This is a genomic window from Pseudoxanthomonas sangjuensis (assembly GCF_010211755.1).
Taxonomy (GTDB): domain Bacteria; phylum Pseudomonadota; class Gammaproteobacteria; order Xanthomonadales; family Xanthomonadaceae; genus Pseudoxanthomonas_A; species Pseudoxanthomonas_A sangjuensis.
Genome location: NZ_PDWR01000024.1, coordinates 10001 through 58840, shown reverse-complemented (window position 1 = coordinate 58840; position 48840 = coordinate 10001). Strand labels below are relative to the sequence as shown.

General features: G+C 68.9%; 41 protein-coding genes and 1 pseudogene (1 of these 42 running past the window's edge). 18 read left to right on the top strand and 24 right to left on the bottom strand.

Going from position 1 to position 48840, the window contains the following annotated elements; translation table 11 throughout:
• Window positions 1-15: 15 nt before the first annotated feature.
• The 3 genes and pseudogenes from CSC71_RS12415 to CSC71_RS12405 all read right to left on the bottom strand — a co-directional run.
• Window positions 16-522: pseudogene (locus CSC71_RS12415) on the bottom strand (GDSL-type esterase/lipase family protein); the annotation flags it as partial.
• A gap of 23 nt (window positions 523-545) precedes the next feature.
• Window positions 546-1082 (bottom strand): demethoxyubiquinone hydroxylase family protein, encoded by a 537-nt coding sequence (locus CSC71_RS12410; protein WP_162374692.1) that lies wholly within the window; start codon window positions 1080-1082, stop codon window positions 546-548.
• Window positions 1083-1094: 12 nt separating this feature from the next.
• Window positions 1095-2372, bottom strand: a complete 1278-nt coding sequence (locus CSC71_RS12405) for a pyridoxal phosphate-dependent aminotransferase (RefSeq protein WP_162374691.1) — start codon at window positions 2370-2372, stop codon at window positions 1095-1097.
• Between the two features lie 101 nt (window positions 2373-2473).
• Here CSC71_RS12405 and rsgA point away from each other — a divergent pair, with 101 nt between their 5' ends.
• The 4 genes from rsgA to CSC71_RS12385 all read left to right on the top strand — a co-directional run bounded on the left by rsgA (window position 2474) and on the right by CSC71_RS12385 (window position 8622).
• A complete protein-coding gene (gene rsgA / locus CSC71_RS12400; protein ID WP_162374690.1) occupies window positions 2474-3562 on the top strand; it encodes a ribosome small subunit-dependent GTPase A in 1089 nt (362 codons plus the stop codon).
• Window positions 3549-4820: a flavohemoglobin expression-modulating QEGLA motif protein gene (locus CSC71_RS12395; protein WP_162374689.1), complete on the top strand. Its 1272-nt coding sequence runs from the start codon at window positions 3549-3551 to the stop codon at window positions 4818-4820. The genes rsgA and CSC71_RS12395 overlap by 14 nt, the downstream gene beginning before the upstream one ends.
• 78 nt (window positions 4821-4898) lie before the next feature.
• Window positions 4899-6242 (top strand): dicarboxylate/amino acid:cation symporter, encoded by a 1344-nt coding sequence (locus CSC71_RS12390; RefSeq protein ID WP_162374688.1) that lies wholly within the window; start codon window positions 4899-4901, stop codon window positions 6240-6242.
• A 91-nt stretch (window positions 6243-6333) separates the two neighbouring features.
• Window positions 6334-8622, top strand: coding sequence for an NADP-dependent malic enzyme (locus CSC71_RS12385; RefSeq protein WP_162374687.1), 2289 nt, complete (start codon window positions 6334-6336; stop codon window positions 8620-8622).
• Between the two features lie 171 nt (window positions 8623-8793).
• Here the strand turns inward: CSC71_RS12385 and CSC71_RS12380 are convergent, their stop codons facing one another.
• A complete protein-coding gene (locus tag CSC71_RS12380) occupies window positions 8794-10146 on the bottom strand; it encodes a vanadium-dependent haloperoxidase (protein ID WP_162374686.1) in 1353 nt (450 codons plus the stop codon).
• Between the two features lie 152 nt (window positions 10147-10298).
• On the opposite strand from CSC71_RS12380, the gene CSC71_RS12375 reads away from it, so the two are divergent.
• Complete coding sequence (locus tag CSC71_RS12375) at window positions 10299-11873, top strand: winged helix-turn-helix domain-containing tetratricopeptide repeat protein (RefSeq protein WP_162374685.1); 1575 nt, start codon at window positions 10299-10301, stop codon at window positions 11871-11873.
• A gap of 48 nt (window positions 11874-11921) precedes the next feature.
• Here the strand turns inward: CSC71_RS12375 and CSC71_RS12370 are convergent, their stop codons facing one another.
• From CSC71_RS12370 to CSC71_RS12355, 4 genes are read right to left on the bottom strand one after another with little or no spacing between them, the layout of a single operon-like run.
• The gene (locus tag CSC71_RS12370) at window positions 11922-12320 is read right to left on the bottom strand and encodes an STAS domain-containing protein (protein WP_162374684.1); all 399 of its coding nucleotides are present in this window, start codon (window positions 12318-12320) and stop codon (window positions 11922-11924) included.
• A 17-nt stretch (window positions 12321-12337) separates the two neighbouring features.
• On the bottom strand, window positions 12338-12736 hold the full coding sequence (locus CSC71_RS12365; protein ID WP_162374683.1) for an STAS domain-containing protein: 399 nt from the start codon (window positions 12734-12736) through the stop codon (window positions 12338-12340).
• Window positions 12733-13167: an ATP-binding protein gene (locus CSC71_RS12360; RefSeq protein ID WP_162374682.1), complete on the bottom strand. Its 435-nt coding sequence runs from the start codon at window positions 13165-13167 to the stop codon at window positions 12733-12735. The genes CSC71_RS12365 and CSC71_RS12360 overlap by 4 nt, the downstream gene beginning before the upstream one ends.
• A 6-nt stretch (window positions 13168-13173) precedes the next feature.
• Window positions 13174-15162, bottom strand: coding sequence for a SpoIIE family protein phosphatase (locus CSC71_RS12355; RefSeq protein ID WP_162374681.1), 1989 nt, complete (start codon window positions 15160-15162; stop codon window positions 13174-13176).
• Between the two features lie 249 nt (window positions 15163-15411).
• Between CSC71_RS12355 and aceE the strand changes: the two genes are divergently transcribed.
• Window positions 15412-18102, top strand: coding sequence for a pyruvate dehydrogenase (acetyl-transferring), homodimeric type (gene aceE, locus CSC71_RS12350; RefSeq protein WP_162374680.1), 2691 nt, complete (start codon window positions 15412-15414; stop codon window positions 18100-18102).
• Window positions 18103-18152: 50 nt separating this feature from the next.
• Here the strand turns inward: aceE and CSC71_RS12345 are convergent, their stop codons facing one another.
• Window positions 18153-19469 carry a DNA cytosine methyltransferase gene (locus CSC71_RS12345; protein WP_162374679.1) on the bottom strand — a complete coding sequence of 439 codons (1317 nt, stop codon included), beginning with the start codon at window positions 19467-19469 and terminating at the stop codon, window positions 18153-18155.
• A 131-nt stretch (window positions 19470-19600) separates the two neighbouring features.
• Between CSC71_RS12345 and CSC71_RS12340 the strand changes: the two genes are divergently transcribed.
• Both CSC71_RS12340 and CSC71_RS12335 read left to right on the top strand, forming a co-directional pair.
• Entirely contained in the window at window positions 19601-20008 is a 408-nt protein-coding gene (locus tag CSC71_RS12340) for a very short patch repair endonuclease (RefSeq protein ID WP_162374678.1), read from the top strand.
• 47 nt (window positions 20009-20055) lie between these two features.
• Window positions 20056-21063, top strand: coding sequence for a hypothetical protein (locus CSC71_RS12335; protein ID WP_162374677.1), 1008 nt, complete (start codon window positions 20056-20058; stop codon window positions 21061-21063).
• 22 nt (window positions 21064-21085) lie between these two features.
• Here CSC71_RS12335 and CSC71_RS12330 read toward each other — a convergent pair whose 3' ends face one another.
• Entirely contained in the window at window positions 21086-22315 is a 1230-nt protein-coding gene (locus tag CSC71_RS12330) for a serine hydrolase domain-containing protein (RefSeq protein WP_162374676.1), read from the bottom strand.
• A gap of 259 nt (window positions 22316-22574) precedes the next feature.
• Between CSC71_RS12330 and CSC71_RS12325 the strand changes: the two genes are divergently transcribed.
• Entirely contained in the window at window positions 22575-23705 is a 1131-nt protein-coding gene (locus CSC71_RS12325) for an alpha/beta hydrolase (protein ID WP_162374675.1), read from the top strand.
• Window positions 23706-23722: 17 nt separating this feature from the next.
• Here CSC71_RS12325 and CSC71_RS12320 read toward each other — a convergent pair whose 3' ends face one another.
• The 3 genes from CSC71_RS12320 to speE form a co-directional block, all read right to left on the bottom strand.
• Complete coding sequence (locus tag CSC71_RS12320; RefSeq protein ID WP_162374674.1) at window positions 23723-24829, bottom strand: DUF1615 domain-containing protein; 1107 nt, start codon at window positions 24827-24829, stop codon at window positions 23723-23725.
• Window positions 24830-25012: 183 nt separating this feature from the next.
• Window positions 25013-25678: an RIO1 family regulatory kinase/ATPase domain-containing protein gene (locus tag CSC71_RS12315; RefSeq protein ID WP_162374673.1), complete on the bottom strand. Its 666-nt coding sequence runs from the start codon at window positions 25676-25678 to the stop codon at window positions 25013-25015.
• 291 nt (window positions 25679-25969) lie between these two features.
• Window positions 25970-26824, bottom strand: a complete 855-nt coding sequence (speE, locus tag CSC71_RS12310) for a polyamine aminopropyltransferase (protein ID WP_162374672.1) — start codon at window positions 26822-26824, stop codon at window positions 25970-25972.
• A gap of 136 nt (window positions 26825-26960) precedes the next feature.
• On the opposite strand from speE, the gene CSC71_RS12305 reads away from it, so the two are divergent.
• Both CSC71_RS12305 and speA read left to right on the top strand, forming a co-directional pair.
• Window positions 26961-28811 (top strand): M48 family metallopeptidase, encoded by a 1851-nt coding sequence (locus CSC71_RS12305; protein WP_162374671.1) that lies wholly within the window; start codon window positions 26961-26963, stop codon window positions 28809-28811.
• A gap of 52 nt (window positions 28812-28863) precedes the next feature.
• Window positions 28864-30747: an arginine decarboxylase gene (gene speA, locus CSC71_RS12300; RefSeq protein WP_162374670.1), complete on the top strand. Its 1884-nt coding sequence runs from the start codon at window positions 28864-28866 to the stop codon at window positions 30745-30747.
• Here speA and CSC71_RS12295 read toward each other — a convergent pair.
• From CSC71_RS12295 to radC, 7 genes are all read right to left on the bottom strand, one after another.
• Window positions 30744-31208: a hypothetical protein gene (locus CSC71_RS12295; RefSeq protein WP_162374669.1), complete on the bottom strand. Its 465-nt coding sequence runs from the start codon at window positions 31206-31208 to the stop codon at window positions 30744-30746. The genes speA and CSC71_RS12295 overlap by 4 nt on opposite strands.
• An 83-nt stretch (window positions 31209-31291) precedes the next feature.
• Entirely contained in the window at window positions 31292-32041 is a 750-nt protein-coding gene (locus CSC71_RS12290) for an SDR family NAD(P)-dependent oxidoreductase (protein WP_162374668.1), read from the bottom strand.
• 38 nt (window positions 32042-32079) lie between these two features.
• Window positions 32080-32958, bottom strand: a complete 879-nt coding sequence (locus CSC71_RS12285) for a carboxylesterase family protein (RefSeq protein WP_162374667.1) — start codon at window positions 32956-32958, stop codon at window positions 32080-32082.
• Window positions 32955-33482 carry a methyltransferase family protein gene (locus CSC71_RS12280; RefSeq protein ID WP_246192205.1) on the bottom strand — a complete coding sequence of 176 codons (528 nt, stop codon included), beginning with the start codon at window positions 33480-33482 and terminating at the stop codon, window positions 32955-32957. The genes CSC71_RS12285 and CSC71_RS12280 overlap by 4 nt, the downstream gene beginning before the upstream one ends.
• 76 nt (window positions 33483-33558) lie before the next feature.
• Window positions 33559-34362: an SPOR domain-containing protein gene (locus CSC71_RS12275; RefSeq protein WP_162374665.1), complete on the bottom strand. Its 804-nt coding sequence runs from the start codon at window positions 34360-34362 to the stop codon at window positions 33559-33561.
• A 39-nt stretch (window positions 34363-34401) separates the two neighbouring features.
• Complete coding sequence (gene argS, locus CSC71_RS12270; protein ID WP_162374664.1) at window positions 34402-36090, bottom strand: arginine--tRNA ligase; 1689 nt, start codon at window positions 36088-36090, stop codon at window positions 34402-34404.
• A gap of 63 nt (window positions 36091-36153) precedes the next feature.
• Window positions 36154-36828 carry a RadC family protein gene (radC, locus tag CSC71_RS12265; RefSeq protein ID WP_162374695.1) on the bottom strand — a complete coding sequence of 225 codons (675 nt, stop codon included), beginning with the start codon at window positions 36826-36828 and terminating at the stop codon, window positions 36154-36156.
• Window positions 36829-36925: 97 nt separating this feature from the next.
• Here radC and coaBC point away from each other — a divergent pair, with 97 nt between their 5' ends.
• From coaBC to CSC71_RS12250, 3 genes are read left to right on the top strand one after another with little or no spacing between them, the layout of a single operon-like run.
• Window positions 36926-38158, top strand: a complete 1233-nt coding sequence (coaBC, locus tag CSC71_RS12260; RefSeq protein WP_162374663.1) for a bifunctional phosphopantothenoylcysteine decarboxylase/phosphopantothenate--cysteine ligase CoaBC — start codon at window positions 36926-36928, stop codon at window positions 38156-38158.
• Window positions 38155-38616, top strand: a complete 462-nt coding sequence (dut, locus tag CSC71_RS12255; RefSeq protein WP_162374662.1) for a dUTP diphosphatase — start codon at window positions 38155-38157, stop codon at window positions 38614-38616. Before coaBC ends, dut begins: the two co-directional genes overlap by 4 nt.
• A 14-nt stretch (window positions 38617-38630) precedes the next feature.
• Window positions 38631-40943, top strand: a complete 2313-nt coding sequence (locus CSC71_RS12250) for a phosphomannomutase/phosphoglucomutase (protein WP_162374661.1) — start codon at window positions 38631-38633, stop codon at window positions 40941-40943.
• A 103-nt stretch (window positions 40944-41046) separates the two neighbouring features.
• Here the strand turns inward: CSC71_RS12250 and CSC71_RS12245 are convergent, their stop codons facing one another.
• A complete protein-coding gene (locus CSC71_RS12245; RefSeq protein ID WP_162374694.1) occupies window positions 41047-41739 on the bottom strand; it encodes a hypothetical protein in 693 nt (230 codons plus the stop codon).
• A gap of 40 nt (window positions 41740-41779) precedes the next feature.
• On the bottom strand, window positions 41780-42457 hold the full coding sequence (pyrE, locus tag CSC71_RS12240; RefSeq protein ID WP_162374660.1) for an orotate phosphoribosyltransferase: 678 nt from the start codon (window positions 42455-42457) through the stop codon (window positions 41780-41782).
• Window positions 42458-42568: 111 nt separating this feature from the next.
• Between pyrE and CSC71_RS12235 the strand changes: the two genes are divergently transcribed.
• The 3 genes from CSC71_RS12235 (at window position 42569) to CSC71_RS12225 (ending at window position 45001) form a co-directional block, all read left to right on the top strand.
• On the top strand, window positions 42569-43372 hold the full coding sequence (locus CSC71_RS12235) for an exodeoxyribonuclease III (protein ID WP_162374659.1): 804 nt from the start codon (window positions 42569-42571) through the stop codon (window positions 43370-43372).
• Complete coding sequence (locus CSC71_RS12230) at window positions 43369-44688, top strand: AmpG family muropeptide MFS transporter (RefSeq protein WP_162374658.1); 1320 nt, start codon at window positions 43369-43371, stop codon at window positions 44686-44688. The genes CSC71_RS12235 and CSC71_RS12230 overlap by 4 nt, the downstream gene beginning before the upstream one ends.
• Before the next feature lie 82 nt (window positions 44689-44770).
• Window positions 44771-45001 (top strand): hypothetical protein, encoded by a 231-nt coding sequence (locus CSC71_RS12225; protein ID WP_162374657.1) that lies wholly within the window; start codon window positions 44771-44773, stop codon window positions 44999-45001.
• Here CSC71_RS12225 and CSC71_RS12220 read toward each other — a convergent pair.
• Window positions 44994-46133, bottom strand: a complete 1140-nt coding sequence (locus tag CSC71_RS12220; protein ID WP_162374656.1) for an anhydro-N-acetylmuramic acid kinase — start codon at window positions 46131-46133, stop codon at window positions 44994-44996. The genes CSC71_RS12225 and CSC71_RS12220 overlap by 8 nt on opposite strands.
• Before the next feature lie 94 nt (window positions 46134-46227).
• The gene (locus CSC71_RS12215; protein WP_162374655.1) at window positions 46228-47682 is read right to left on the bottom strand and encodes a peptidoglycan DD-metalloendopeptidase family protein; all 1455 of its coding nucleotides are present in this window, start codon (window positions 47680-47682) and stop codon (window positions 46228-46230) included.
• A 174-nt stretch (window positions 47683-47856) separates the two neighbouring features.
• Here CSC71_RS12215 and tyrS point away from each other — a divergent pair, with 174 nt between their 5' ends.
• Window positions 47857-48840: the 5' portion of a tyrosine--tRNA ligase gene (gene tyrS, locus CSC71_RS12210; protein WP_162374654.1), read on the top strand. The gene runs 228 nt beyond the window's last position; only the first 984 of its 1212 coding nucleotides appear in the window; it begins with the start codon at window positions 47857-47859; its stop codon lies beyond the right edge, outside the window.

Sequence of the window (48840 nt, the reverse complement as noted above, 5' to 3'; positions counted from 1 at the left end):
ACATCACCCCGGTCAGCCGCGCGCGCGGCTGACCGGGGTGATGTCGACGAAGGCGATGCCGGCGGCTGCGCAGATGTCGCGCGCGGCGGCGTTGAAGGCATCGATCTCGGCGCCGATCCGTTCCGCGCCGCGCGCGTCGTCCGCCGCGAACGGGGTGGCGCCCCAGTCGGGGATCGACAGCACGATCACGCGCCCGGCGCGCCCGCCGGCGAAGCCGGTCGCGCGGTCGAGCAGGGCGGCGAACTGCCGCCGGTATTCGTCGAGCGGCCGGCCGCGGTACTGGTTGTTGACGCCGACCAGCAGGCTGACGAGGTCGTATTCGTCGAACGAGGGCTCGGCGTCGTCGATCGCGGCGTCGAGTTCGTCGGTGGTCCAGCCGGTCTGCGCGAGGACGTGCGGGTCGGCGACGGCGACGCCTTCGGCGCGCAGTGCCTTCGCCAGTTGCACCGGCCAGCGGCCGGATGCGTCGACGCCTTCGCCGATGGTGTAGGAGTCGCCGAGGGCGAGGTAGGACAGGCTCACCGCCCGAGCCGAAATAGGGTTCGTCATAGCCGCATGCCCAGCCAGATCACCGTTTCTGTGGATGCAGAAACGAGTGGTGTGATTATCCATGACCAGAAGCCATTGGCCTGCAAATGGGATGCTGACAGGTCGTGGTGCTGTTGCTCCTCGGCAACGATGGCGGAAATGGCGACAACCGCTTCCGGATCGTCTTCGCGGAGGTCGGCGATCTGCCGTTCGAGATGGCGAAGCACGACGCTTTCGACCGCGACGCTTGTTGCCGCAATGGCATTGCGGCCGAAGAGTCCGGTAGCTAGGCCAAGCACATAGCCGCCGAACCCGCACAGCCAGTAACTCCGGCAGCGAGGTTTGTTTCGTCGACGCAGTTCGGTGCCGAAGATGCCGAGGTGTCTCTGCTCATGAGAGCGGAACTCCCGAAGCTCGTTGACGAGGTCCGGGGCAGTGAGCCGGGCCATCAGGATCTGGCCGGAATAAATGTTGATCGCACCGTGTTCGCCGGCGTGGTTGACCTTGATGACGCGATCACCCAGGCCGCCGGTTGCAATGGACGACGTGGCCACGCTATCCAGAGGTTACGCCGCCGACTTCGACTTGGCCTTGATCTGCACCACCTTGGTCGCCGCCTCCGCGCGCCGCGCCAGCACGCGGTCGATGCGGGCGAACACTTCGCGCATCGTCGCCGCTTCCGGCAGCAGGGTGACGCGGAAATGGTTGCGGTACGGCACGTTGAAGCTGGAGCCGGGCACGACCAGCACGCCTTCGCTTTCCATCAGTTCCAGCGCGAAGTCGTGGTCGTCGAAGCCCTTCGCCGCCGCGCCGACCACCGCCGGGAACGCGTACAGCGCGCCGGCCGGGGCGACCAGCTCCAGGTGCTCGCTGGCGGCGCAGGCCTCGATCACCGCGCGCCGGGTTTCGTACAGGCGACCGCCGGGCGAACACAGCGCGCCGATGGTGTCGGGGCCGTTGACCGCGGCCTCGATCGCGTACTGGCCCGGCACGTTGGCGCACAGGCGCAGCGCGCCGAGCAGGTCCATCGCGTGCTGGAACTCGGAGACGGTTTCCTTCGCGCCGGACAGCAGCGCCCAGCCCACGCGCCAGCCGCAGGCGCGGTGCACCTTGCTCAGGCCGCTGAAGGTCAGGCACGGCACGTCGCCGGCGAGCGGGGCGAGCGGCTGGAACCGCGCGCCGTCGTACAGCACCTGGTCGTAGATCTCGTCGACCAGCAGCAGCAGGTTGTGCTTGGCGGCGATCGCGACGATGCGTTCGAGCAGTTCGCGCGGGTAGTTGGCGCCGGTCGGGTTGTTCGGGTTGATCAGCACGATCGCGCGGGTACGCGAGGACACGCGCGCCTCGATCTGCGCCGGGTCGGGCAGGAAGCCGTTGTCGGCGTCGCAGCTGTAGTAGACCGGGCGGCCGTCGTTGAGGATCGTCGCCGCCGACCACAGCGGGTAGTCGGGCGACGGCAGCAGCACCTCGTCGCCGGGGTTCAGCAGCGCGCGCAGCGCCAGGTCGATCAGTTCGCTGACGCCGTTGCCGACGAACACGCGGTCGGCGGTCGCGTCGGGCGCGCCGCGCCGCGCGTAGTAGGCGGCGATCGCCTCGCGCGCCTGCGGCAGGCCCTGCTGGTGGGTGTACGGGTCGGTGCGGTCCATGTCGTCGGCGATCGCGCGCTGCAGGTGCTCGGGCGCGCGGAAGCCGAAGGCGCCGGGATTGCCGATGTTCAGCTTGATCAGCTTGCGGCCCTGCGCCTCGAGCTCGCGGGCTCGCCGGGCCAGTTCGCCGCGGATCTCGTAGCGGACTTCGGACAGGCGCTCGCGGGTGGCGAGCGGTTTGGGCGGCGGCGTGGGCATGGCGGGCCTTGCGGCGGGGCGAAGACGTGGAAATGCCCGGATTCTATAGGAAATCCCGTCGTCGCAAGGTTTTGGTTGCATCGGACATTAGAATCGCGGGCATGCCCCCATTCCCGGTCGCCTCCACCGCCCCCCTGCGCCGCATCGGCTGGCCGTTCGCGGCGCCGGAAGGCAGTCCGGAATGGGAAGCGGTGTCAGCCGCCCATCCCGGTGCCCGGCCGGCGCGGGTGATCGAACAGCACCGTTCGGGTTACGTGGTCGCCGACGCGCCGGACAGCGCGATCCGCGCCGAGTCGCCGCCGGAATGGATGCGCCCGCGCTTCCCGAACCATGAACGCGCCGCGGTCGGCGACTGGGTGCTGCTCGAGGGCAGGAAGATCGTCGCGGTGTTGCCGCGGCGCACGGCGATCAAGCGCGGCGCTGCCGGCGAGCATTACCACCAGCAGGTGATCGCGGCGAACATCGATGCGGTGTTCGTCGTGTCCGGGCTCGACGACGACTTCAATCCGCGCCGCATCGAGCGCTACCTGTTGCTGGTCGGCGGCGGCGGCGCGCAGCCGGTGATCGTGCTGACCAAGGCCGACAAGGGCGATGCCGCCACGGCGCTCGCGGAATTGTCGAAGCTCGGCGCGCCGGTGTTCGCGGTGAACGCGAAGGACCGCGACAGCGTCGCCGTGCTGGATCCATGGCTCGGCGAAGGCAGGAGCGTGGTGCTGGTCGGCTCGTCCGGCGCCGGCAAGTCGACGCTGACCAACACCCTGCTCGGCGCCGAGAAGATGAAGACCGGCGCGGTGCGCGAATCCGATTCGCGCGGCCGCCACACCACCACCCACCGCGCGCTGATCGCGCTGCCTTCCGGCGCCTGCCTGATCGATACGCCGGGCATGCGCGAACTCAAGCCGACCGGCGAGGAGGAAATGGCCGAGGGCGGCTTCGCCGATATCGAGGAACTGGCCACGCAGTGCAGGTTCCGCGACTGCACGCACCGCAGCGAACCCGGCTGCGCGGTGCGCGCGGCGGTCGAGCGCGGCGAGCTCGATGCCGGCCGGCTGGCCAACTACCTGAAGCTGCGCGACGAGATCGCCGGCGCGGCCGACAAGCTGGCAACGCGCCTGGCGCAGAAGCAGGAGGCGAAAGTGCAGGGCAAGGCGCTGCACAAGCGGCTGGACGAGAAGTATGGCAAGCACTGACCCCGGCATCGCCCGCCACGCCGCGCTCGACGCGCGCATGGTCAAGGCCGCGCGTGGGATCAAGCTGCTCGGCCTGGCCAGCTGGCCGGCGAGCGCGCAGCAGGCTTTCCTCGCCGCCTCGCCGGGCGGCGAGCCCCGGCTGCCGCGGATCGAATATCCCCGGCTCGACTTCGCCGACGCCCGCCGCGAGCTGGACGCGGTGGCCGCCGCCGCCGACCCGGCGCATCCGCTCGGCGCCTACATCGCCGAGTCGGCGCGGCAGTGGAACCTGGCCGCGCAGCTGCTCGAGAACCTCGGCACGCCGCGGGCCGGCGCGCTTTCGGTCGCGCTGTTCGGCCGCCCCGACCAGCCGCTGCCGGGCAACGGCCCGAGCACGCGCGAGGCGGCGCGGCACTTCATCCAGATCGCCGGCGAGCTCGACCGCGAACTGCTCGCCCCGGAAGAGCAGGTGCCGGTGTCGGCGACCGCGCTGCAACTGCAGCTGCAGGCCGACCTCGACGACTTCTTCGACGGTCGCGTCATCACGGTCGAACTCGACCCCGACCTGATCGCCAAAGCCGCGGCCAGCGCGACCCGCATCCGCCTGCGCCACGGCGCCGCGTTCGGCGACTACGACCGCCGCCAGCTGTTCCACCACGAGGCGCTGGTGCATTCGCTGACCGCGCTCAACGGCCGCGAACAGGCGAATCTGCCGAGCCTGGCGCTGTCGTCGCCGCGCGCCACCGAAACCCAGGAAGGGCTGGCGACCTTCGCCGAACAGATCACCGGCAGCATCGACATCGCGCGGATGAAGCGGATCAGCCTGCGCATCGAGGCGATCGCGATGGCGCTGGACGGCGCCGACTTCGTGCAGGTGTTCCGCTACTTCCGCGACGCCGGGCAGAACGACGCCGAAAGCTTCGCCTCGGCGCAGCGCGTGTTCCGCGGCGTGCCGGTCGGGGGCGGCGCGGCCTTCACCAAGGACACCGTGTACCTGCGCGGCCTGGTCAACGTGCACACCTTCTTCCGCCAGTGCCTGCAGCAGGACCGGCTGCCGCTGTGCCGCTGGCTGTTCGCCGGCAAGATGACCCTGGGCGACGCGCGCGCGTTCGCGCCGCTGTTCGAATCCGGCGCGCTGGCGCCGCCGCGCTGGCTGCCGCCGTGGGCCGAGCGCGCCAGCGGGCTGGCTGGAATGCTGGCGTTCTCGCTGTTCGCCAACCGCATCCGCATGGACAAGCTGCAGGACGCCGCCGGCGCCGCGCCGGCCGGCGCGGGCTAGGCGCGAAGCCTGCGGCACGGTACAACGGCAGCCTGGCTGCGAAGCGTGCGGCACGCGCCCCATTCCACGGAAATTCCGATGCATCCGACCGACGTCCCGGCCGCCAAACCGCCGTTCTACCGCCACCTGTATTTCCAGGTGCTGGCCGCGATCGTGCTGGGCGCGCTGCTCGGGCATTTCCAGCCCGCGCTCGGCGAGTCGATGAAGCCGCTGGGCGACGCCTTCATCAAGCTGGTGAAGATGATCATCGGCCCGGTGATCTTCCTGACCATCGTCACCGGCATCTCCGGCATGGCCCAGCTGCGCACGGTCGGGCGGGTGTTCGCCAGGGCGATGGCGTATTTCCTGTTCTTCTCGACGCTGGCGCTGGTGGTCGGCCTGCTGGTCGCGCACGCGGTGCAGCCGGGCGCCGGCATGCACGTCGGCGTCGCCGACCTCGACCAGAGCGCGGTCAGCGGTTACGTCAGCAAGTCGCACGAGCTGACCCTGGTCGGCTTCGCGATGGACATCATCCCGAGGACCCTGCTCAGCCCGCTGGTCGGCGACAACATCCTGCAGGTGCTGTTCGTCGCGGTGCTGTTCGGGATCGCGCTGGCGCTGACCGGCGAGCGCGGCCGCCCGGTCGCCGCGTTCCTCAACGCGCTGGTCGCGCCGGTGTTCGGGCTGGTGCACATCCTGATGAAGGCCGCGCCGATCGGCGCGTTCGGCGCGATCGCCTTCACCATCGGCAAGTACGGGCTGGAAGTGCTGGCCAACCTGGCCTGGCTGGTCGGCGCGTTCTACCTGACCTCGCTGCTGTTCGTGCTGGTGGTCCTCGGCGCGGTGGCGCGGTTGTGCGGGTTCTCGGTGCTGAAGCTGATCCGCTACCTGAAGGCCGAACTGCTGCTGGTGCTGGGCACGTCGTCGTCGGAATCGGCGCTGCCGTCGCTGATGGAGAAGATGGAGCAGGCCGGCTGCGCCAAGCCAGTGGTCGGGCTGGTGGTGCCGACCGGCTATTCGTTCAACCTCGACGGCACCAACATCTACATGACCCTGGCCGCGCTGTTCATCGCCCAGGCCACCGACACCCACCTCACTCTCGGCCACCAGATCGCGCTGCTGCTGGTGGCGATGCTCAGTTCGAAGGGCGCGGCCGGCGTCACCGGCGCCGGCTTCATCACCCTGGCGGCGACGCTGGCGGTGGTGCCGGAAGTGCCGGTCGCCGGCATGGCGCTGATCCTCGGCGTCGACCGCTTCATGAGCGAATGCCGCTCGCTGACCAATTTCATCGGAAATGCCGTGGCCACCGTGGTGGTCGCGCGCTGGGAGGGCGCGCTGGACCGCGGCGCGCTGGCGCGGGCACTGGACGGCATGCCGACCGGACTGGTTGCCGCGCCGGACCCGGCCGTGTCCGGAGATCCGCGCAGGTTCGACGCGGATTGAAGGTGCAAAGTCGCCGGATGCGACGCGACGCAGCAACCTTGGCCGGGCGCATCCCGTAGAATCGAACGTCCATCCATTCGAATACCACCCGATGTCCCAGCCGCAGGACGATTTCAAGCAGGCCGCACTCGACTACCACCGCCAGGCGCCCGCCGGCAAGATCAAGGTCGCGCCGACCAAGGCCATGGTCACCCAGCGCGACCTGTCGCTGGCGTATTCGCCGGGCGTGGCCTACGCCTGCGAGGAAATCGCCGCCGACCCGAAAGCCGCCAGCGACTACACCGCGCGCGGCAACCTGGTCGCGGTGGTCAGCAACGGCACCGCGGTGCTCGGCCTCGGCGACATCGGCCCGCTGGCCGGCAAGCCGGTGATGGAAGGCAAGGGCGTGCTGTTCCAGAAGTTCGCCGGCATCGACGTGTTCGACATCGAGATCGCCGAGAAGGACCCGGACAAGCTGGTCGACATCATCGCTTCGCTGGAACCGACCTTCGGCGGCATCAACCTGGAGGACATCAAGGCGCCGGAGTGCTTCATCGTCGAACGCAAGCTGCGCGAACGCTTGAACATCCCGGTGTTCCACGACGACCAGCACGGCACCGCGATCATCGTCGGCGCCGCGGTGCTCAACGCGCTGGAAGTGGTCGGCAAGGACATCGGCAAGGTCAAGCTGGCCACCACCGGCATGGGCGCGGCCGGCGTGTCCTGCGTCAACATGCTGGTGTCGCTGGGCCTGGACCCGGCCAACGTGCTGGCCTACGACCGCGGCGGGGTGATCCACAGCGGCCGCGCCGACCTCGACCCGGAGAAGCGCCGCTACGCCCGCGACACCGACAAGCGCACGCTCGAGGAGATCGTCGATGGCGCCGACATCTTCCTCGGCCTGTCCGCCGGCGGCATCCTCAAGCCGGAGATGGTCGCGAAGATGGCCGACCGGCCGATCATCCTGGCCTTGGCCAACCCGACCCCGGAGATCACCCCGGAAGCGGCGAAGCAGGCGCGGCCCGACGCGATCATCGGCACCGGCCGCTCCGACTACCCGAACCAGATCAACAACGTCCTCTGCTTCCCGTACCTGTTCCGCGGCGCGCTCGACGTGGGCGCCACCGAGATCAACGAGGCGATGAAGATCGCCTGCGTGCGCGCGATCGCCGCGCTGGCCAAGCGCGAATCCTCCGACCTCGGCGCGGCCTATGCCGGCGAGGCGCCGTGCTTCGGCCCCGAATACCTGATCCCGCGCCCGTTCGACCCGCGCCTGCTGGTCGAGCTGTCGGCGGCGGTGGCGCAGGCGGCGATGGATTCGGGCATCGCCACGCGCCCGATCGCCGACATGCGCGCGTACCGCGAGAAGCTCGGCCAGTTCGTCCACCGCACCAGCCTGATGATGAAGCCGGTGTACGAGCAGGCGCGCTCGGACAAGCAGCGCGTGGTCTACGCCGAGGGCGAGGAGGAGAACGTGCTGCGCGGCGTGCAGACCGTGGTCGACGAGGGCCTGGCCTTCCCGATCCTGATCGGCCGCCCGGACGTGATCGAGTCGCGGATCCAGCGCCTGGGCCTGCGCCTGAAGGCGGGCGTGGACTTCGAGCTGACCAACCAGGACGACGACCCGCGCTTCAACGAATACTGGCAGTACTACCACCAGCTGACCGCGCGCCGCGGCGTCACCCCGTCCGGCGCGAAGAACCTGATGCGCTCGCGCACCGCGCTGATCGCCGCGGTGATGGTCGCGCGCGGCGAGGCCGACGCGATGCTCAGCGGCATCGTCGGCCGCTTCCACAAGAAGCTGGGTTACGTGCGCAGCGTGATCCCGCTGGACCGCGGCGTGACCTCGACCTCGGCGATGACCGGGGTGATCAACGACCAGGGCGCGTTCTTCTTCGTCGACACCCACGTGCAGGACGACCCGAGCCCGGAACAGCTGGCCGAGGCGACGCTGCAGGCCTCGTACCGGCTGAAGCTGTTCGGCATCGAGCCGAAGGTGGCGCTGCTGTCGTTCAGCAACTTCGGCAGCCACGACTCGGCCGGCGCGGTGAAGATGCGCAAGGTCCGCGAGATCCTGCTGCAGCGCAAGCCCGACCTCAACGTCGACGGCGAGATGCAGGGCGACACCGCGTGGGACGAGGCGCTGCGGCAGCGGATCATGCCGGACAGCACGCTGAAGGGCCGCGCCAACCTGTTCGTGCTGCCGAACATCGACGCGGCCAACATCGCCTACAACCTGGTGCGGGTGGTGACCGACGGCGTGGCGATCGGCCCGATCCTGATGGGCATCTCCAAGCCGGTGCACATCCTGACCAACAGCGCCACCCCGCGCCGCGTGGTCAACATGACCGCGATCGCCGCGGTGGACGCGCAGATCCGCAAGCAGCAGAAGCAGGGCTGATCGCGCAAGCTTGCGGGGGTGGCGCGGCAGCGGCTTGACCAGCCGCGCCGCTGCCGGGAAGTGCTTCGGCAAGCGGGCCTTTGCCTTCCGGAAAACGAACCGTCGGGTCGCTGTTCGTTCCGATGCCCCGATGCCGGGCCCCGCGTCCCCGCGCGGCCCGGCACGTGCCGGTCAAAGCGGCCGCAGCAGGTGGTCGAACGCGTAGCGCGCGATCTTCTCGCCCTGGTCGACGCCGACGTTGCAGCCGGTGCCGAAGTGGATGCCGGCGTAGACGCGGGCCATCGCCGCTTCGTCGGCCGCTTCCGAGAACGTCTTGTAGCTCTGGGTGACCGGGCCGGCCGGCACGCCCGGCTGGCCGGGGAAGTTGGACGTGGCGGTCCAGCGCAGGTTGTCGGTGCCGAAGAAGTCGCGCAGGATTTCGGTGCCCGCGCCGGCCAGCATCGGCGTGCCGCACGGATAGTCCGGGTACGGCGGGGTGACCAGGTAGGGCGTCCAGGACGGATCCGGCTCGGTGTCCGGATTGCCGTCGTCGAGCCAGCGGATCGCCGTCACCGGTCGCCAGAAGGTGTAGTGGTACTTGCTCTCGAACACCGAGACCGGCACGTCGGCCTGGGCGATCGCCAGCAGCGCGAACAGCCGGGCGTGCTGCCACAGGTCGAGGCCGCGGCCTTCGACGATGCCGCGGGCGGTGGTGGCCCAGTCGGCGCCGGCGCTGCCGTACCAGAAGCGCGCGATCCTGCTCTTGCTGGAATTGGGCGAGGCGGCGCGGATCGGCTTCGAGCCGAACGCCTTCACCTGCGCGTAGTCGACGGTGTAGGTCTTGCTGGTCAGGTTCCGCAGGTCCGAGTCCGGCGCACGGAACATCCCGTGGAAGACGACCGAGTCGCCGATGGTGAACGGCCGGACATTGACCCAGTTGGCGAAGGCGGGAACGCCCGGCGCCGGCATGTCGAGCGTCACCTGATAGGTGCCCGGCGCCGGCGCCTCGATATAGGGCAGGTGCGGAGGATTCGCCGAACCGTCGTTGCTGCGCTCGGCGAGGATCGCGGCAGCGGCCGCCTGGCCCGCGGCGATGCCGTTCTGGCAGGCCATCGAGCCCGGGCAGCCGGACAGGCCGCTGAGCGCGTTGGCGTAGGCGATCTCGACCGCGCCTTGCTGGGCGGCCGGCGCAACGGCGCGCAGGACGTCGTGGGCGGCCGCGGCCACGGCGGCTTCGGGCAGCGCGCCCGCGGCGGCGCCGGGCCCCGGGCTGTATCTGGCGTAGCGCGGGTCGATGGCGTTGAGTGCGTCGTGCACGGCGATCTGCACCATGGCCATGGCGCGCAGTTTCGCCGGCAGGGGCAGGGCGGTAGCCTGGTTGGCAACTGCGTTCCAGTCGGTCACGGCATCGGCGCGGGCCGTGCCGGCGCTGCACAGGGCGACGGCGCAGCCGAAGACGAGCAGGCTGCGGCGCGGCCGCGGCGGGGCAGGCGATGTCCGGCCGGGATCGCGCGTTGCGTTCTGTTTCCGATAGATCGGTTCCATGTCGTCTCCTCCGGTTGGGTCAGGTGCTCCATACGTGCGCCGATTCTTCGGCCGGCGGTCGGCGGCGACATGAAGAACCGGTGAGGATCCGGTGAAGTTTCCGGAGGCGATGGACAATCCTTGCGAGGCTGTTGCAGCGGAGGCGACACGCCGTGCTGTACCGATTCGGCCAATGCAGCGTCGATACCAGCCGGCTCGAGCTGTGGCGGGCGGGGCAACGGGTCGCGCTGGAGCCGCAGGTCCTCGCCGTGCTCATCCACCTCATCGAGAACCGCGACCGCGTCGTGTCGCGCGACGAACTCCTCCGGCACGTCTGGGGCGATCGCATCGTTTCCGACAGTGCGCTGAGCGTCCGGGTCAGGATGGCGCGCGCCGCCGTGGGCGACGACGGCAGCGCGCAGTCGGTCATCAGGACGGTCCAGCGCACCGGCTACCGGTTTGTCGCCGATGTCGAGGCTTCCGGATCCATCGCCCTGGGCCACGACCTGCGCGAGGCGCACGCCGACGCGACGGAAGCCGCGCACCTGCCGCTGCCGAGCGAACCCTCCATCGTCGTGCTGCCGTTCCAGCCGATCGGGGATCCGTCGCAGGCGGGCATCCTCGCGCAGGGGATGACCACCGACGTCACCACCGGTATCGGCCGCTCCGGTGCGCTGTTCGTGATCGCGCGCGGCACGGCGGCGCAGTTCGGGGGCGAGCACGACGTCCACGACATCGGCCGCAAGCTCGGCGTCCGCTACGCCGTGCGGGGTTCCGTGCTGGCGGCCGGCCGGCGGCTGCGGATCAGCGTCGCCCTGACCGAGGTCGAAAGCAGGCGCGAGCTGTGGTCGGAGCGGTACGACGAACAGGTCGACGACGCGATGCAGGTCCAGCAGCGGATCGCCGACCTGCTGGTCGGTTCGCTGCAGGTGGCCGTCGAGCGCGCGGAGCAGAAGCGTTCGCTGCTGCTGCCGTCGGCGAACCTCGATGCGTGGACCGCCTACCATCGCGGCGCGGCCTTCATGTTCCGCTTCCGCCCCGACGAGTGCGCGCACGCCGAGCGCTTCTTCCGCCGTTCCATCGAGCTCGACCCGCTGGCGCCGCGCGCCTATGCCGGGCTGTCGTTCGTGCACTACCAGCGCGTCTACATGGGCATGAGCCACGACCGCGACGAGGACGCCCTGCGCGCGCGCGACCTCGCCCTGCAGGGGGTGGCGGCCGACGCGTTCGACCCGATGGCGCATTGGGCGCTCGGCAGGGCCAGCCTGCTGCGCGGCGAGTTCGAGGCGTCGATCCAGGAACTCAGGAGGGCGACCGCGCTGAATCCGAGTTACGCCGGGGCCCACTACACGCTCGGCTGGGTCTACATGCTGAAGGGGGAGCGGGCGCAGGCGGACGAATGCCTCGAACTGGCGCGCCGGCTGAGCCCCTTCGACCCGCTGATATTCGCGATGCACATCGTCGGTGCGCTCAACTTCGCCCTCGGCGGCAGGACCGGCGAAGGCGCGGCACTGGCGGCGAGCGCGATACTGCACCCGAACGCGCACCTGCATGTGTTTTTCGCGGCGGCGGTCGTCTACGCGCTCGACGGCCAGCGCGAGCGCGCCCGCGCGCTGATGGGCCGGGTGCGCGCGATCGCCCCGGGATACGAACTCGCCGATTTCCTGCGCGTCATGCAGTTCCGCTCGCCGGGCGACCTCGACCAGTTGCGCAGGGCGTTCGCCGACCTGCAGGCGCGTGCCGCCTGACGCGCCGGTTCCGGCGGATGGGCCGGCGGGCCGGGATCCGCCGGCGGCTCAGTCCGGCTCGTGGTCGTCGTGCCTGCCGCGCAGCACGTCGCGCTGGATCGCATCGATGTAGGCGTCGGCCTCGGCGGTGGTGGCGAAGATCTCGTTCGTCGGGATCGCCTTGACCAGGTCCAGCACCTTGCGGATCTGCGTTTGCGGGTGCACCACCAGCACCCGGCCTTCCGGCGCCAGCCGCTTGCGCGCCAGCAGGATCGAACGCACCCCGGCGCTGCTGATGTAGTCGACCCGCGCCATGTCCATCACCAGCACCATCGCCGGCGTCGCGTCGGCCAGCAGCGGCGCCAGGGCCGCGTCCAGCCTGGCGTGGCCGGCGCTGTCCAGGCGGCCGCTCAGCACCACGTAGTGGTTGCCGTTGACCGGTGGGTAGATGTCGATCTCGAAGTCCATTGCGCGGGTCGTCGCCGTCAGTCGTCGAAGCCGTCGTCGTCGTCCTCGCCGCCGAGCACCTTGCGCTGCATCGCGTCGAGGTAGGCGTCGGCCTCCGCCGCCGAAGCGAAGATCTCGTTCATCGGCACCGCCTTGACCACGTCGAACACCTTCTGGATCTGCGCCTGCGGGTTGACCACCAGCACCTTGCCGCCGCGCCCGGCCAGCGCCTTGCGCGCCTTGAAGATCGAACGGATGCCGGCGCTGCTGATGTATTCGAGCCCGGCCAGGTCCAGCACCAGCGACGTCGCGTCGCCGGCCAGCAGCGGCGCGAGCGTCTCGTCCAGCGACTGGTAGGTATGGGTGTCGAGCCGGCCGTCCAGCGCCACGCGGCGGCAGCTGTCGTCGGAAGGCAGGATGCGGATGTCCAGGCTCATGCGGCTTGCTCCGTGGGAATGCGCAGTTTCACGCGCAGCAGGTTGTAGTCGCCGGCGCGTTCGTAGTGCAGCTCCTCGGCGAGCTGCCGGATCAGGTACAGCCCCAGGCCGCCGATCGGCCGGTCCAGGATGTCGGCGTCCAGGTCCGGGTCCGGCGCGCTCAGCGGATCGAACGGCGCGCCGCCGTCGCGGAAATCCAGGCTGAGCAGGTTGCCGTCGATGGCGATGTGGACCGACAGCTCGTGCTGGCCCATGTCGATGCCGTCGGCGCCGCCGTAGTCGATGGCGTTGCTGGCCAGCTCCTCGACGATCAGGCGCACGTCGCCGCGTACCCCGGGGTCGATGTTGTGGCGCTTCAGCACCGCCTCGAGCGAGGTATTGAGGTCTTCGACCCGGGCGTGCTCGCCCGGCACGATCAGCCGTATCAGCATGGCGCATTAACCCCCGTCGTTGTCGTTGCCCGCCGTGCCGGCCCGCAGGCGGATCGCCAGCACGGTGATGTCGTCGGACTGCGGCGCGTCGGCGGCGAAGGCATGGACTTCGGCGATCAGGCGCGCGCAGTTGTCGCGCGCACTATAGCCCGGTCGCAGCGCCGCCTGCAGGCGTTCCTCGCCGAATGCGCGGTTGGCGGCGTCGAAGGCCTCGCTGACGCCGTCGGTCCAGGCGACCAGGCTGTCGCCGGGCCGCAGCCGGCATTGCGCCGGCGGGAACGCATCGCTGGCGTCCACGCCCAGCGGCGGCCCGCCTTCGAGTCCGGGCCGTTCGATGCGGCCGTCGGCGCGCAGCAGCAGCGGCGGGTCGTGGCCGGCGTTGGCCAGCATGCAGTCGCCGCTGCGCACGTCGATGCGCCCGCACAGCACGGTGGCGAACATGCAGGCGTCGTTGCCTTCGACCAGCCGCCGCGACGCCTCGGCCAGTACCGCGCTCGGCGAAGCCGAGGTGCGCACCGCCACTTCCAGCACGGTCGCGGTGCGGGCCATGAACAGCGCCGCCGGCACGCCCTTGTCGGACACGTCGCCGATCGCGAACCACAGTTCGTCGCCGCGTTCGAAGAAGCCATAGAAATCGCCGCCCACCGCCTTGGCCGGCTCCAGCGTCGCGTGCGCCTCCAGCCGCATCGCGCCGCGCGCCAGGGTCTTCGGCGGCGCCAGCATCGACAGCTGGATGTCGTGGGCGATCGCCAGTTCGCTTTCCAGTTTCTGCTGCGCCGCGCCCATCTCGCGGATCTCCACCAGCTGGCGCTGGATCGAGGTGCGCGCGTGGTCGAGGGTGCGCGCCAGATGGCCGACTTCGTCGTTGCGGGCGCCGTGCGGCACCGGCCATTGGTAATCGCCCTTGCCCAGGTGGACGGCCGATTCGGCCAGGTCCTCGACCGGCCGGCTGATCCGGCGCGCCAGCCGCAGCACCGCCAGCGCGCACAGCAGCGCGGCGATCGCGCCGCCGGCGAGCACCAGCGTCAGTACCTGCCTCAGGTGGCCGAGGATCTGCGCATAGCTTTCCGACAGCAACAGGCTGCCGCCGCTGTCGCCGATCGGTTCGACCGCGGTGAACCAGCGCACGCCGTTGCGCGGGTCGGTATGCAGGTAGGCGGTCGGCCGGCGCGCGCGCACGGCGGCGGCGGCGGCGGCCAGGTCGCTGCGGCCCATCCCGTCGACGTAGTCGGCGAAGCTGTAATGCAGGGCCACGTCGGGCTCGGGATGGATGGCGACCAGGCCGCCGGGCGCCACCACCGACGCCAGGCGGCCCGGTCCCCGGGTCAGGTCGCCGATCTGCGCCTGGATGCCGTCGAGCAGGATGTCCATGCTGACCATGCCGCGGGCCACGTCGCCGGATCCGGCGACGCGCACCGGCAGGTTGTAGGTGATGGTCCAGACGCGGCCGGCGGCTTCGTTGAAGTACGGCTCCGACCACCAGCCCTGCGTCGAAGCCAGCGTGCGCCGGTACCAGCTCTGGGATTTGTACGGATAGCCGCTGGCGAGGAAGTCGGTGTCCTTGCCGTTGCCGCCGATGCGGCGCACGTAACGCGGTTCGCCCGGGCGGACCGGTTCCAGCGCCAGCATCGCCCCGGTCGCCCCGGGCGTGGCCCGGACCATCGCCCGCAGCATGGCGGTCAGCTGCTCCGGCGTCAGTTCGGCGTCGGTAACCGCGCCGGAAACGCCGGCGCAGGTCACCGCGACCGTGCGCAGGGTGTCGTCCACGCGCTTGGCGGCGGCCCGCGCCTCGTTGCGGATCCCGGTGGTGGCGTCCTGCAGGACCAGATGCCGCGCGAAACCCGCCGCCACCGCGGTGACCAGCAGCAGCAGCACCAGGGTGATGGCGCCGGTCCACAATGCGATGCGCGTGTGCAGGCTGTCGCGCCAGTGCACCACGCCGGATTCCGGCGCCGCGCCGCTGGCACCGGACCTCCTTGGTGTGCCCCCCGTCATTCCGTGATCTCACATTTGTCCCGCGCCGATCATAGGCCCAAAACAACGGTCCGTACCGTGACGGCCGACGCACGGACAAGACCGGCGAAAGACCAATGCGGCTGCGCCGACGGCGCATGGCGCGGTGCTCCATACACTCAAGTAGGGGTTCGGGCGGACGCCGCCGTGCGCTAAACTCCCGAATTCGCCAATGAACAACGACAGCCGCCGGCGGCGGGCCGGGCGGCGCCCTACGAATCGGGAGTGGTAATGAACTGGTTGACCGAAATGTTGCAGAACGACCCGAACCCCGCGGAGACCCGCGAGTGGATCGAGTCGATCAAGGCGGTGATCGACACCGACGGCCCGCAGCGCGCGCACCAGCTGCTGGAAGGCATGGTCGAGGTGACCCGCCGCGCCGGCGCCTTCCTGCCGTTCTCGCCGACCACCGAATACGTCAACACCATCCCGGCGCACCTCGAGGCGAAGAGCCCCGGCAACGCCGAGCTGGAGTGGCGCCTGCGTTCGATCATCCGCTGGAACGCGATGGCCACCGTGGTCCGCACCAACCGCAAGCCCGGCGACCTCGGCGGCCACATCGCCTCGTTCGCCTCGGCGGCGACGCTCTACGACGTCGGCTTCAACCACTTCTGGCGCGCGCCGTCCGAGAACCACCCGGGCGACCTGCTCTACATCCAGGGCCACAGCTCGCCGGGCATCTACGCGCGCGCCTTCCTCGAGGGCCGCATCAGCGAGAGCCAGCTCGACAACTTCCGCATGGAAGTCGACGGCAAGGGCATCTCCTCGTACCCGCACCCGTGGTTGATGCCGGAGTTCTGGCAGACCCCGACCGTGTCGATGGGCCTGGGCCCGCTGAGCGCGATCTACCAGGCGCAGTTCATGAAGTACCTGGAGCACCGCGGCCTGATCGAGAAGTCCGACCGCAAGGTCTGGTGCTTCCTCGGCGACGGCGAGACCGACGAGCCGGAAAGCCTGGGCGCGATCGCGCTGGCCGGGCGCGAGGGCCTCGACAACCTGATCTTCGTGGTCAACTGCAACCTGCAGCGCCTCGACGGCCCGGTGCGCGGCAACGGCAAGATCATCCAGGAACTGGAAGGCGTGTTCCGCGGCGGCGGCTGGAACGTGATCAAGCTGCTGTGGGGCTCGTACTGGGATCCGCTCCTCGCACGCGACACCAACGGCGTGCTGAGGAAGCTGATGATGGAGACCGTCGACGGCGAGTACCAGAACTGCAAGGCGTTCGGCGGCGCGTACACGCGCGCGAACTTCTTCGGCAAGTATCCCGAGACCGCGGCGATGGTCGCCAACCTGAGCGACGACGACATCTGGCGCCTCAACCGCGGCGGCCACGACCCGCACAAGGTCTACGCGGCCTACCACGCGGCGGTCAACACCCGCGGCATGCCGACGGTGATCCTGGCCAAGACCGTGAAGGGCTACGGCATGGGTTCGTCGGGCGAATCGCTGAACCCCACGCACCAGACCAAGAAGCTGGACGACGACGCGGTGCGCACGTTCCGCGACCGCTTCAACATCCCGATCAGCGACAAGCAGCTGGAAGAGGCCGAGCAGATCCCGTTCTACCACCCGGGCGAGGACTCGCCGGAAATCCAGTACCTGAAGGAGCGCCGCGCCGCGCTCGGCGGCTACCTGCCGCAGCGCCGCCGCAAGGCGTCGAAGTCGTTCGCGGTGCCGGCGCTGTCGGCCTACGAGCGCCTGCTCAAGGACAGCGGCGAACGCACCTACAGCACCACCATGGCCTTCGTGCAGTCGCTGAACATCGCCCTGCGCGACAAGGAGGTCGGCCCGCGCATCGTGCCGATCGTCGCCGACGAGGCGCGCACCTTCGGCATGGAGGGCATGTTCCGCCAGATCGGCATCTACGCGCCGTTCGGGCAGAAGTACAAGCCGGTCGACGCCGACCAGCTGATGTACTACCGCGAGGACCAGAGCGGCCAGGTGCTGCAGCAGGGCATCAGCGAGCCGGGCGCGATCGCGTCGTGGCTGGCCGCCGGCACCAGCTACTCGGTCAGCGACGTGCCGATGCTGCCGTTCTACATCTACTACTCGATGTTCGGCTTCCAGCGCGTCGGCGACATCGCCTGGCAGGCGGCGGACATGCGCACCCGCGGCTTCCTGCTCGGCGGCACCGCCGGCCGCACCACGCTCAACGGCGAGGGCCTGCAGCACGAGGACGGCTTCAGCCAGGTCGTCGCCGGCGGCATCCCCAACGTGCGCAGCTACGACCCGACCTTCGGCTACGAGGTCACCGTGATCATGCAGCACGGCATGAAGGCGATGCTGGAGGACCAGGTCGACGAGTACTACTACATCACCCTGATGAACGAGAACTACACCCATCCGGCGATGCCGGCGGGTGCGGAGGCCGGCATCATCAAGGGCATGTACCTGCTGAAGGACGCCGGCAAGCCGAAGAAGGGCGAGCTGCGCGTGCAGCTGCTCGGCAGCGGCACGATCCTGCGCGAAGCCATCGCCGCGGCGGAACTGCTGGACAAGGACTTCGGCGTTACCGCCGACATCTGGTCCTGCCCCAGCTTCAACGAACTGCGCCGCGACGGCTTCGACGCCGAGCGCTGGAACCGCCTGCATCCGGAAGACAAGCCGCGCAAGGCCTACGTCACCGAGTGCCTGGAAGGCCGCCAGGGCCCGGCCATCGCCGCCACCGACTACGTGCGCGCCTTCGCCGACCAGATCCGCGCGTTCGTGCCGGGCCACTACACGGTGCTGGGCACCGACGGCTTCGGCCGTTCGGACACGCGCGCCAACCTGCGCCGCTTCTTCGAGGTCGACCGCTACTACATCGCCCACGCCGCCATCGCCGCGCTGGCGAAGGAAGGCAAGATGACCGGCAAGGACGTCGCCCGCGCGATCAAGCAGTACAAGATCGACCCGGAGAAGGCCAACCCGATCGGGGTTTGATCTTCGGATTGGGTAGGAAACAAAAAAGCGGCCGAAAGGCCGCTTTTCCGTTAGAGAGTCAGCGCCGTTTGTGCGGAATCGATTTCGTGTTGTTTTCGCTTCTTGGTTCCACTCTTGCGATCTCGTTGCGCGATAGGGTTGGGTATTCCCCAATAAGCAGCCGCTTCCGCGATGCTCATCCGTAGCAAGGCGATGTCGCCCAGGGCGACTTCCTTGGTCGGACGCTTGGGCTTTGTGCCCATCGCTTTCATCACTTGCATGGCGACGGCGCGTGCCAAAGGTGGGGGCACGGCATTGCCAATCTGGCGCGCGCCATGCCATTTCGTTTCGTTGAAGCGAAACCAATCCGGAAATCCGTGCAGACGGGCCATTTCGCGGACTGTGATGCAGCGATTCCATTTGTAGTGGATGGGCCGCGGGCTGGTGAAAGCGCCGCGGGCCGAATCGGTTCCTGCTCGTAGCGTGTTGGATACGCCGTCCGGGGCGAGCTTGAAGAACCGCGAGATGGGTTCGACTTTGCCCGGTTCGGTGGCTGCGAAGCGACGCCGGGAAATCTCGGTGTGCTCCGAACGCATGCTCGACGTCAGCAGGTTGGGGTCCCATTTCCGCTTGTAGCCGTACGCCCAGCCTTCTGGTACATCGCATCGCATGAGCTTCGCGTATGCACTAGCTTTGGTGGATTTCTTGACCCGGACTTCATCGGTGAAGTTCAGTTGTTTGAAACGCTCGGCATCGGGCAGGTCGTCCAAGGCATCGGAACAGGTCGGCGCGCTCGGTAGGGTGCCGGTCGTACTAGGCTTTGATGTGATCGGGGCCGGGTACTCGGGAAGCTTCAGGCCCTTCTTAGCTCCAAGCAGGAACAAGCGCTGCCGATCCTGCGGAACGCCGTATTGGTAGGCGTTGAGTACTTTCCAGCTTTCGACGACGTCGTAACCGGCTTTCCCGAATTCCTCGATGATCTCGTCCAAGAATTTGCGGTGCTTGCCGACCGTCAGGCCCTTGACGTTCTCGAAGACGAAGTAACTCGCGCCCAACTCGCGAACGATCCGAACGAAGTCCTTGACCAAAGAGTTGCGGGGGTCGTCGAGGGCGCGCTGACCGATCAAGGAGAAGCCTTGGCACGGGGCGCCGCCGAACACTACGTCGACCTTTTGTGAGCCGATGCCGGCCGCAGCCCGGATCTTGGCGCCCGTGAGTTCGGTTACCGAGCGCGGAATCACGGCGCAGTCCGGAAAGTTGTACTCGTGGGTTGCGGCATGGACGGGGTCGATTTCAACCGCCGCCACTACATCGAAGCCGGCTTGTTCGAAGCCCAAGCTAAGCCCGCCCGCTCCGGCAAAGAGGTCGATCCCGATGGGTCTGATCATGGGAGTGAGTATAGTGGGTGGCGACAGGAAAAGCGATCGGTAAAGATCCGTTTTTCTACGGTTCCGTCCTGGAACGTTGGGTATCATCGTTGCGACGGATCTCAAATCCGGAGAATGGGAGGCCGTAGGTTGTGGACAGGCTCAGTCCGGAACACAGAAGCTGGCTTATGTCCCGGATCAAAGGGGCGAACACCAAGCCGGAAATCGCGGTCCGGTCGTTATTGCATCGGATGGGTTACAGATTCCGTCTGCACGGCAAGGGCTTGCCCGGCACACCCGATATCGTGCTCTCGAGACGGGAAGCGGTGGTTTTCGTACACGGATGTTTCTGGCATGGCCATGTATGTAAGCGGACCAAGATGCCGAAATCCAGGAAGGCGTATTGGGCGGGGAAAATCGAAGGCAATCGGCGTCGAGACGCTCGAAAGCAAAGGCAACTGAAAGCACTGGGATGGAAGGTTGTGATAGTTTGGGAGTGTGAGTTGAAACGGCCGGGGAGGCTTGCAATGCGCCTTGATCGGGCATTGAGGGACGGCTAGTCCATTTCGGGGTGACGGAATCTTTTTTCGGGGCTCCAGCAAATATTATGGCAACAAAAAAGAATTCCAAAAAAGCAAACTCCCCTCCGGGGAAAGATGGCGATGCTTCGCAAAAGAAGCGGGTTATACGATCCCTTTTCGCGCTTCGGTTGCAGGCGCAGAAAAGCGGTTCGCCATTGTCTTGGGTTGTATCTCTGGATGATGTTCAATCAGCGATTGAGCGGGCGAATAGGCGCCGGAAAGAAGGGGTCAAAGCCCTAAGTACTAAAAATCCAGCTAATTTTTTCAAGGACATTGTGCGCCGCGAGCAATCTTATCGTGCGGCATGGCCTTGGAGCGCGCTTAAGCGGAATTTCATTGGGTTACAGGCGAAAGGGGGCAAGGCACAGAAGGGCACTCCAAAGGGTGCAAGCCCTTGTTTTGAGTTTCTTCAAGTCAATTCGAGCGATCCGATTGGAGAGCTTTATCAGCAAATCCCTTCTTATCAAAGGCCCGACCCAACAGGTTCTGCCCGGATTTTTGAAATTCAGACCTTGGAGCTTCCGCCTGAAGTGCGGCGACTTCAGCGAGAGGATGAGACATTTCTATTGCAGCTGATTGTGCGGCTTCGGGTAATCGAAACACACCTTGGAATCGTTTCTAAGATGGGCATGGAAAGCCTGACGCATCTGCAAATGGGGCTCAAGCTACGTGGGGCGGAAATCGATTCTCTATTTCTCGGAGGGTTGAGCGGAGAAAGCTTAGGTGAACAAAACCAGTTGGCTAAGCGCAAGGTTCTTGTGGCGCTTGAGGCCAAAGGAAGGTCGGACGATATCCTCAAAAGTCAGATCGAGGACCAAGTTGAAGCGTTATTTAGCATCGATGCCTTTAAAAGTGATGTTGACCTTATCGTGCCAATGGCGGCTAAATTAGTGGCGCCAAGTCGTATGTACATAGTCGAATTCGCGCCTATCGAGCGAAATAAGATTCCCGCAAAAAAGCCAAGCTTAGGCAGATTGGAACTGGCTTCTGAAGCGTTCTACGACTTTGTGCCATCGATTGGCAGCCTGCATTGAGGTCGAGCAATGATTGGCGTAATTACTTGCCTTGTGCCAACTTCTCCTCGATCGCACTGAACGCCGAGCGATTGCCCGGGGCGGCGTTGCCCATGCCGGTGGCGAAATACACCACGCCGGTGCCGGTCTTGCGGTCGACCCACAGGCCGGCGAGCAGGCCGTAGGCGTTGCCGCTGTGGCCGATGCGTTGCACGCCGTCGCCGAACGGGTCGTCGCCGCAGTCGGGCAGGCCGGTAGCCAGCGTGTGCACGGCCAGGCCGTAGCGGCAGGTGAAGCCGCCCTTGGTGCGGATCGGGTCGTCTTCCTCCAGCGTCAGGCCGTTGCCGTCCCGGTAACTCCATTCCGGCCCGATCATCGTGCGCACCGACTTGCGCGACAGCAGGCGCACGCCGTCCACCTTGCCTTCGCCCAGCAGCAGGCGACCGATCTTCGACAGGTCGTTCGCCGAGATGCGCAGGCCGCCCTGCGGGCCGAACACGTTGGAGCTGGTGCCGGCGCGCCACTTCGACAGGTCGCAGCTGCCGTCGCTGGCCTTGGTGATGCCGCAGGCCGGCTTGCGGCCCTGGTTGTCGTCGACCACCGGCTTGCCGTCCTCGTACAGCACCGCGGCGCGCGCGGCGGTGGCTTCGTCGCAACTGGGCCAGCCGTAGCAGGCGTGCAGGCCCAGCGGCTTCAGCACCAGCCGCTGCATCAGCAGGTCGAAGCGTTCGCCGGTGGCGCGCTCCATCACCCCGGCGACGATCGGGAAACCGATGTTGGCGTAGCGCCAGTACGTGCCCGGCGCGTGTTCCTTGTCCCACGCGCGCGGGTCGTCGAGCAGCGTCTTGAACTCGCCGTCGAACGGCACCTGCCAGTAGCCGGCGGCATCGGTCAGGCTGGCGCGGTGCGACAGCAGCAGGCGCAGCGTGACCGGCACGTCGGGGAAGTTCGGATTGCGCACCCGGTAGCCGAGCGTGTCGGACACGTCGGCGTCGAGGTCCAGCTTGCCCGCCTCGACCAGCCGCATCACCCCGATCGACACCACCAGCTTCGAGATCGATGCGATCCGCACCGGGTCGTCGGCGCTGATCGCGCGGCCGGTTGCGGGGTCGGCGAGCCCGCTGACTGTAGTGCCGGTGACGCCGTTGCGGTCGAAGGTCACGCGCACGGTCGCGACCGGTTCGCCCTGGGCGGCGGCCGGGTTGGCGAAAGCCGCCGACGCCAGCGCCGGCAGCACGAGTAGGCAGGACAGACGCAGCAGGAACGTGTTCATGCCCCGAGTCTAGCAACGCGTTGCCGCGCTCAGTAGTGCCAGGCCGCCATGTCGGTGCCGGCCGGCGCCTGTCGGCGCGGCTGCGCGTCGTTCGGGTCGAACCGCTCCTTGCCGCGCGGGTCCCGGCAGTGCGGCGCCATCGGCGGGCAGGCGACGCCGCCACTGCGCGGTCTGCGAACGGGGCGCGTGGTCCGGACTTCCTTGGCCGCGCCTGTCCGGGCATGCTGCGCGGACTTTTCAGATCGCGAGGTCCATTCCGATGCGCCGATATCCGTTGCGCGAATTCTCGTTCGGTATGCTGCTCGCCATCGCCCTGGCCGCCTGCGCGTCGCATCCGGCGGCGGCGCCGCCGGCGCGTGTCGCAACGCCGGGCGCGGTCACCGGCAGGCTTGAAGGCGCGGCGTACCGCATCGAGATTCCGGAAGCCTGGAACGGCGACCTGATCATGTACCTGCACGGCTACGATGCGAAGGGCGATCCGCCGCCCGAAGAGATCGGGCCGAACGATTTCACCGGCCGCCTGCTGGCCAAAGGTTACGCGGTGGCGCAGAGCGGCTATTCCAGCCAGGGCTGGGCCGTGGCCGAGGCGCTGGTCGACAACGAACGCCTGCGCCGACACGTGGTCGCGCTGTACGGCCAGCCGCGCCACACCCTGATGATCGGCCACTCGATGGGCGGGCATCTGGTGCTGGCGACGCTGGAACGCCATCCCGATGCCTACGACGGCGCGCTGGACCTGTGCGGCGCCAACATGCCGGCCGCGGAATTGTTCGCCGACGGCGTGATCGCGCCGCTGATCGCGTTCGACTATTTCTATCCCGGCGCGCTGGGACTGGCGCCGGGCGGCCTGGCCGATCCCGCTTCGCCAGCGCAGCAGGACACCGCCGCGCTGGAAATGGCGTTGCGCGGCAACGAAGCCCATGCCGACGCGCTGGCGCGGCGCTTCCGGATTCCGCGTCCGGATCTGGCCGGCGCGTTGATGTTCCGCTACCTGATCCTGCGCGAAATGATGCAACGCGCAGGCGGATCGCCGGTGGACAACCACGACACCCGCTACGCGGGCTTCGGCGACGATGCCGCCTTCAACGCCGGCGTGCGCCGCTACACCGGCGATCCGGCGGCGCTGGCCTATGTCCGCGACAACGCGCCCCTGGCCGGCACCACGCGCAAGCCGGTGGTGATGCTGTCGAATCGCATCGATCCGCTGGCGACGCCGTTGATTTCGTCGCGCTACGCCGCGCTGGCGGCCGCGGCCGGCAACAGCGCGCACATCCTGGTGCTGCCGTCGGTGGGCGAAGGCCATTGCGCGTTCGCCCCCGAAGCCGTGGGCCGGGCTTTCGATACGCTCGCGGCCTGGGTGAACAGCGGCCGGCGTCCGCCAGCGCCTTGATGCCGGATCGCGCGGCGTCAGCGCCGCATGCAGCGTTGCCAGCGCGTGTCGACGCGATTGGCGAACCACGCGGTGGTCAGGTTGCGGGTGATCTTCGGGCTTTCCAGCTTGATGCCCGGCAGCACCGCGCGCGGCAGCGGCTTGCCGGCGGCGCGCTCGGCCAGTTCGAACATCTGCCGGTACAGGCCGGTTTCCTCGAACGCCGGCGCATCGGCTTTCTCCAGCGCGCGGCGGATCGCGCGCGCATCCATGCCCAGGCGCCCGCCGAGCGCACGCACCGCGCGTTCGGTCGCGCCGGGGTGTCCGAGGTCGGCGCCGGGCACCAGCAGGTCGCCGTCGAGTGCCAGCCCGATGCCGGTGGCGCGGCTCACCGCCGCCTGGAAGGCCGCGTTGCGGCTGGCGTACCAGCCGGCGTTGAAGTCGGCGAAGCGGTACAGCGGCGACGGATAGTTCGCCGGGTAGCCGAGCAGGTGCATCGTGCCGAAATACAGGCCGCCGCGGCGGGTGAACACCTCGTGGCGGATCGAGCCGTCGACCGGATACGGATAGCGGTCCGCGCGCGCTTCGGCGAAAGCGATGCCGACCTGCATCGGCCCGCCGGTACGCACCGGGTTCAGCCCGCCGAACAGGCGCTGGCCCAGCGGCACGCTGCCGAGGAAGTCCTCGAAGATCCCGCTGAGTTCCTTCTCGGTGCGCACCGCGTCGATGCGCTCGCCGTAGCGCTTCCCGTTCGGCGACTTCAGCAGCAGCGCCGCGTCGACGGCGAAGCCGGGGATGTGGTGCGCGGCGGCGCGGCGGCGGATTTCCTCGCGCGAGACCTTGCCCAGGTTCGGCACCGGCGGATTGGCCTGGAAGGTCGATTCCTGTTCGGTCACCGCCAGCACCGCGCAGATGTTCTCGCTGCTGGCCGCGAGGTCCTGCGAACTCAGGGCCACGTAGACGTCGTTCGCCCAGCCCCTGCGGTCGGCGACACCGGCCGGCAGCTTGCGCAGGATTTCCGCCTTCGCCTGATCGGGCGTGCGCTCCGGTGCGCGCGGTTGCGTCGCGCAGGCGGCGAGCAGCGCGGCGGCGAGGAAGGCGGAGGAGCGGAAAGGGCGGAAGGGCGAGGCGGGATGGTCGGCCATGCCATATCAATACCCGTGCCGCGCCACCGGCAACAAGCGGTGGCGATGCGGCGCGTAACCCGTCGTTCAACTGCGCGCGGCGCCGCGGACCCCGCGAGCCGGGGTCGAACGCCCCCCCCGGATTGGCTGCGCCATCCGGCGTCGAAGGCAAGGGGCGGGCCGGGGCCGACCGGCCGGGCGGGGTCAGGCGCGGATCGTCTTCGAACCGCGGTAGGCGCGCTTCCAGCCGTTGCGGATGCCGCGCACCCAGCGCGGTTCGGCGACGCGCGCGATCTGTTCCGGCGTCGGCGCGATGCCGGCGACGCGCTGGCGCAGCTTCAGCAGGTTCTTCCAGTCGCTGCGGCGCAGCTGCTTGGACAGGAAGCTGTGGCGCAACCAGGCGGGCGTGCGCCAGGCCGAGGTGAAATCGATCAGCACCGGCACGCCGGCGCTGACCACCACGTTGGTGCCGTGCAGGTCGTTGTGGGTGATGCCTTCCGAATGCAGCTTGCGCAGCGCGGCCTGCAACTGGTCGAACACTTCGCGGCCGACCTGGCCGGCGCTCTCGCTGAGGGTCTCGCCGGGGATGAATTCCATGCCCAGCGCCAGCGCACCCATGCCGACCAGCGCCGGCGCGTGGCGCCAGCCGCTGAGGCGGCGCAGGATGCCGGCCTCGTGCCGCACCAGCAGGCGCGCGGCCAGCGACAGCGGGGTGCCGCGATAGCGGCGGTAGTCCTTGACCACCACCGGGCGGCCGCCCTTGTCGGCGACGTAGACGTCGGGCTCGAGCACGCGCTCGCCGCGCTTGAGCAGGCGGGCGCCGGCAGGCAGGTCGGAACGGCGGTGCAGGGGTAGGTTGGGAACGTCCATTGTCTTGCCAGAGTCGTCGCTCGCCGGGTGATGGCGGTCGCGTTAATTGCAGTACTGTGTAGTTGAGCAATTAATGTTAACGAGATTCTGACATTTTGCGGACACGAAAGCCTGCCAACGTGCAGGGAAACACTGTCCTGCCGCCGCGGACAATCGGAATTCCCGGAAGAATTCCCTTTGGAATCAATGGAATGGGGCGCGCGTGGCGCCCCAAATGAGAGATGAACGGTGTTAACCGTTTGTCGGAATCGGGTCGGAACCGGGTTGGCTCCGCGCCGCAAGACGCCGGAATCAGGCCTCGCCGAGCGCCCTGGCGACGAAAGGCGGGGCGACCAGCACGCCGGTATGCAGGTGCGCGCTGTAGTAGCCGGTGTCGAAGCCCTTGCCGGCGGCGTCGGCTTCGCGGAAGTCGAAGCCCTGGCCCTTGCGCGCCAGGGTCACGCTCCACCAGCCGGTCGGATAGCACGGCTGCGGGAAAGGCAGGGTCTTGAACGTGCTGAAACCGGCCTTGCGCATCTCGCCGCGCATCTCGTTGATCAGCTCCAGCAGCGCCAGCGGCGATTCCGACTGCTGCACCAGGATGCCGTCGTCCTTCAGCGCGCGGAAGCAGCTTTCGTAGAAGGCCTTGTTGAACAGGCCCTCGGCCGGGCCGACCGGGTCGGTGGAATCGACGATGACCACGTCGACGCTGCCGGCCGGGCAGTTCTTCATGTACGCGACGCCGTCGTCGAACAGCAGCTCGGCGCGCGGGTCGCCGTTCGACTCGCACAGTTCGGGGAAGTATTTCTCCGACATGCGCGTGACCTGCTCGTCGATGTCGCACTGGGTGGCGCTGCGCACGCCCTTGTGCTTCAGCACCTCGCGCAGCGTGCCGCAATCGCCGCCGCCGATGATCACCACGCGCTGCGGGTCCGGGTGGGTGAACAGCGCCGGGTGCGCGATCATCTCGTGGTAGAAGAAGTTGTCGCGCGTGGTCAGCATCACCGCGCCGTCGATCAGCATCAGCTTGCCCCAGTCGGTCGTCTGGTAGATCTCGATCTTCTGGAACGGCGATTGCACCTCGTCCAGCTTGGCGCTGACGCGGTAGCCGATGGCCGAGCCGGTCGGCTCGAAGTGCTCGATGTACCAGTTGTCCTTGGCGGTCATGGCGATTCCTTGGTGGGGGTGCCGCGGCGGCGCGGCGCCGGGCGAAAACGGGACGGAGGGCGCGAATTGTAGCGGAGCGCTTCCGCGGCGTGCGCCGGTGCGGCTAGGATTCGCGGACGGTCGTAGGGGGATGACGATGGAATCGACGGAAGCGCGGCGCAGCCTGATCGAACGGCTGGAACGCGAAGCGGAGCGTGCGCCGGGCCGGTACCGGCTCAAGGTCGCGTTGCTGGCCGCGCTCGGCTTCCTGGTGCTGGGCGGCGCGGTGCTGCTGGCCTTCGGCCTGTCGATCGGGCTGGTGCTGCTGTTGCTGGCGGTCAGCCCGATATTGCTGTTGAAGCTGGCGAAGCTGATCTGGATCCCGATCGCGTTCGGCTGGATGCTGCTGCGCAGCCTGTGGGTCAAGTTCGCGCCGCCGGAGGGCTACCGCCTCGCACCGGGCGAGGCGCCGCGGCTGCGCGCGGAAGTGGAGCGGCTGCGCGTGGCGACCGGCGCGCCGAAGCTGGACGGCATCATTATCGACGCCGACCTGAACGCGGCGGCGGCCAGCGTGCCGCGCGCGCTGGGCCTGTTCGGCCATCGCCACTACCTGCTGCTCGGCCTGCCGCTGATGCAGATGCTCGACTGCGACCAGTTCGCCTCGGTGATCGCGCACGAGTTCGGCCATTTCGGCGGCGGCCATGGCCGCTTCGGCGGCTGGATCTACCACGTGCGCAGCAGCTGGTACCGGCTGCTCGGCGCGTTGCAGGCGCGGCGTTCGTGGGCCAACAGGCTGTTCGTGGGGTTCTTCGACTGGTATGCGCCGTACTTCAACGCCTACAGCTTCGTGCTGGCGCGCGCGCAGGAGTACGAAGCCGACGCCGCCGCCGCGCGCGTGGTCGGCAACCGCGCCGCCGGGCAGGCGCTGGTCCGGGTCAACATCGGTTCGGCGCGGCTCGACCAGGACTTCTGGCCGGGCGTGCAGCGCGCGACCCGTTCGCAGCCGGCGCCGCCGGCGCTGCTATACCGGGACATGGGCGAACACCTGCGGCAGCCCGGCGAGGAAGACGCGGCGCGGCTGCAGCGGGCGTTGTCGCGGACCCCGGACTTCGACGATACCCACCCCACGCTGTCGCAACGGCTCGCCGCGCTCGGCGTCGACGCAGGGGACGCGAGCCCGTTGCGGCCCAGCTTCGCCGAGGAGTTCCTCGGCGAGCTGCTACCGGAACTGGAGCAGCGTTTCAGCGAGCAATGGCGCGACAACGTGCAGGCGGCCTGGGAGCAGAACTACCAGCAGAACGCGCGCGACGAGGAGCGCCTGGCGCAACTCGAGGGCATGGCCGAACGCAGCGCGGAAGAAACCATCGAGCATGCGCGCCTGAGCGAGGCGTTGCGCCCCGGAACCGACGCGTTGGCGTTGTACCGCGGGGCGCTGGAACGCGCGCCGGAGGATGCTTTCGTCCATTTCCGCCTCGGTGCGCTGCTGATCGACAAGCTCGATGCGACCGGCGTCGCGCACATGGAGCGGGCGATGGCGCTCGATCCGGACTGCACGGCGACCGCGCTCGACCACCTGGGCTGGTTCTATCGCCAGACCGGCGACGGTGCGGGGCAGGACCGGGTATCCGCGCGCTGGCGCCGGCTGAATGCGCAACAGCTGCAGTCGCAGCAGGCGCGCAACGAAGTGACCGCGCATGACGCGTTCGCCGCGCACGGGCTGGATGCCGCCGCCGTCGAGGCGGTGCGCGCGGCGCTGGCCCGCATCGGCGGCATCGGCAGCGCATGGCTGGTGCGCAAGCGCATCCCGGGCGACGCAAGCGGCCCGCCGCACTTCGTGATGCTGGTGTACTGGCGCGGCATGGTCGCCAGCCAGCAGAAGAAGCTGCAGGCCATCGTCGATGCGCTGGAGCTGCCCGGCAGCTTCATGGTGTTCGTCGGCGAGAACCGTTGGCGCCGCCTCGAGCGCCGCCTGCGCAAGGCCGCCGGCGCGCCGGTTTACCGCAGGTAGGCACGGCGGCCGGTAGAATGCGCGCCTGTTCGCGCCTGCCCCGGAACCGCCGATGACCTGGACCGTCGACCAAGCCCGCAAGACCTACTCGATCCCGCACTGGGCCGACGGGTACTTCGACGTGGACGCGGCCGGGCGCATCGTGGTCTCGCCGAAGGCCGGCGGGCCGAAGATCGCGTTGCCCGAAGTCGTCGACGCCGCGCGCGCCAACGGCGCGCGGTTGCCGCTGCTGGTGCGCTTCCCCGACATCCTCGGCGAGCGCCTGGGCAAGCTGCAGGCGGCGTTCGCGCAGGCGCAGGCCGACTGGGACTACGCCGGCGGCTACACCGCGGTGTATCCGATCAAGGTCAACCAGCACCGCGGCGTTGCCGGCACGCTGGCTGCGCACGCCGGCGATGGCTTCGGCCTGGAGGCCGGCAGCAAGCCGGAACTGATGGCGGTGCTTGCCTTGAGCAGGCCGTCCGGGCTGATCGTCTGCAACGGCTACAAGGACCGCGAATACATCCGCCTGGCGCTGATCGGGCGCAAGCTGGGCCTGCAGACCTTCATCGTCATCGAGAAGCCGTCCGAGCTCGACCTGGTCATCGAGGAGTCGAAGGCGCTCGGCGTGAAGCCGGGCCTCGGCGTGCGCATGCGCCTGGCCTCGCTCGGCGCCGGCAAGTGGCAGAACAGCGGCGGCGACAAGGCCAAGTTCGGGCTGTCGCCGCGGCAGGTGCTCGACCTGTGGGAGAAGCTGCGGGCGAACGGCCTGCAGGACGCGCTGAACCTGCTGCACTTCCACATGGGCAGCCAGATCAGCAACGTGCGCGACATCGCCAACGGCATGCGCGAGGCGACGCGCTATTTCGTCGAGCTGTCGAAGCTGGGCGCGAAGATCAGCCACGTCGACGTCGGCGGCGGCCTCGGCATCGACTACGAGGGCACGCGTGCGCGCAGCTATTGCAGCATCAACTACGGCCTGAACCAGTACGCCGGCAACATCGTGCAGCCGCTGGCCGGGGCCTGCGAGCAGCACGGCCTGCCGCAGCCGCGCGTGGTCACCGAATGCGGCCGCGCCATGACCGCGCACCACGCGGTGCTGGTCGCCAATGTCTCCGAAGTCGAACAGGCGCCGGAAGGCCGCGTGCCGCCGGCGAGCGACGACGAGCCGGCCGTCATCCGCCACCTGCGCGAGATCGCCGGCGAAATCGATTCGCGCCCGGCGGTCGAGCTGTTCCAGGAAGCGCAGCATTTCCACGCCGAGGGCCTCAGCGCCTACGCGCTGGGCCAGATCAACCTGCGCCAGCGCGCGCGCCTCGACGACCTGTTCTACCTGATCGCGCACGCGGTGCGCGCGCGCCTGACCGGCGACGAGAAGAGCCACCGCCCGGTACTGGACGAACTCAACGACCGCCTGGTCGACAAGTACTTCGTCAACTTCAGCGTGTTCGAATCGATCCCCGACGTGTGGGCGATCGACCAGGTGTTCCCGATCGTGCCGATCGAGCGCCTCGACGAGCCGCCGACGCGGCGCGGCATCCTCGCCGACGTGACCTGCGATTCCGACGGCCAGGTCGACACCTACGTCGAGAACGAGGGCCTCGATTCCTCGCTGCCGCTGCATCCGTTGAAGCCGGGCGAAAGCTACCGGCTCGGTTTCTTCCTGGTCGGCGCCTACCAGGAGATCCTCGGCGACATCCACAACCTGTTCGGCGACACCGACGCGGTCGAGGTCCACGTCGAAGGCGACGGCTACGCGTTCTCCCAGCAGCGTCGCGGCGACACCACCGACGTGATGCTGGATTACGTCGGTTACAAGCTGGACGACTTGCGTGCGGCGTACGCCCAGCGCGTGGCCGAGGCGAAGTTGGCAGACGGCGAAGCGAAGGCGATCGCCGATTCGCTCGAGGCCGGACTGACCGGTTACACCTATCTATCAGACGAACCGCTGGCTTAAAGGAATTTCCCAATCAGATCGGCGTGAGCGTTGAACTTGGATTGCAGCAAAGTTTTGAGTTCTTTCAGTCCGGGTTGATCGAGTAGACGATCAAATTTTTGCGTGTTCAGGCCAAGTTGACGGCAATATTTATCGAGCACTGTGTTCGGTGTGACTTTATGCTTGTCCGCTACCAGCTTGGTTGCCGATACGCGGTCATATGCACGTTTTTTCACGAGCAAAGCGACTTCGATGATTTGCCGCAGAGCTTCGGGCGTTCCACCGGGGAAAGTTGGCATTCCTTCCCATTCAGTCGTTGACGCTAACGGTTGGACGGATGCCGACCTCGGTGGAGCTACAGAAGGCTTGCTGGAAAGTTGAAGCAGACGGCGGAGCGCCGTATTGAATGTATCAACAAGTGGTTCCGCGTGAGCTTTGACGAAGGCGAATACCTCTTCGTCAACTTCGACTTGATACGACATGCTTGTACTCCTGCGATGCATGGCAGAAGCACAATAGCGACTCACTAAAAATACGTCAAGTACTTTTAGTAAATCAAGGAGGGTCAGCCGCGATGTACCTGGAACCCCGCGAAGCTCTGCGTTACCGGCATGATTTCCAGCCGGTTGATGTTGAGGTGCGGCGGCAGGGTGGCGACGTAGAAGATCTGCTCGGCGATGTCTTCGGCGCTCATCGGACTGGCGCCGGCGTACAGCTTGTCCGACGCGGCCCGGTCGCCGTGGGTGCGGACCAGGGTGAATTCGGTTTCGGCCATGCCCGGCTCGATGTCGGTCACGCGCACGCCGGTGCCGTGCAGGTCGCTGCGCAGGCCCAGCGAAAACTGCTTCACGAAGGCCTTGGTGCCGCCGTAGGTGTTGCCGCCCGGATACGGATAGCTGCCGGCGACCGAGCCGATGTTGATGATGCCGCCCTTGCGTTCGACCAGCAGCGGCAGCAGGCGGCGGGTGATCGTGACCAGCGCGGTGATGTTGGTGTCGATCATCGTGCGCCAGTCGTCGAGCGACGCCTGCTGCGCCGGCAGCGTGCCCAGCGCGAGGCCGGCGTTGTTGACCAGCAGGTCGATGCCGCGGAACGCTTCCGGCAGCGCGTCGATCGCGGCGTTCATCGCGGCTGCGTCGCGCATGTCGAACACGGCGGCGTGCACCTTGTCCGCGCCGAGTTCGTCGACCAGTTGCTGCAGGCGATCTGCGCGACGGCCGGTGGCGACGACTTTCCAGCCGCGTTTCGCGAACAGGCGCGTGGCGGCGAGGCCGAAGCCGGACGTGGCGCCGGTGATGAAGGCGGTCTTGCTCATCGTGGGTTCCATTGTGCGAAAAGAGTGGGGAAGGGATCTCAGTGCGCGTCGCGGCGCTGCGCGAACAGCCAGTCGCGCCACCAGAAGCCGGGCAACTGGTCGCCCGGCGGCGCATGCGCCAGGCCGACGTATTCGCGCAGGTGGATGCGCTTGCCGCCTGCGGCGACGATCCGGGCGACCATCCGGCGGTCCGAATCCATCGGGTTCTCCATGTCGGCATCGCCATGCAATACCAGTATCGGCAGGCCGGCCAGCGCGGCAGCGCTGGCGCTGTCGGGAGCGATGCCGGCAACCGGCATCGCCGCGGCGAACAGCTCCGGCCGCTGCGCCGCGGCCAGCCATGTCGTCGAGCCGCCCATCGAGAAGCCGGTGACGTAGATGCGCTGGCGATCCACCGCAGGCGTGTCGGCGACGATCCGGTCGACCAGTTGCAGCGCGGCGGAAACGGCGGGCGCAGCCACCGAGCGCTGCGGCGCGGCCGGGTCATCGTAATTGGCGCTGCGAACGGGAAATTGCGGGACCAGCACATAGGCCGGGTAACGCGCACGGATGGAAGGCAGGGCCCAGGCCTTCGCCATCGTTTCCAGTTGCCGCTGGTTGTCCTCGCCGATGCCGCCGGAGCCGTGCAGCTGCAGGACCAGCGGATACTTCCGTCCCGGTTCCGGGCTGGCCGGCGGCAGCAGGCGATAGCGCATCCGCGTGCCGTCGTTCGCGACGAATTCGCCGGGCTGGAACAGGTCGACCACGACCGATGCCACCTGCGATCGGTCGATCGGCGGGGTGCCGGCAACGCGCTCGACGACGCGATCGCCGGCGCAGGCGGACAACAACGACAGCGCCAACAGCGTCAACAGCGCCATCGGCCGGGGCGCGGGCGCGGCGGCGCCGAACGGCGCGCGGGTGCGAAGCCGGTTCACCATACGAACGGCAACAGGCGCTTGGTGCGCGCGGCGTAGGCGGGATATTCGTCGGGGAACGCGCTGGTCAGCGCCTGCTCCTCGACGTGGATGCGGTAGGCGAACGAGACGATCACCGGCAGGACCGCCGCCAGCAGCGAGATGCCGTTGCCCAATGCCAGACCGAAACCGAGGAAGGTCAGCAGCGAACCGGTGTAGGAAGGATGGCGCAGCCAGCGATACGGGCCGTCCTGCACCAGCTTGTGGTCGGCGTGCACGGCGACGTCGACGGTGAAGAACTTGGCCAGCACCCGGATCGCCCACCAGCGGAAGGCGATGCCGGCGGCCATCAGCGCCAGGCCGATCCAGAACAGCGGCGCCCGCAGCGACGGCGGGAACGGCCAGTAGGCGCGATGCGTGGACCAGACGGCGAGGAACACGCCGGCGTAGAGCAGCACGGAAATCAGGCGCAGGCTGCCGCGGTCCCGGCGCTGCGCGCCGACCCGGGCGGCGCGGCGGCGGAACTGCAGCCAGAATTCGCTCACGACCCAGAGGGCGACGAGCGTGTAGAACAGGGGCGGCGCCGATGGGCTTGCGGCGAACATCGCGCGGCCCGCCGGCCTACTGCGCCCGGATCGCCATCGCCGGCAGGCCGCCGCTGGCGAGTTTCTGCTTGGCTTCGGCCAGTTCGCCGGCGGTGCCGTACGGGCCCATGCGCACGCGGTACACGGTCTTGCCGTTGATCTGCGCCGATTCGACGCGCGCGCTCAGGCCGAGCAGGGCGATCTTCGCCTTCGTCGCCTCGGCGTCGCTGGAAGCGCCGAACGCGCCGGCCTGCAGGATGTAGCGCGCATCGGCCGATGCCGGCGCCTGGGCGGCGCTGGCCACGGCGCGGGTTTCTGCGGGCCTGGCCACCGGCTGTTCGGTCGAGGAGACGCTGGCCGTCGCCGGGGCGGTGTCCGGCGAGGTTTCGTCGATCGGCTTCGGCGCGGCCGATGCGGTTTGCGCTTCGCGCGCCTGTTGCAACGCCGCCAGCTGGCGCTGGCGTTCCCGCTCGGCGCGCTCGCGCTCCGCGCGCGCGCTGGCGGCCAGCTCGGCGTCGGACATCCGCACTTCCTTGCCGGGTAACAGGGTGTAGAACTCGTATTCGGTCTCCTTCGCCGGCGCCGTGTCGCCGGCGCCGGACCTGGCCGGCGCGGCGTCTTCCGCCGTCGCGTCGGTATCGGCCTCGGCCACCGGCGCGGGGCGGGCGTCGGGGTTCGGCTTCGGCCGGAAGAAGCCGTCGCCGTCCTTCTTCAGCAGGCCGGGCACGGTGAACAGCAGGGCCGCGCCCAGCACCACGCCGACCACCAGCCAGACCCAGCCGGGCGTGCCGTTGCCGCCGCCGGTGCGCCGCGCCTGGTTCCTGTTTCGCTTTGCCGCCATCTATCGCTTCTCCATCGGGTCTTGCCGCTTCGTCCTTGCCTACATTTTTTCCGGTGCGCCCACGCCGAGCAGGTCCAGCCCGTTCGCCAGCGCCTGCCGCACCGCCAGCGCCAGCGCCAGCCGCGCGTCGCGCAGCGCCGCGTCTTCGACCAGCACCGGCGTCGCCGCGTACCACGTGTGGAAAGCATAGGCCAGTTCGCGCAGGTATTGCGCGACCAGGTGCGGCTCCAGCGCGGCGCCGGCGGCTTCGACGACCTCGGGGTAGCGCGACAGTTCGACCATCAGCAGCAGCGAGGCCTCGTCGTCGAGCTTGTCGAGGTTCGCCACGCCGTTGGCCTGGTCCCATGCGTAGCCCTTCTCCGCCGCCTGCCGCAGCAGGCTGCAGACGCGTGCGTGCGCGTACTGCACGTAGAACACCGGGTTGTCGTTGCTCTGCTGGCGCGCCAGGTCGATATCGAATACCAGCTGCGAATCCGGCTTGCGTGCGATCAGGAACCAGCGCGTCGCGTCGCGGCCGGCCTCGTCGATCAGGTCGCGCAGGGTCAGGTAGCTGCCGGCGCGCTTGGACAGCTTCACTTCCTCGCCGCCGCGCATCACCGTGACCATCTGGTGCAGCACGTATTCCGGGTAGTCCTTCGGAATGCCCATGTCCAGCGCCTGCAGGCCGGCCTTGACCCGCGCCAGCGAGCCGTGGTGGTCGGCGCCGAGCTCGGTGATCGCGCGTTCGTAGCCGCGCTGCCACTTGCTCAGGTGGTAGGCCACGTCCGGCAGGAAGTAGGTGTAGGTGCCGTCCGACTTGCGCATGACCCGGTCCTTGTCGTCGCCGAAGTCGGTGGTCTTCAGCCACAGCGCGCCGCCTTCCTCGTAGGTGTGGCCCGCCGCGCCGAGGCGCTCGACGGTTTCCTCGACCATGCCGTCGGCGTACAGCGAGCTTTCGAGGTAATAGACGTCGAAGCCGACGCCGAACGCGGCCAGGTCGAGGTTCTGCTCGCGGCGCAGGTAGGCCACGGCGAACTTGCGGATCGCGTCGAAGTCCTCGATGTCCTTCGCGCCGACGACGACGTGACCCTCGATCTCGACCGAATCGCCGCGCCGGTAGGCGTCGGCCACGTCCTGGATGTAGTCGCCGTTGTAGGCGTCGGCCGGCCATTCCGCGTCGCCGGGCTTGAAGCCGCGCAGGCGCGCCTGGGTGCTGCGGGCGAGGTTCTCGATCTGCACGCCGGCGTCGTTGTAGTAGAACTCGCGCTTCGCGTTCCAGCCGTTCGCCGCGAGCACGCGCGCGATGCAGTCGCCGATGGCGCCGGCGCGGCCGTGGCCGACGTGCAGCGGGCCGGTCGGGTTGGCCGAGACGTATTCGACGCCGACGGTGCGGCCCTTGCCCGAATCGTTGCGGCCATAGGCCTTGCCCTGCGCCAGCGCGGCGGCGACCTCGTGCTGGTACGCGGCCGGGCTGAGGTGGAAATTGATGAAGCCGGGGCCGGCGATCTCGACCCGGGCGATGTCGGCGGAGGCCGGCAGCGCGTCGACCAGCTGTTGCGCCAATGCGCGCGGGTTGGACTTCGCCGCCCTGGCCATCAGCATCGCCGCGTTGGTCGAGAAATCGCCGTGGCTGCGGTCCTTCGGCCGCTCGACGACGAAATCGGGCGTGGCAAAGTCGGCCGGCAGGGTGCCGGCGCTGCGCAGGGCGTCGATGCCCTGGGCGATCAGGGCGCGGAGTTCGGATTTCACGGAGTTTCGGCTGGGAAATGCTGGTTGCGCATTTTAGCCGAGAGCGGCGGGCCTTTCCGGGCCTTACACCCACCCCCGCGCCGCCAGCGACACCGGACTGCCGTCGCCGACCACGAAATGGTCGAGCAGGCGCACGTCGACCAGTGCCAGCGCCTGCTTCAGGCGGGCGGTGATGGCGCGGTCGGCGGCCGACGGGTCCGGGCAGCCGGACGGATGGTTGTGGCCGACGATCACCGCGGCGGCGTTGTGCGCCAGCGCGCGGCGCACCACCTCGCGCGGGTGCACTTCGGCGCCGTCGATGCTGCCGCGGAACAGTTCCTCGAACGCCAGCGCGCGATGGCGGGTGTCGAGGAACAGCGCGGCGAACACCTCGTGGCCGAAATGGCGCAGGCGCTGGGAGAAGTAGCGCCCGGCGGTGGCCGGGTCGGTCAGCGCGTCGCCGCGCTCCAGCCCGGCGGCGAGGTGGCGGTTGCCCAGCTCCAGTGCCGCGGCCAGCTTGCAGGCGCGGGCCGGGCCCAGGCCGGGCAAATCGGCCAGTTCCGCCGGCGAGCGCTCCAGCAGGCTGCGCAGCGGGCCGTGCCCGGCCAGCAGTTCGCGCGCGGTCTGCACCGCATCGCGGCCGCGCAGGCCGGAGCCGAGGAAGATCGCCAGCAGCTCGGCGTCGGACAGCGCGCCGGCGCCGCGGCCGAGCAGCTTCTCGCGGGGTCGTTCGTCGGCGGGCCAGTCGCGGATGTGCATGCGGCCAGTCTGCATCTGCCGATTCCCGGCGGGCATAAGGCCATGACGGGGCATCGGGTAAGCTAAATGCCCGACTGGGACTAGGAAGTTTCCGAACGTGGTACCCGCTTCGAAAGAGCCCGCCCTGAAGGGACAACGCATCCTGCTGTGCGTCGGCGGCGGCATCGCCGCGTACAAGGCGCTGGAACTGGTGCGGCGCCTGCGCGACGCCGGCGCCTCGGTGCAGGTGGCGATGACCGACGGCGCGCAGCAGTTCGTCACCGCGCTGAGCTTCCAGGCCCTGTCCGGGCTGCCGGTGCGCACCAGCCTGTGGGACGCGGCCGCCGAGCAGGCGATGGGCCACCTCGAACTCGCCCGCTGGGCCGACCGCGTCGTCGTCGCCCCGGCCACCGCCGACCTGATCGCGCGCCTCGCCCACGGCCATGCCGACGACCTCGTCGCCACGCTGTGCCTGGCGACGACCGCGCCGATCTCGATCTGTCCGGCGATGAACCACCGCATGTGGTTGCACCCGGCGACCCAGGCCAACGTCGAGGCCCTGCGTGGCCGCGGCGTGCAGGTGATCGGGCCGGAAGACGGCCCGCTGGCCGAAGGCGAATCCGGTCCCGGCCGGCTCAGCGAACCGGCGGACATCGTCGCCGCGCTCGCCGGCGCCGCGCCGGCGGGCGCGCCGCCGCGCCCCCGCCTGCATGGACTGAAGGTCGTGGTCAGCGCCGGCCCGACCTACGAGGACCTCGACCCGGTGCGCTACCTCGGCAACCGCAGCAGCGGCAAGATGGGTTTCGCGATCGCCGCCAGCGCGGCGCGGCGCGGCGCCGACGTGGTGCTGGTCGCCGGCCCGGTGCACCTGCCGACCCCGGCCGGGGTGAAGCGCGTCGACGTGCGTTCGGCGCAGCAGATGCACGACGCGGTGTTCGCCGCGCTGCCGGCCGACATCTACATCGGCGCGGCCGCGGTGGCCGACTACACCCCGCGCGAACCGGCCGCGAACAAGATCAAGAAGTCCAGCGAATCGCTGGCGCTGGACCTGGTGCGCACCCCGGACATCCTCGCCGAGGTCGCCGCGTCGACCCAGGGCCGGTTGAGGCTGGTGGTCGGCTTCGCCGCCGAAACCGAGAAGGTCGCCGAATACGCGCGCAAGAAGCTCGAGGCCAAGCGTCTGGACATGATCGTCGCCAACCGCGTCGGCGTCGCCGGCGGCGGCTTCGAGAGCGACAGCAACGCAATGACCGCGTACTGGGCCGACGGCGAACGCGAATTCCCGTCCGCGCCGAAGACGCAACTGGCCGACGAACTGGTCGAACTGATCGCCGAGAGGCTGAAATCTTGAGTACCCGCCCGATCGAAGTGAAGCTGCTCGACCCGCGTTTCGGCGACGAATGGCCGTTGCCGGGCTACGCCACCGAAGCCAGTGCCGGCCTCGACCTGCGCGCCGCGCTGGAAGCGCCGCTGGCCCTCGCGCCGGGCGACGCCGCGCTGGTGCCCAGCGGCATCGCCATCCACCTGGCCGACCCGAACCTGTGCGCGGTGGTGCTGCCGCGCTCCGGGCTGGGCCACCGCCACGGCATCGTGCTCGGCAACGGCACCGGCCTGATCGATGCCGACTACCAGGGCCCGCTGCTGATCAGCGTGTGGAACCGCGGCTCGGAGGCCTTCACCATCCAGCCCGGCGACCGCATCGCGCAGTTGGTCGTGCTGCCGGTCACACGCATCAGCCTGCAAGTGGTGGATACTTTCGCCGACAGCGCGCGCGGCGAAGGCGGCTTCGGCCACACGGGCGTGCGATGACGGGGGAAGCGAAGATGGCATTCGGCAACGGCCGTGGCATGAACAGGCAGGCGCTGCTCGCGCTGGCGGCGCTGTGCGCGCTGCTGGCGGCGTGGTGGGGATGGACCGGCGTCCGGCAATGGCGCGACGACAAGATCGCCACCGGGCTGCAGCAGGCCCGCGACGGCCTCGTCGAGGCGAGCGCGCGCACGCTGGGACAACAGGCCGCCCGGCTGGAACAGCTGCTGAAATCGGCGCCGGCGCAGGCGGCATTGGCAGGCGGCGACGCGGCCGCGATCGCCGATGCGGTCCACGCCGGCTGGAAAGAAGCCCACGATGTGCAGGCGCTGCCCGCCGATCTGGCGGCCGCGTACGCCGATCCGGCGGCGTTCGGTTACGCCAAGCTGGCGTTGCTGGAGGCCGCGCAGCGCGAGCAGAAGGCGGTGGCGCGCGTGGTCCGAGAAGGCAAGCAGCCGCAGCTGGGCGTCGCCGCGGCGGCAGCGGGACACGTGGTCTACGCCGGCCTGCCGCTGGCCCTGCTGACCGACCCGGTCGCGGCCGCCGCGGTGTCGGACAAGGCCTATCTGGCGCTGCGCCAGGGCAACTACACCGTCGTCGAACACGGCGACAATGGCCTGTCCGCCAACGCCGACGTGCTGTCGCGCCCGGTCGGCGACACCGGCCTGCGCGTGGCCGCGGCGTTGCCGGAAGCCACGACCGGCCCGTTCGGGCTCGGCGCGATCGCCACGCTGGTCCTGGCCGCGGTGCTGGCCGCGATCGCGGTGCTGGCCGCGCTGGTCGGCGCCGGCAAGCTGTCGCTGCCGCGGCTGGGCGGCTCGTCCGACGACGACGGTCCCGGCCTGAGCCTCGACGAGGCGCTGCAGAGCCAGTCCGCGCCCGAGCAGCCGGTGGTGCGCGTGCGCGACGAACGCGCCGAACGGCGCCAGGGCGCCGAAGCGGCGCAGGTCGAGGTCGATGCCGGCATCTTCCGCGCCTACGACATCCGCGGCGTGGTCGGCGAAACGCTCAGCCCGGCCGTGGCCGAACTGATCGGCATGGCGATCGGCTCGGTGATGGAAGAGCAGGGACTGAACGACATCGTGGTGGGCCGCGACGGGCGCCTGTCCGGGCCCAGCCTGTCGGAGGCGCTGATCGAAGGCCTGCGCAAGTCCGGCCGCGACGTCATCGACATCGGCCTGGCGCCGACCCCGGTGGCGTATTTCGCCGCCTACCACCTGCGCGCGGGCAGCTGCGTGGCGGTCACCGGCAGCCACAACCCGCCCGACTACAACGGCTTCAAGATCGTCGTCGGCGGGCAGACCCTGTCCGGCGCGGCGATCACCGACCTGTATTCGCGGATCAGCGAAAACCGCCTGCACCTGGCCCAGGCCAAGGGCAGCCTGCAGCAGCGCGACGTGGCCGACGACTACATCCGCCGCATCGCCGACGACGTGCAGATGGACCGCCCGCTGAAGGTGGTGGTCGACGCCGGCAACGGCGTCGCCGGCGACATCGCCCCGCGCCTGCTCGAGGCGATCGGCGCGAACGTGATCCCGCTGTACTGCGAGGTCGACGGCACCTTCCCCAACCACCATCCGGATCCGAGCGAGCCGCACAACCTCGACGACCTGGTGCAGACGGTCAAGCGCTTCGACGCCGACATCGGCCTGGCCTTCGACGGCGACGGCGACCGCCTTGGCGTGGTCACCCGGGAAGGCGAGATGGTCTTCCCCGACCGCGTGCTGATGCTGTTCGCCGCCGACGTGCTGGAGCGCAACCCCGGTGCGCTGGTCATCTACGACGTGAAGTGCACCGGCAAGCTGCAGAGCTGGATCCTGCGCTACGGCGGCACGCCGCTGATGTGGCAGACCGGGCACTCGCTGATCAAGGCGAAGATGCGCGAAACCGGCGCCGAACTGGCCGGCGAGATGAGCGGCCACTTCTTCTTCCAGGAGCGCTGGTACGGCTTCGACGACGGCCTGTATTCGGCCGCGCGCCTGCTGGAAATCCTCGCCGTGCGCGCGGAGACGCCGAGCGAAGTCATCGCGACCCTGCCCAGCAGCGTGTCCACGCCCGAGATCAAGGTGCCGGTGGACGCCGGCAGCCCGCACGCGGTGGTGCGCGAGTTCGTCGAACAGGCGCAGTTCGACGGTTCGCCGCGGCTGTCGACCATCGACGGCCTGCGCGTGGACTGGGACGACGGCTGGGGCCTGGTGCGCGCGTCGAACACCACGCCGATCCTGGTGCTGCGCTTCGAAGCCGACGACAAGGCGGCGCTGGAACGGATCAAGTCCGACTTCCGCGCGCAGCTGCAGAAAGTCGCACCGGGCCTGCCGCTGACGTTCTGACGCGCGCTCGCATTGCGGCGGATGCAACGAAAAACCCCGGCCTTTGCCGGGGTTTATCGTTGCGAGGGGACGGGCGAGCCGGGCAGGTTGCGGCGATGCGCGGCTATTGCTGGCCGGGCGGGTTCGCCTCCGGCGCCGGCGCGGCTGCCGCCGGTGCGGCGATGCCCTTCAATTCCCGGTAGCGCTGCAGGATATGTTCGATCTCGCCGTCCAGTTCGACGCGCTGGCGCTGGTATTCCGTCTGCAGGCGCAGCTGCTGCTGCAGTTCGGCGTGGCGCGTGCGGATGTCGGCGTCGATTTTCGGCGGTACCGGCTTGCCGGACAGTTCGCGCTCGGCGGCGGTCTGCAGCAGGGTCACCAGCCCGTCGCGCAGGCTGGCGATGTTGAAGCGAGCGGTCTCGATGTTGTTCTCGACGATGCCGGTGCGGTCGGTGAACACGCGGCGCAACTCGTCCTCGCTGGCGTACGAGGTCAGCAGGGCCTGCTCGGTGCGGCGGCGGGTTTCCGCGGCCGCTGCGTCGGCGCGCTTGCGCTCGGCATCGACGGCCGCGGCGGCGAGTTCCTCGCTGGTCAGCGCGCGCTGCACTTCCGCGGTGCGCGTGCCGGTCCTGGCGTTGAACTCCTCGCGGGCGCGGTTGACCGCGTCGGCGGGCAGGGCGTCGCCGCACACGCGGGTGCCCTTCTCGTCCCAGCAGTACAGCTTCTTCGCCGGCGGCGCCTGCTTCTGCGCGTGCGCCGGGAAGCCGGCGGCGAGCGCCAGTAGCGCGAAACCGGCGGCATGGCGGTATGGATTCATCGGCATCGAACAGCCCCCTGCTGTCGTCGTCCGTCGTGGTTCAGTCGGTCGTGGCGGCCGTGCCGTAGCGCGCGCGGTAGGCGAGCAACTGGTCGCGGTGGCCGACAAGGTCGGCGTTTTCGCCGGCGAAATCAAGCAGGTCGTGCAGATTGGCGACGGCGATCACGGGCACGCCGGTTTCCTCCGCCACCGCCTGTGCCGCCGAGCGCCGGCCGTCGTCGTCCTCGTTCAGCACCTCCTGCCGGTCCAGCGCGACGACGATCCCGGCCGGGATGCCGCCGCCGTCGCGGATCAGCGCCAGCGCCTCGCGGATCGCGGTGCCGGCGGTGATCACGTCGTCGACGATCAGTACGCGGCGGCCGTCCAGCGGCGCGCCGATCAGGGTGCCGCCCTCGCCGTGGTCCTTGGCCTCCTTGCGGTTGAACGCCACCGGCAGGTCGCGGTCGCGGCGGGCGTATTCGCAGGCCAGCGCCGTGGCCAGCGGGATGCCCTTGTAGGCCGGGCCGAACAGCAGGTCGAAGTCCCCGATGGAGCCGGCGACCGCGGCCGCGTCCACCGCGTCGGCGTAACAGGCGGCCAGCCCGGCCAGCAGTGCGCCGCTGTCGAAGCGCCCGGCGTTGAAGAAATAGGGGCTGAGGCGGCCGGACTTCAGGGTGAACTCGCCGAAGCGCAGGGCCTTGGCGTGCAGGGCCAGTTGCAGGAAGCGTTGCTTGTGCATGGGGCGGTGGGGAGGGTGGGGTGTCGTGATGGAAGCATATCGTCTCGTCCCGACGCCGTCCTGCGGGCCTATCGGTTACGCTCTTCCATTCCCGATTCCGAGCCCGGCTTCATGAAGATCATCAGCTTCAACGCCAATGGCATCCGCTCGGCCGGCAACAAGGGCTTCTTCGACTGGTTGCAGGCGCAGAAGGCCGACGTGGTCTGCCTGCAGGAGACCAAGGCGCAGGAGGACCAGCTGGCCGACCCGGCGTTCCGCCCGAACGGCCACCACTGCTTCTACCGCGACGCGATCACCAAGAAGGGCTACAGCGGCGTGGCGATCTATTCGAAGCGCGAGCCGGACGAGGTGCGCACGTCGCTGGGGTGGGCGCCGTTCGACGACGAGGGCCGCTACATCGAGGCGCGCTACGGCAAGCTCAGCGTGGTGTCGTTCTACATCCCGTCCGGCAGTTCCGGCGAGGAGCGCCAGGCGTTCAAGTTCAAGGTCATGGACTGGCTGAAGCCGATCCTCGACGAATGGCTGGCCAGCGGCCGCGACTACGTGCTGTGCGGCGACTGGAACATCGTGCGCAGCAGGCTCGACATCAAGAACTGGACCAGCAACCAGAAGAATTCCGGCTGCCTGCCGCCCGAGCGCGCGTGGCTCAACGGCATGCTCGGCGACGACGGCGGCAGCGACGGCACGCCCGGCCGCGCGGGCGGCTGGGTCGACGCCTACCGCGCGCTGCACCCGCAGGGCCAGGACTACACCTGGTGGAGCAACCGCGGCGCCGCGCGCGCCAACAACGTCGGGTGGCGCATCGACTACCAGTTCGTCACCCCGGCGCTGGGCAGGCAGCTGAAAAGCTGTTCGATCCACCCGACCCCCCGTTTCTCCGACCACGCCCCGTTCGTGGTGGAGTACGGCGGATGAATCCGGACGCGAACGCCGGGGGCGCGGCGGCGAAACCTTCGTACAAGGGCTGGCGCGGCATCCGCGCCGCCTTCGCCACGCCGTCGGCGCTGACCATGGCCATCCTCGGCTTCGGCGGCGGCCTGCCGTTCCTGCTGATCGCGTCGCAGACCCTGTCGACGCGGTTGCGCGACGTCGGCCTGGAGCTGGGGCAGATCGGCCTGATCAGCCTGGCCAGCTTCTTCTACCTGCTCAAGTTCCTGTGGGCGCCGCTGCTGGACCGCTACGCCTTCCCGCTGACCGCCTTCCTCGGGCGCCGCCGCTCGTGGTTGCTGGCGGCGCAGGTCGTGGTGCTGGTCGGCTTGTTCGCGCTGGCCTATACGCGGCCGGAACAGGGGGTCGGCCCGCTGGTGCTGTGGGTGCTGGTCGCCTCGTTCGCCGGCGCGACCCAGGACTCGGTGATCGACGCCTACCGCATCGAGATCGCGCCCGAATCGGCGCAGGCGGCGCTGGCCGCGACCTATGTGTTCGGCTATCGCATCGGCCTGATCATGGGCGGCGCCGGCGCGCTGTACCTGGCCGAATACCGCGGCTGGCTGCCGGCCTACGTGGCGATGGCGGCGCTGATGCTGCTGCCGATCGCGACGACGCTGCTGAGCCGGGAGCCGGAAAAGCCGGAGTCGACCGTGCAGCGGCGGATCGATTTCCTCGGTGCGTTCTGGCAGCCCGTCGCCAGTTTCTTCACCGGCAACGGCGTGGTCACCGCGGTCGTGCTGCTGCTGTTCGTCGGACTGTACAAGTTCCCCGACCAGGTGATCGGGGTGATGGCCGGGCCGTTCTACCTGGATTCGGGCTTCACCAAGGCCGACATCGCCACGGTGTCGAAGCTGTTCGGCATCTGGATGGGCATCGCCGGCGCGTTCCTCGGCGGCGTGCTGGTGGCGGCGTTCGGCTTCCGCTGGATGCTGCTGTTCGCCGCGCTGGGCGTGGCGCTGTCCAACCTCGCGTTCCTGCTGATGGCGCACCACCCCGGGGAAATCTGGTCGTTCTACACGGCGCTGCTGGCCGACAACCTGTGCCAGGGCGTCGCCGGCGTGGTGTTCGTGGCGTTCGCGTCCTCGCTGACCGACCGCAACTTCACCGCGACCCAGTTCGCGCTGCTGGTGTCGCTGGCCAACCTGCCGGGCAAGTTCGTCGGCGGCGCGTCCGGCTACATCGTCGAGGCCAGTTCGTACAGTGCATTCTTCGTCATGAGCACGCTGACCGTGGTCCCGACCCTGCTGCTGCTGGCCTGGTTGTGGCCGCGCATCCGCGAGCGGTCGACTTCGCCGAACTGAGAAGCCGGTCGCGGTTGTCGCCGGCCCGGCCGATATGATGTAACCGCCCCGCCTATCCCCTGCGGCGGGGTGGGGGAAAGCCATGGCCGACCTGATCCTGAAAAACATCGACCCGGTGTTGAACGAGCGCATCCTGCGCCTGTCGGTCGCGCGTCGCTGGGACGCGCGCGAGACCGTGATCCGTCTGCTCGAGCAAGGCCTGCTCGTGATCGAGAACGAAGTGCACGGCAACTTCGACAACGACGAGGCCAGCGCGCTGTCGGAAGCGATCGCCGCACTGAAACAGGTGAGCGCGGTCGGCAGCTTCAGCTGATCGTCGCGCCAGCCGCGGCCGGATACACCGCACCGAGCACGCGCAGGCCCTTCGCGCCGCTGACCGACGGCAGATTGCCGGGCCGTCCGGCCAGGGTTTCGCGCGCCAGCCAGGCGAAGCCCATCGCTTCGACGTAATCCGGGTCCAGCCCGTGCGCGGCGGTCGATTCGACCACCACGCCCGGCAGCCATGCGGCCAGCCTGGACATCAACGCGCGGTTGTGCACGCCGCCGCCGCAGACCATCACCCGCTTCGTCTCCGGCTGCGTCGCGCGCAACGCGTCGGCGACGGTCGCGGCGCTCAGTTCCAGCAGCGTGGCCTGCACGTCGACGGGCGCAAGGTTGCCCTGCAGTCGCGACTCCAGCCAGCGCAGGTGGAACTGCTCGCGCCCGGTGCTCTTCGGCGGCGGCAATGCGAACCAGGGTTCGTCGAGCAGGCGCGCGAGCAGTTGCTCGTCGACCTTGCCGCTCGCAGCGAAGGCGCCGCCGGCATCGAAGGCGCGGCCGGTGTGGCGCTCGCACCAGGCATCCAGCAGCGCGTTGGCCGGGCCGGTGTCGAAGCCGCGCACGTCGCCTGCGCACGGCAGCAAGGTCAGGTTGCCGATGCCGCCGAGGTTCAGCACCGCGCGGTCCTCGCCGGGCGAATGCAGCATCGCCGCGTGGAAGGCCGGCATCAACGGCGCGCCGTGTCCGCCGGCGGCGACGTCGCGGCGACGGAAATCGGCCACGGTGTCGATGCCGCTGCGCTCGGCGATCACGTTGCCGTCGCCGATCTGCCAGGTGAAGGGGAAACGCGCTTCCGGGCGATGGCGGATGGTCTGCCCGTGCGAGCCGATCGCGCGCACCCCGGCGGCCTCGATCCCGGCCTCGCCGACCAGCCTCAGCGCCGCGTCGGCGAAGCTTCGCGCGACCTGCACGTCGAGTTCGCCCAGTTCGTCCAGCGACGCCGCGTCGCCGCCCTGGCCCAGCTCGATCAGGCGCGCGCGCAGCGCCGCGTCCCACGCATAGGTGCGGCCATGGACCAGTTGCAGCTGCGGTTCGGACGCGCCGTCGGAAAACCGGACCAGCGCGGCATCGATGCCGTCGGCGCTGGTGCCGGAGATCAGGCCCAGGTAAAGGTCGGGGTGCGGCATGGGCGGCTGGGGGTTCGCGGTTGGTGGTTGGCGGACATCATCGGCGATCGGACGCCGTCCACCAACCGCGGGCCGCCAACCGCAAGCCGGTCGCTCAGCCCTTCTTGCCCCTGGCCGGCGATTCCGCCATCGCCACGGTGCCGCGCTGGGACGGCGCCGCGTCGGCGTAGATGATGTTTTCCACGGTGCGGATCCGCGCCAGTGCGTTGGCGGTGTAGCTGCGGAACGCGGCCAGTTGCGCGCCGGTCAGCGGCTCGGCCGGCGGCATCGTGATCGACAGCGGGTTGCGGTGCACGCCGTTGACGCGGAATTCGTAGTGCAGGTGCGGGCCGGTGGCCAGCCCGGTCATGCCGACGTAGCCGATCACCGTGCCCTGGGCGATGCGCTGGCCTGCGTGGATCTTGCCGAAGCGCGACATGTGCCCGTACAGCGTGGTGTAGCCGCGGCCGTGGTCCAGGATGACCACGTTGCCGTAGCCGTTTTGGCGGCCGACGAACTTCACCCGCGCGTCGCCGGCGGCCATGATCGGCGTGCCGCTGCGCGCGGCGTAGTCCACGCCCTTGTGCATGCGGATGCGGCCCAGCACCGGGTGCTTGCGCGCGCCGAAGCCCGAGCTCAGCCGCGCGTACGGGATCGGCATGCGGATGAAGCTCTTCTTCAGCGGGCGGCCTTCGGCGGTGAAGTACTCGGCCTTGCCGTTGCGCTCGAAGCGGAAGCCGCTGTGCAGCTTGCCGCCGGTGGTGAAGGTGGCGGCCAGCACCGGGCCGGACTTGATCAGTTCGCCCTCGCGCCAGGTCTGCTCGACCACCACGCTGAAGCGGTCGCTGGCGGCGACGTCCTCGTTGAAGTCGATGTCGTACTTGAAGATCTCGTCGGTCAGCGTGTTGATGTTGCCGCCGGACAGGCCCAGCTTACGCGCCGAGTGGAACAGCGAGCGCCCGACCTTGCCGCTGATCACCACGGTGCGGGTGCTGGCTTCGCGCTCGATCACCCGTTCGTGCAGCCGGTCGCCATCGATCGACAGTTCGACGCGGTGCATCGGGTCGCGGTCGTAGCGGAACCCGTGCAGGCTGCCGTCGTGGCCCAGCAGGAAACCCAGCTCGGCCCCCGGGTACAGTCGCGCCAGCGCGGCTTTCGCCCCCTTGTCCTGCAGCACGCGATGCAGCGTCGAGGCCGGAGCGCCCATTTCGCCGAAGATCGCGCCGAGGGTCTGGCCCGGCCGGACCCGCACCACCTGCCAACTATCGCCGGCGACGCCGTGCAGCTTGTCGGCGGACAGGCCGGGCAGTTCCAGCGGCAGCGTGGCCAGCGGCCGGGCCACGGCCGGTGCCTGCGTCGCGGCGGAGAAGCCCGGCACGATGGTCGCGACCATCGTGCCGATGCTGGCGAACAGGCTGGCGTGGATCCACTGGCGGCGGCACCAGCGGCGCGCATCGAGGTGGCGCTTCACTTGCTGGTGCAGGGTCGAATCGCGGAGGATTTCCAGGCGCTGCCGGAAGCGCAGCTTGTTGCGAAGTTCGTGGCTGCCGCCGTCGCCGTGGTTGTGCATTTCTCGTACTTCCGAGCCCGGGACGTGGCGCCCCCCATTGGCGTAACATTAAACACACGAGTTGTCCGCGTCAAATCATTGAATCGAAAAGCTTTTCTGACCCCCGTCACGAATACGTAAAATCCCCGCCTATTCATTTTCGCCGGCGCCGCCGGTGTCACCGGAAATCCCGCCTTGTCCCTCGCAGAAGCAATCGCCCTGATCGGCCGCGGTGCCGACGAAATCCTCAAGCCCGAAGAACTGGAGGCGCGCCTCAGGCTTGGCCGCCCGCTGCGCGTGAAGGCCGGCTTCGACCCGACCGCGCCCGACCTGCACATCGGCCACACCGTCCTGCTCAACAAGATGCGCCAGTTCCAGGATCTGGGGCACACGGTGATCTTCCTGATCGGCGACTTCACCGGGATGATCGGCGACCCCACCGGCAAGAACGTCACCCGCAAGCCGCTGACGCGCGAGGACGTCGAGGCGAACGCGAAGACCTACGCCGACCAGGTGTTCAAGGTGCTCGACCGCGACAGGACCGAGCTGCGGTTCAACAGCGAATGGTTCGGGCGGATGGGCGCCGCCGACATGATCAAGCTCGCCGCGCAGCACACCGTCGCGCGCATGCTCGAACGCGACGATTTCGCCAAGCGCTATGCCGCGCAGCAGTCGATCGCGATCCACGAATTCCTGTATCCGCTGGTGCAGGGCTACGACTCGGTCGCGCTGGAGGCCGACGTCGAGCTCGGCGGCACCGACCAGAAGTTCAACCTGCTGATGGGCCGCGGCCTGCAGGAGCACTTCGGCCAGCCGCCGCAGATCGTGCTGACCATGCCGCTCCTCGAAGGCCTGGACGGCGTCAACAAGATGAGCAAGTCGCTGGGCAACTACATCGGCATCGCCGAGCCCGCGATCGACATCGTCAACAAGACGATGAAGATCGGCGACGAACTGATGTGGAAGTGGATCGAGTTGCTCAGCTTCGAAATCGGCGCGGACGAGGCGAAAAAACTGCGGGCCGACGTCGCCTCCGGCGCATTGAACCCGCGCGACGTGAAGCTGCGCCTGGCGCGCGAACTCGCCGCGCGCTTCCACGATGCGGGCGCCGCGGAAACCGCGATCGCCGGCTGGCACGCGGCCGTCACCGGGCAGGGCGATACGACGCTGCTGCCGCTG

Bases quoted from the DNA above. Each gene is read 5' to 3' on its own strand.
- CSC71_RS12405 (WP_162374691.1), bottom strand. From the start codon at position 2,372: ATGCCCACGCCGCCGCCCAAACCGCTCGCCACCCGCGAGCGCCTGTCC.
- rsgA (WP_162374690.1), top strand. From the start codon at position 2,474: ATGCCCCCATTCCCGGTCGCCTCCACCGCCCCCCTGCGCCGCATCGGC.
- CSC71_RS12395 (WP_162374689.1), top strand. From the start codon at position 3,549: ATGGCAAGCACTGACCCCGGCATCGCCCGCCACGCCGCGCTCGACGCG.
- CSC71_RS12390 (WP_162374688.1), top strand. From the start codon at position 4,899: ATGCATCCGACCGACGTCCCGGCCGCCAAACCGCCGTTCTACCGCCAC.
- CSC71_RS12385 (WP_162374687.1), top strand. From the start codon at position 6,334: ATGTCCCAGCCGCAGGACGATTTCAAGCAGGCCGCACTCGACTACCAC.
- CSC71_RS12380 (WP_162374686.1), bottom strand. From the start codon at position 10,146: ATGGAACCGATCTATCGGAAACAGAACGCAACGCGCGATCCCGGCCGG.
- CSC71_RS12370 (WP_162374684.1), bottom strand. From the start codon at position 12,320: ATGGACTTCGAGATCGACATCTACCCACCGGTCAACGGCAACCACTAC.
- CSC71_RS12365 (WP_162374683.1), bottom strand. From the start codon at position 12,736: ATGAGCCTGGACATCCGCATCCTGCCTTCCGACGACAGCTGCCGCCGC.
- CSC71_RS12360 (WP_162374682.1), bottom strand. From the start codon at position 13,167: ATGCTGATACGGCTGATCGTGCCGGGCGAGCACGCCCGGGTCGAAGAC.
- CSC71_RS12355 (WP_162374681.1), bottom strand. From the start codon at position 15,162: ATGACGGGGGGCACACCAAGGAGGTCCGGTGCCAGCGGCGCGGCGCCG.
- aceE (WP_162374680.1), top strand. From the start codon at position 15,412: ATGAACTGGTTGACCGAAATGTTGCAGAACGACCCGAACCCCGCGGAG.
- CSC71_RS12345 (WP_162374679.1), bottom strand. From the start codon at position 19,469: ATGATCAGACCCATCGGGATCGACCTCTTTGCCGGAGCGGGCGGGCTT.
- CSC71_RS12335 (WP_162374677.1), top strand. From the start codon at position 20,056: ATGGCAACAAAAAAGAATTCCAAAAAAGCAAACTCCCCTCCGGGGAAA.
- CSC71_RS12330 (WP_162374676.1), bottom strand. From the start codon at position 22,315: ATGAACACGTTCCTGCTGCGTCTGTCCTGCCTACTCGTGCTGCCGGCG.
- CSC71_RS12325 (WP_162374675.1), top strand. From the start codon at position 22,575: ATGCGCCGATATCCGTTGCGCGAATTCTCGTTCGGTATGCTGCTCGCC.
- CSC71_RS12320 (WP_162374674.1), bottom strand. From the start codon at position 24,829: ATGGCCGACCATCCCGCCTCGCCCTTCCGCCCTTTCCGCTCCTCCGCC.
- CSC71_RS12315 (WP_162374673.1), bottom strand. From the start codon at position 25,678: ATGGACGTTCCCAACCTACCCCTGCACCGCCGTTCCGACCTGCCTGCC.
- speE (WP_162374672.1), bottom strand. From the start codon at position 26,824: ATGACCGCCAAGGACAACTGGTACATCGAGCACTTCGAGCCGACCGGC.
- CSC71_RS12305 (WP_162374671.1), top strand. From the start codon at position 26,961: ATGGAATCGACGGAAGCGCGGCGCAGCCTGATCGAACGGCTGGAACGC.
- speA (WP_162374670.1), top strand. From the start codon at position 28,864: ATGACCTGGACCGTCGACCAAGCCCGCAAGACCTACTCGATCCCGCAC.
- CSC71_RS12295 (WP_162374669.1), bottom strand. From the start codon at position 31,208: ATGTCGTATCAAGTCGAAGTTGACGAAGAGGTATTCGCCTTCGTCAAA.
- CSC71_RS12290 (WP_162374668.1), bottom strand. From the start codon at position 32,041: ATGAGCAAGACCGCCTTCATCACCGGCGCCACGTCCGGCTTCGGCCTC.
- CSC71_RS12275 (WP_162374665.1), bottom strand. From the start codon at position 34,362: ATGGCGGCAAAGCGAAACAGGAACCAGGCGCGGCGCACCGGCGGCGGC.
- radC (WP_162374695.1), bottom strand. From the start codon at position 36,828: ATGCACATCCGCGACTGGCCCGCCGACGAACGACCCCGCGAGAAGCTG.
- CSC71_RS12250 (WP_162374661.1), top strand. From the start codon at position 38,631: ATGGCATTCGGCAACGGCCGTGGCATGAACAGGCAGGCGCTGCTCGCG.
- CSC71_RS12245 (WP_162374694.1), bottom strand. From the start codon at position 41,739: ATGAATCCATACCGCCATGCCGCCGGTTTCGCGCTACTGGCGCTCGCC.
- pyrE (WP_162374660.1), bottom strand. From the start codon at position 42,457: ATGCACAAGCAACGCTTCCTGCAACTGGCCCTGCACGCCAAGGCCCTG.
- CSC71_RS12235 (WP_162374659.1), top strand. From the start codon at position 42,569: ATGAAGATCATCAGCTTCAACGCCAATGGCATCCGCTCGGCCGGCAAC.
- CSC71_RS12230 (WP_162374658.1), top strand. From the start codon at position 43,369: ATGAATCCGGACGCGAACGCCGGGGGCGCGGCGGCGAAACCTTCGTAC.
- CSC71_RS12225 (WP_162374657.1), top strand. From the start codon at position 44,771: ATGGCCGACCTGATCCTGAAAAACATCGACCCGGTGTTGAACGAGCGC.
- CSC71_RS12220 (WP_162374656.1), bottom strand. From the start codon at position 46,133: ATGCCGCACCCCGACCTTTACCTGGGCCTGATCTCCGGCACCAGCGCC.
- CSC71_RS12215 (WP_162374655.1), bottom strand. From the start codon at position 47,682: ATGCACAACCACGGCGACGGCGGCAGCCACGAACTTCGCAACAAGCTG.